This is a genomic window from Microbulbifer variabilis (assembly GCF_023716485.1).
Lineage (GTDB): Bacteria > Pseudomonadota > Gammaproteobacteria > Pseudomonadales > Cellvibrionaceae > Microbulbifer > Microbulbifer variabilis_B.
Genome location: NZ_CP092418.1, coordinates 4538260 through 4595930 on the forward strand (window position 1 = coordinate 4538260; position 57671 = coordinate 4595930).

Sequence of the window (57671 nt, forward strand, 5' to 3'; positions counted from 1 at the left end):
CCAATTATATTGAAGAATGGGCCCGAGCCAGCGGCGGTCTCAGTAATACAGTCACACTAACTGCCCCAATTGAACGCGATGTGGGCGCGAGCAAGAGCTTCCCTGTCTCCAGTAGTAACTTCGGCACTACCGTTTACCCAGTATTGCGTAACTACTGTGCCAGTTGCCACAGCGAAGATGCCGCGCTCACACAAAAACCCTACTTTGCTAGCTCTGATGTGGATCTCGCCTACGAGGCGGCGAAAAGCAAAATGAACCTGGATACCCCTGCGGATTCACGCTTCTCTGTACGCCTGGGTAGTGAATTTCACAATTGCTGGGATAACTGCTCCAGCAACGCAGCGGAAATGACGGCGGCTATCCAAGCCTTTGCCGACAGCATTGCCCCTACTGAAGTCAATCCGAATTGGATCCTTAGTAAGGCTCTGCTTCTCACCGATGGTATTGTCGCCAGCAGTGGTGGCCGTATAGAAAATAATGCAATCGCCCTATATGAATTTAAAACCGGTAGTGGCACTACGGCTTATGACACTTCCGGGGTAAATCCAGCCATTGATTTGGCGCTTTCAGGCGATGTGGAGTGGATTGAGTCCTGGGGTTTGCAGCTTAAAGGTGGTAAAGCCCAGGGCGCTACGGCAACCAGCCGTAAGTTATACGAAACTCTCACTGCCACCGGCGAATACTCTATTGAGGTTTGGGCTGCACCAGCCAATGTCACCCAGGAAGGTCCCGCACGTTTGGTTACCTATTCCGGCGGTGACGATATTCGCAACCTCACCCTAGGCCAGGCGCAGTACAGCTACATATTCCAGAACCGCAGTGACAGTACCGATGCGGATGGAATGCCAGCTCTGATGACTGATGATGCAGACCAGCTGGTACAGGCGAGTTTGCAGCACGTGGTCGCGACCTTTGACCCGATCAACGGCCGTAAACTCTTTGTAAACGGCGCGGATACTGGGGAAATGGACCCCAGCGAAGCGGGGCTCTTGAGCACTTGGGATGACACCTTTGCCCTAGCAGTTGGTAGTGAAGTAAGTAACGGAAATAGCTGGCAGGGTTCTATCCGCATGCTGGCGATTCACTCTCGCGCACTCTCTGCCGAGGATGTTGCCACCAACTATGAAGTAGGTGTGGGAGAAAAATACTTCCTGCTGTTTAAAGTTGAAGAACACACCGGCATTGCCGAAAGCTATGTAATGTTTACCGTTCAGCAGTTCGACAACTATGCCTACCTGTTCAGTGAACCTACCTTTATCAGCCTGGATGAAAGTGTCGATCCGAAAGGTATCTCTATCGAAGGCATGCGTATCGGTATTAATGGTCGCGAAGCGGAAGTGGGCCAGTCTTGGGCTAAATTATCCGCCGAAATCGATGATAGTTATGTGCCCCTGCAAGGCCAGAAGCTGTCGAGGCTTGGCACTATCATTACCCTCGATAAAGGCCCCCTGGAAGATGAATTTTTCCTTACTTTCGAGCGTATCGGCAACGCTAGCTTTACTCGTGTAGAGCCCACACCTGCCGCACCACCGGAGCCAGCAGACCTGGAGGCCCAACCGCGTATTGGCCTACGCCGCTTCGAGCAGATTAACGCCAGCCTCTCTCGCGCCACCGGCATTTCCAGCGCCCACCCGGATGTGATGGAAACCTGGGAAGCCGTGAAGCGCCAGCTACCTGTCTCCAGTGATATCAGCGGATTCCTGGCTGCACAACAAATGGGTATCACCCAACTTGCCGTGAAATACTGCAGCACCCTGGTGGATTCCAATGCGCGCGGAAGTTATTTCCCAGGTTTTGATTTTAATGCTCCTGCCAATACAGCTTTTGACAGCGCTAGTAAACGAGCACTGGTGATTGATCCATTAATGGAAAGCCTATTGGGCCACGAAATGAACTGGCATGACGGCAGCCACTCGCAGCTGTCTAGTGCACCAGACCTGGGCACCGTAGAAGCAGAATTAAACAGCCTGATCAACACCATGACTGCCTGTGGCAATGGTTGTGAAGCAGATCGCACCGAGACCACGGTCAAAGCCGTATGCGCCGCCGCCATGGGCAGCGCTATGATCCTGATTCACTGATTAAAAAAACGGGCTGCCGCCCAGGTACGGTTTTAAACACCGTACCTGGGAAGATTAATCACAGCCTAGACAAGATTGTCGAAAGAAAATTTTCAACAATCTGCTAAAAATTTAAAAAATAATTTACCGGCACATCGGATAAAAAATCCGCAAAAAACTATGAGCAAGAAAAAACATTTTGAGCTGGACCAGCCCCTACGCCACCCGGATCACCACCGCCCGGTAACCCGTCGTGATTTTCTCGCCCAGGGCTTCCGCGCGGGCATGGCGACAGTATTAGGTGGCTCTGTATTCAGTATGTTTGCCAACCCACATAATGCCCACGCAGCTCTGTCCGCCGACCTGGAAGACCTGCGCAAGAGTAATGGCGGCCCCTGTGATGTTAGCGCTTTTGGCGCCGGTAAAATTCCATTTATCTGTTTCGACCTCGCCGGTGGAGCCAATATCGCAGGCTCCAATGTATTGGTAGGCAAACAGGGTGGTCAGATGGATTTTCTCGGTACGGCCGGCTACAACAAACAGGGGCTGCCGGGCGATATGATCCCCTCAGCCGGAGAAGGATTTGTTAACACCGACCTGGGCCTTGCTTTCCATAGCGACAGCGGCATGTTGCGCGGTATCTTGGAAAAAGTGAGCTCCGGCACTGCTACCGCTACCAACGGTGCGGTGATCCCGGCACGCTCGGAAAACGATACCGGCAACAATCCTCACAACCCCATGTACGGAATCAACAAGGCCGGGGCCAATGGTTCCCTACTGGCCCTGATCGGCTCTCGCTCCAGTGATTCCGGTGGTAACTCCATGGCTCCGTCGGCAATGATCAACCCTGAAGTTCGCCCAACCAAAGTGGACAGGCCTTCTGATGTTACCGGCCTCGTAGATGTGGGCGACCTGGTGGGCCTGCTCAGCCAGGAAGACACGGTTGCAGTGATGGAATCCATGTACCGTATTTCTGATGCCAAGCTGGGTAAGGTAAACACTCGCGTGGGAGCCGATGCGATTATCAAGGATATGGTGCGCTGCGGTTATATGAAGAGCGCTGACCTGGCGGACCGCTTCGGTAATCCCGCCGATCTAAACCCCGAAGCCGACCCGGATATTGTCGGTCCCTCCGGTATTTTTACCAGTGCTGAACTGAGTGGGGATGGAGAATTCCGCAAAACCGCTTCAACGATGAAACTAGTGGTGAATGGCTATGCCGGTGCCGGCACTATCACCATGGGCGGCTACGACTACCATACTGGCGACCGCGCCACCGGCGAGATGCGCGACCTGCGTGCCGGTCGCTGTATTGGCGCCTGCCTGGAGTATGCTGCACGTCGTAACCAGCCACTGATGATTTATGTCTTCAGCGATGGTTCGGTTTTCTCCAACGGAATGATCGACGACTCTGTCGAAGGTCGTGGCAAGGGTGTGTGGACCGGAGACAATCAGCAAACCGCTGCTTCTTTCTTCCTGGTATACAACCCTGCCGGGCGTCCGCAATTACTCGGAGGCAGCGCCGACGAGCAGGCAAGGCATCAGCAGCTGGGTTATATGCGTTCCTCCGGGGACGTGGAAACGTCTTCAAGTCCCGCCGCCAACAACGTTAATCTACTGGTAGAAACGGTAGTCATGAATTACCTGGCTTTACATGGTGAACAAGATAACTTTGAAAAAATCTTTCCCAACCACGGTCTCGGTAGCGTTACCCTCAGGGACAGCATGACCGCTTTTGCCCCCATAAGATAATGTGATACCGAGATGTTGCGTTTTATTCGATCTCTCCTGTTAGGTGGTGCCGCCCTCTGTGCGGCACCAGTATTGGCCGAGTGGCACTATGCCGAGCGTGCAATCATGGGCACTGAAGTCCATCTTCAGCTCTGGCACGAGAATGCCAGTGAGGCTGAATACCTGATCGAAAAGGTAATGAAGGAATTCCATCGCTTAGATAACCAGTTGTCACCTTACAAACCAGAAAGCGAGCTATCCCTCGTTAATCGCAAAGCAGGCAAAACCGCAGTCAATATCTCCGATGAGCTGCTTTCTCTGGTGGATAAGTCCCTCTGGTTCAGCCACCTGACCGATGGAGCCTTTGATATCAGCTACGCTACTCTCGGCAAACACTATGATTTCCGCAACAGAAAACAGGCAGACTCCGCCCTTACTGACTCTCTAATTGAGGCGCTGAACTACCGTCACTTACATTTGAATAAAAAGTCCAAGACCCTGCGTTTTGGTCACAGCAAAACAAAAATTGACCTGGGTGGAATTGCCAAAGGGTATGCTGTGGATAAAGCCATTCAAATTCTCGAACAGGCTGAAGTCTGCTGTGCCAGTGTCAGCGCCGGTGGCGATGCACGTATGCTAGGCGATAAACGCGGTGAACCTTGGCTGGTAGGCATTCGTCACCCGCGAGAAAAAAGCAAAAGTGCCGCAGTAATCCCCCTGAGCGACATTGCCATTTCAACCTCCGGTGACTACGAGCGCTTTTTTATTGATGAACAGCAAGAGCGTATACATCATATTTTCAATCCAAATACCGGAAAGCCCGCAGACACAGCTGTTGGAGACAGCGATAAATTAATCAGTGTCAGTATTATCGGCCCAAGGGGTTTTGATACCGATCCACTTTCCACCAGTGTATTTGTGCTGGGTAAGAAAAAAGGACTGGCACTCATTGATCGCCTGCCCCAATTTGAAGCAGTGGTTATCGACAGTAACAAACGTCTGTTCTTCAGTCAGGGACTGGCAAATCCACAATAATCGTTACAACGTCGTAAAAAATTTGCCAACGGGATCACACCAGATAGCTGCGCCCCTGACATAATTTGCGCCCATTACACAATAAAGCCAAAAGCAAGCGAAAGGCCTTCCATGGGACGCGTTCTCCAGTTGTTTATTTTCTCACTCGCCCTCTTCACAGGCGCAGCGTCTCAGGCTCAGCAAGAGTCTTTTTCTGCTGAAAAGCTGGAAAATCTAAAGCGTGATGTTATTAAGTTAAACCGGGATTTATTAATCCTGGAGGAAGACCTGCTCTACCCGGCACAAAGCCAAATGGCTTTTTATGTTTCTGTGGATGTCGGTCACTATTTTCAGTTGGACGCTGTTAAATTACATATCGACAATAAACTCACAGCCAGCCATCTGTATACCGATCACCAACGCAGTGCCCTTGTACGCGGTGGTATCCAACCCCTGCACAAAGGTAACCTGAAATATGGTAACTACACCATTTCCGCTTTCTTTACCGGTCTTGGACCAGAGGGACGCGAGTATAAGCGGGGCGCTACTCTAGAGTTGGAAAAGACCGATGAGCCCGTTGTTATCGAATTGCGCATCTCAGATAAAACCGGCAAACAACAGCCGGACTTTGAACTCATTCAATGGCCCACGCCCTGATTACCCATGAGCTACCGGCCCCTCTCCCGCATAATATCCCTCAGTGTCGCTTTGCTAGGTGCCAGTTTGCCTACTTATGGCACCGAGACCGAAGTTACCTCGGAAGGAACAACGCCTCAGGAAAAGACGCAATCCGAAGACAAAAAGTATCGCCAAGCTCAGGATATGTCCTACGGGGCAACCCTGTATGAGTACTTTCAAGGCAATAATTTCGATGCCCTCAGCACCCTGCTTGTCGCCAAGCAACGTGATTCAATTAAAGTTCACCGCGACAGTGCCGCGTTGATCGAAGGGGGAATCAGCCTCAGTTTTGGTCTGCATCGGCGCGCTGCCGAACTTTTCGAACTACAGCTTCAAACCGGCAACCAAGATACAGATTCCAAACTGCACCAGGCAGCCTGGCTGAAACTGGCAGAGCTGAACTATTTGCAGGGTGACTTTTCCTTAGCGGCAAAAAATCTGGAAAAGTCTGGAGCCATAGATTCCTCTACCCTCCCCCTTAACCTGGCCTTGCGCAGTGAAGAAATCTCCACAGCCCAGGAATTCCTTAAAGGAGCCGATCTGCCGCTGTCAGAGCGCCTACTCGGGCATATCAATCTAGGCGCAGCCTTAGCCCGAAGAGGAGAGTTAGTTGCCGCCGCCAAGGAATATCGCTTCGCAGGCACACTGGCGACTGAGCAGGATGAACCCTCAGAGGATATCCTGATACTCGCGGACAAAGCGCATATCGGCGCTGGCTACGCTATGGCATTGTCAGAGCAGTTTTCCCAGGCCCAAGCTGAATTTTCCCAAGTGCGCCTGCACACCCCCTGGGCAACCAAAGCTCTGCTCGGGCTCGCCTGGTCTTCGATCAACAGCGAGCAATACCAGGAGGGGGTAGATGCCCTACGTTTTTTATTGGCAGAACACCAACACAGTCCCGCCGCACGGGAGGCCAGGGTCGCCCTGCCCTATGCCTATGAAAAGCAGGCTGAACGCAATAAAGCCCTAAGCGCCTATAGTGATGCAGCCACATATTTCGAGAGCACATTGCAGCAGCTGCAGCACTTACAGCGGAAGCTGTCTTCAGAACCGCTGGCGGACACCAGTCAATTTAGCCAGTCACAACGCTACGGCTGGCTACAACTGGCTCAAGCCGCACCCTTACTGCGGGACAACCAGCATTTTCTCTTACCCATTTTACAGAGCGATCAATTCCAGCTGCGCCTGTCGGAGCTGCGCGACCTGCAGCAGATGGATAGAGTACTCAATGACTGGTCACAAAAAATTCCACAATTGCATTCATTGATCGAAGAGCGTCACCAAAGGCGCTCCGGCATCATCGGGCAGTACCAGAGCGCAGAGTTTGACCAGCAACTGCAAATCGCCAAGCAACACTACCGCAATCTCAACGATGCCCTGGCCCAAATAGAAGGGGAGCGTGACGCACTGACTCTGCTCGAAGCTACCAGCAACGGGGAGGGTGGAAATAACAGTGAGATATTCGAGATGCTGGAGATACTGCAGGGCGCTGAGCAACGCTATCAACTACTGCGCAGTAACGGTAAGGGGTCTGACTATCAGGGCGAGACCCTGGCTAAAGCCCGTGGCATTTTATTATGGCAAGCCAGCGAACAGTATCATCACCGCTTGTGGCAACAGCGCAAAACTCTGCAACTACTCGAATCCAGCTTACGCGATGGTGAAAAGCAACTAGGTAAAACCTCTGTAGAAGTGGGCCGCGCACCGCAATTGACCCAGCTAACAGAGCGTCTGGCTAGCACTGCGGCGCAATTATCCGGCCAACGCGCAGCCATAGCCAAAACGGCTTCAAAGGTTGAGGCTGCCCTACGCCGGGATATTATTGCTGAGCTGGAGCGAGAGCAGTCGCGGATTCACAGTTACCAGGCCCACACCCGCCTCGCTATCGCGCGCTTACAGGATGCCTCCATGCTAGAGGCCGCCAGCCAGCCTCCGCCAAAAAACCCTGAGAAAAATACTCAGGTGGAAACGCAAGATGGCGAAAATACTCACGAAAAAGGCAATGCCACAGTAGAGAAAATAACTGAGGAAAAGACCGCAGAAGCTCTATTGCCCGATAATGAAGGGGGGCAGAGTGAATAGGTTTGGTTCCAGAAGTTTTTCCCTGCGTCTGCTCACTGCCGCTATCTGCTGTATCAGTACCGCCTGCAGCAATCAGTCCGCACTGACACTTGCAGATCTGCCCACGGCCACGGCTGCTTCCACTGAAGAACCTGTATCAGCTCCCCCTGAGTTGATATCGGTTGATCTCGCCACTCTCGTGCAGAGCTATCAACAAGCACTGGCCAGCCAGCCAGACCCGCAGATTCGCGCACAGATTCGTTTGCGCCTGGCCGATCTGGAAATGGAGCGACTGGAGCAACATCAGGCGGATAACCCGGAAGTTTCAGTCGGTTTTGCCAGTGCGGTGCAGCACTACCAGACACTCGCCAAAGAGAGCCCTCGAGACGACTATATTCTCTATCGTCTGGCGCGAGCTCGTGCTATGGATGGCGAAATGCCAGGCGCGCTGCAAGCACTGGAGCGCATCGCCCTGGGCGCGCCTGAGTCACCGTTTATGGAGGAGGTTTTATTCCGCCGAGGCGAAGCGGCTTTCAATCGCAAGGAGTATTCGGCAGCGGCACGGGACTTCCGCGCATTGCTGGAGAAGGGCGAAAGTCCATTTTCCGATAATGCCCGCTATATGCTCGCCTGGTCAGAGTTTAAATCCAGCGATTACCGCCGTTCCACGGAGATATTTCTCGAGTCTCTGGATATTCTGCAGCAACGTGCCAGCGAAGCAGAGTTACCTCTGGGCCAGAAGCGCCTGCGCGAGGATAGCCTTCGTGGCCTGGCCCTGAATTTTAGTTACCTGGGCGGTGCCGAAGCTATCGAGTCCTTTAATCCCGACGGTATACCACGAGGTTATCAGCACCTGCTGTACAGCGCCCTGGGCAATTGGTATCGAGAAAAAGAGTTATTCCGCAACAGCGCGGATACCTATCTGGCTTTTGTTAAGCACTACCCCAATAGCACTGAAGCGCCATCATTACATTTGCAAGCTATTGAAACACTGCAAAATGGCGGCTTACACGATGAGGTGCTTCCAACCAAGCGGGAATTTGTACAGCGCTATGGTATTCGCAGTGAGTATTGGCAGCAGGCAGAGACAAGTCAGCGCGAAGCCCTGGCACAATCACTGCGCCCCTGGCTTGAGGAGTTAGCCCAATTTGACCACGCGCGCGCGCAGGAACTTGCTCAGCTAGCAAGCAAGGCACCGGCTAATAAAAGTAAACAAAAACAGCAGCTCAAAGCTCAGTCTCGCAAAGCTTACCTAGCGGCAGCGGAACTCTACCGGCAGTTTTCACAGACTTTTCCACAGGACCCCCGCACTCCACCAATGGTCTTCCTGATGGCCGAATGTCTCGAGCAGGCTGGCGACTACGCTGGAGCCTGGCGCGCATACAGCCAGGTAGCCTGGGAATATCAAGACAAGAAGCATGGTGCGGAGGCTGGTTATGCAGCCATTCTTAGCTCGGCACAAGTGCATAAAGAAACACCGGGGCAGGATGCCGAGCAAAAAATCCTGTGGCTGGATCGCAACATTGAGGCCAGCCTTAAATTTGCCCAGAGCTGGCCGCAGGATAAAAGAGCCTTACCAGTACAACTATCTGCCGCAGATAAGCTGCTACAACAGTCACGTTTTGCCGAGGCTATTGCCGCCGCACAAGCTGCAGATCAGTGGCAGCCACCAGCGAATAAGGCTCAGCAATTAAATATCGCGATGATCCTGGCTCACAGTCACTTTTCATTGAAAGATTATATGGCTGCGGAAGAAGCCTATACCCGTGCGCTGAATATACAGCCTAAGGATAGCCATTTGCGCGAGGACACACGCAAGCAACTTCAACTTTCCATCTATAGGCAGGCAGAGTTGGCACTTGCGCAACCAGTACTCACCGAGGATGGCAGAGAAATTCCCAGTGAGGAGGCGTTGCGCCACCTGCTGCGAATCAGGGAGAGTGGACGCAGCGAAATTGCAGCCACCGCCCAGTATGACGCGATCAATTACCTTATGGAATTACAGCAGTGGCAGCGTGCCAGTGCTGAACTCGCAGACTTCCGGAGTTTCTATCCTGCACATCAGCTGGCACCTACCCTCGCCGCCAAGGCGGTCGTTATTTTTGAAGCCTTAAAAATGCCTGCCGCTGCAGCCGGCGAATTACTGCAACTTGCCCAAAATGATCCCGACCGAGAAGTACGTCGCCAATCCTTATTCCTCGCGGCGGAAAGCTTGCAAAAAGCAGGTGAGTATCAAGGTGCCATTGAGAGTTACCGTAACTACAACAAGCTCTGGCCAAAGCCTGCTGAACAACGTCTGGAAGCGCAATATCAGTTAGTGCAACTGTACGCGCAAACCAATCAACCTAATAAACAGAATTATTGGCTACAGCAATTAGCAAAAAATTCAGAAAAATCCCCTCGGGGCCGCTACCTGTCCGCCTATTCCCAAAGCGCATTGGCAGAGCAGAGCTATGAAAAATTCGCTTCATTAAAATTGCACTTGCCGCTAAAAACCAGTCTCGCCAATAAAAAGCGCGCGATGAAAACCACCGTGGCCGATTATCGCAAGGTTCTCGAGCTGGAAATTGCGGAGTTCACCACCCAGGCCAATTTCCGTTTAGCTGAAGTTTATCGGCAGCTCAGCCATGACCTGATGGAATCTCAACGCCCCAAAAACCTGAATGACCTTGAGTTGGAGCAGTACGAAATCCTACTGGAAGAGCAGGCCTTCCCCTTCGAGGAAAAGGCGATAGAGCTGCATCAGGCCAATATTCAGCGCACCAGTGATGGAATTTACGACGACTGGGTCAAACGTAGTTTTGCCTCACTCGGTGAACTGTTACCCGCACGCTACAAAAAACCGGAAGCAACCCTGGAGTGGAGCCATGCACTGCATTGATTTGCGCAATTGCCCCAGTGGTATTTTTCGCCTCACAGCAACACTACTGATTCTGGCGACACTCAGCGCCTGTGGCAGCCTTCCACTTGGTAAAAATGCTCAACAGAAGGACGCCTCAATTGAGCATGTAATTACCGAAAACCCCTATTTGGCGAATGCCAAGCGGGTTCCCAAAGAGGCCAGCGTCGCTATGGCTCAGGCACACGAGAGCTTTAACAACGGAGATAGCTCAACCGCAGTGCAGCAGCTACAGCAGGTCATTGAACGCTGGCCAGAGCTCTCTGGCCCCTGGCTAAACCTCGGGATAGTACAGCAGAAAAGTGAACAGGCCGAGCATGCGGAAAATAGCTTTCGCAAGGCGATTGAGGTCAATGACGGTAATGTATTTGCCTGGAATCAGTTGGCTGCACTACTACGTGACGCAGGCCGTTTCGAAGAGGCCGAACAGTGCTACCTGCAGGCGCTGAACCTTTGGCCCGACTTTAGCGATGCGCACCGCAATCTGGGTATTCTCTATGACCTCTATCTAAACAGGCCGGAAGAGGCATTACAGCAATACCGTTTGGCCCAGAGCAGTCGAGAGCAAGGAGACAAATTACTCGACGCTTGGATATTGGAACTGGAGCGTAGACTCTGATGCGAGATAAATTAATTATTCTAATGTCCATAATATGCGCCTGCTTCACCGCCCGTGCGGATGAAATTACCACACTGGAATCCACGGTAATCGGCAGTCAGGAACAGCCCAAGGTGCTGTATATCATCCCTTGGAAGCAAGCCGACAGCCTGCAGCGCCTTGATAGTTCTCTGGCTCAAAATTTTAATACCGTTTTCAAGCACCAGGAGTTCTCAGAATTGAAACGGGAAATTCAACTGCTCAGTGCCAAGCCGGTTATTGAAGCAAAAAATGAATAGAAAAAATAATAATACTCATCAAGCACCACAAACTAATGTAATCGTGCTTTTTTGCTGAAACTCAGCACCCCAGTGGAGCAGGGATAAGCCACCACAGGTATTTCACTTATCAGGAGATGATTGTCGAGCCCTCATCAGGCCCCACAATATTCATCAGTATCATGTCCGATGTCCATGGAATGGCCGTTTGGCAAAAAAATATCGCTAATTAAACACTTACTTCTGTGGAGACACTCATCATGGAATTTACTCAGGCGTTATTGCGCTTTTTCCAGACTGGCGGCCCTTTTATGTATCCTATTGCCCTGGTGCTGGTTATCGGCCTCGCTATGGTAGTGGAACGCTGGATTTTTCTTTCCCGCGCTAAGAGCGCCAATCGCCGCGCTTATCTGCAGGTATTACCGCTACTGCAAAAACGCAGTTATCAAAATGTATTACAATTGGCCCGGGACAACGATGCTGCGATGGGTCGCATTGCCGCCGCCGGTATTAATACCCTGCAATTCGCCAAGCGCGAGGAAAATATTGCATTGGCAATCGAAGAGGGCATCCTCGAAGCAGTACCGCGCCTGGAAAAGCGCACCAACTACCTGGCTACCCTGGCCAATATTGCTACCCTACTCGGTTTGTTAGGCACCATTATGGGCCTTATCGCAGCGTTCACCGCTGTAGCCGCTGCCGACCCTGCGGAAAAAGCCACTATGTTGTCTACCAGTATCTCCGTAGCAATGAATACCACCGCATTCGGGCTTATCTCAGCAATTCCCCTTCTGCTATTTAATTCCATGCTACAAAACAAGACCAATGAAATTGTAGATAGCCTGCAGATGGCCGGAGTAAAGTTCCTAAATCTGTTGACTATGGGCCGCCCACAAAAAACGGAACAGCAGCGCGCAGTGAATGCCTGAGGGCTCTCGCCATGTTGAAATTAAATATTCGTCGCCGTGGACACGAGGAAGCAGAGCTCGACATCACCTCTTTTATGAGCCTGATGACCATCCTGGTTCCTGTACTGCTGCTCAATATGGTGTTTTCCCATATTTCAGTTTTAAAACTCAATCTTCCTGGCATCAGTGATGGAAGCAGTAGTGCAACTGAACAGGAAAATCGACAGTTGGAACTGGTATTACGCACCGCACATGTTGATATCAATTACCCGGCAGGGCAACTAGTCAGGCGAGTGGAGAATACCGATGGTGAACCAGATATGGAAACGGTTTCCCTGATATTGCAGCAGATAAAGCGTAACTTAAGGGAAAAATCCATCGAGAAAGACGACTTGGTCATTCTCTCGGAAAAAGGTACATCCTACAAAACCCTGGTGGCAGCTATGGATACCGCACGCAGCTATCGAGCAGTAGTTGCCGCATCAGTCGTCGATGCCGAGTTGTTTCCACAGATTTCCCTGGGCGATGCCCCCCAGCAAACAACCGTAGTGGGGAAATAAAATGATGCTTAACGCAGCCGCCAAATTACAGGAGCGGCGTCAGCGACAGAAACGACAGCAATCGAAGCTCAATCTGGTTTCTCTAATGGACATTTTCACCATTCTGGTATTTTTCCTGTTGGTGAACTCCACTAGTGATGTACAGGTTTTGCAAACAGACAAAACTATCAAGCTACCCAAGTCCACTTCTCAGCAAAAGCCGGAAGTTACTACGGTCGTGAGGGTCAATAATCAGCAATTATTCGTTGGTGATCGCATGATCGTGGGCATTAACGATATTGACGCTGGTAAGGAAAATATCGAGCCCCTCTTGAAGGAACTGGAGTACCGCGCCGAACGCGCCGGTGAACTCAGCGACGAGCAAAAGCAAAGGGGACGCTCGGTCACCATTATGGGTGACGAGCAGGTTCCCTATAAGTTGCTCAAACAGATTATGCAGACCTGCGCCCAGGCAGATTACCGCGATATCTCTTTTGCTGTTGAGCAGACAGCACCAATAGATCCCGCGGGGGTGGAAAGCTGATATGAGCACTGCAACCAGCCGCTATGCCCCCTGGCAACTACAGGAAACCCTGTTGCCCTGGTCTGCTTCCAACCAGGAAGACCAGCGCTTTATAAAGTTCCTGCGTGCAGGGCTTATTGTCTTCGCCGTTTGCGGTTCCATCGTTACCTTTGCTCCAGTGCCGGAGCTGACCCGGGAACAGGCAGAGCGAGTGCCACCACAACTGGCCAAGGTTATCCTGGAGAAAAAGGAGCTCCCCAAGCCGAAGCCCAAACCCAAGGCCAAACCAAAGCCTGAGGAAAAAAAACCTGACGCAGAGAAACCCAAAGAAAAACCAGAACCTAAAAAAGTCGAGAAGGAAAAGCCGAAACCGGCTCCGAAACCCGAGCCCAGTAAAGTAGAGACACCCCCTGTTGCCACTATACAAAAAGCGCGGGAAAAAGCGGCGAGCAGCGGCATCAATGCCCTGGCCGACGATTTATTGGATATGCGTGAGAGTTTTGATACGGGTGAAGTTACCCGCGGTCAGCTCAGTGCCGGTAACGCCACTGCCGCACAAACACAGCGCAATATGATCAGCGACAAATCCAAAACTTCAAGCGGTGGAGTCCGGGCCGAAAGTATCAGCACTGACACCGGAGGCGTATCACTGGCGGGCCGACAAACCACCCGGGTTGAGCAGGCTCAGGCGAAAGGCTCCGCCAAGCAGGCGGCCAGGAGAGTCAGAGGTGAGAAGTTGGCGCGAACTGACAATGCCATTCGCGGCATAATGGAGGCCAACAAGGCGGCAATCAATGCGATCTATGACCGTGCCTTACGCCGTGATCCCACCCTGCAGGGTAAAATTACCGTGCAGCTGGTGATTGAAGCAAACGGCACTATTTCGTCCATCAAGTTGATTGAGAGTGAGCTGAACAACCCCGCCCTGGAGCGTAAGCTGCTGGCGAGGATCCGCATGATTAACTTTGGTTCTGCGGATGTTAAAGCCACAACCCGCAATTACTCCATCGACTTCCTGCCATCCTGATTGGGGTTTTGGATAAATGACATTGGCACAGCGGAGCAACCCTTTACAGCTTGCTCGCTGTGCCAATTTCTCTTCCGCACTGATTAATTCAAATCTGCAGCGTATTGTCGCAGTAGCTGTAGAGGTACAATCTCCAGAGCTTTCACATGGGTACGCTGTAAAAAAACTCTCGGTGCCCTATCCTGCTGCTGGGCCTCCAACCAGCGGGCGGCGCACAGGCACCAGCGGTCTCCCGGAGCCAACCCCGGAAACCCGTACTCCTCAATCGGCGTACTCAGGTCGTTGCCACGGCTGCGGGAAAATGCCAAGAACTCATCATTTACTTCCACACAAACCGTGTGGGAGCCTTGATCCTCTTTGCAGGTGTTGCAGCAGCCGTCGCGAAAAAAACCGGTCATTGGTGCCAGGCTGCAGGGAATAAGTGCATCGCCAAACACATTAACCGAACTATCCATCTCCATTATCAGCCTTCCCCCTCGGTGCCATTGAGTAATTCGATATCCACCAGCTGCCAATGCAGCCCATTGCGCTGCATAATCAACCGCAGTTCTGCCCGGTTGGCCTCCCCGTAATCCGCACTCAGGTGGTTAATATCGGTAAAACGCCATTTGAGACGTCTCCAACTGCTCTCAGGCTTTTCTTCAGAATCTTGCCGGGTCTGCGGATAGGAATCTGCCTGGGGTGCTGTGTCCTGGCCAAACAACTTTCGTTCGATCCCCTGTAAGTCCTCACCGCCACGCAACAGGGCTGCGACCCCCTCTGGGGTTACAAACTGTTGCATTAATGGCCCCATGACAAAATTCGCACCGGCGGTTAGTAGCTCATCAAATTCCTGTGGAATTGAATTGCCTATAGAAGAGCGCAGCTGTTCCTGTAAACGGACTCTTAAATTGTCACGTAATACCGGAAAGTCCACGTAGCGTTCCAGCGTATCGATACTCTCTCGCCTTTTTTCTGGCTCTTGCGCACCCGCCATTTGCGCCGCACGCTGCAACTGTTCCATTGCATAAAAGGGCAGTGCCACATATCCAGCTGTGATAACCATTATTATCACAGCCCCCGCCCATAGAAATTTCTTCATTATTACCTTTCCTCTTTACGTCTAAGGGGAATTTTATGCTGAGAAAGATTCATCACCTAATTTGCCGCTGTACTGGCGTGGCATTGTTCCCACAACGCGCCTGTGCGATATTCGTCTTCAAGGCTCTGCACATCCCAATCCGTTAACTTTTAATAAGGAAATCAAACAGGATGAGTGATATTTATAAAGCTCCCGAGTCCCAACTTGCCGAAAATAGTGAAGCTGGCGATTTTGGATCACTCGAGAAAGGCATTGCCGGTGATTATTCCTTTTCTATTGGCGAAGCCATCAATGAGGGCTGGCAGCTGTCGAAAGGCAAAAAGCGCACAGTTTGGTTTGCCATTATTCTTTATATCATCGCAATTGCTGCAACCAGTTTTGTTGCCGGCCTACTAACTGGCTACCCAGCATTTGATCTGACAGGGCCCGCTAGTGCATCCCTCTCATCAACAATCATTTATAACTTGATAACCGGAATCGTAGGGGTTCCCCTAGCTGTGGGGATGATGATGGTGGGCATCAAGATCGCCAGAAAAGAAGAAACCTCTGGTACTGAGGTTTTTGCGCACTTCGATAAAATAGTACCCTTATGTGTGACTTACATCATCATGAGCATATTAGTGGGTATTGGTTTCCTTCTACTGGTAATCCCAGGAATTTATCTGGTCATTGCCTATATGCTGGCTCTCCCCCTGGTAGCTGACCAAAATTTAGGCCCCTGGAAAGCTCTGGAAGCATCCCGCAAAGCCATTACCAACAACTGGTTTGCTTTTTTGGGCTTCTTTATTGTATTAATTCTTATCTATCTTGTAGGTGGCTTGGCACTGTTGATAGGCCTTATCTGGGCTCTTCCATTAGCTTCTATTGCATACGGCGTCGCCTACCGCAAAGTTTTTGGTGGCCCTCAAGGTTCCTAATTTGTAGCATCTAACAGGAGTGGTAGCTTGCTGGATACCACCTACAACGTCGAAACCCCTGAGGGTATCGATCTGCGTGCACGGGCTGCAGGGCCTGTGCCGCGCATCCTCGCCTTTGCCGTGGATGTGTTTTACCGCACCCTAATACTGACCGCTCTGGGTATAGGTTTGGCCTTTGCCGAAACCGCCGGTATAGGAATCTGGCTGGTCTGCTCCTTCCTGCTGGAGTGGTTCTACCCGGTGTTTTTTGAAGTGCTGCGCGGCGGCCAGACACCGGGTAAAAAGGCCTTCGGCCTGATGGTGGTCAACGACAATCTCACCCCCATCTCCTGGGGTGCTTCCATAGTGCGCAACCTTTTGCGCTTTGCCGACTTTCTCCCTTTCGCTTACGCCACCGGCGTTATTGCCATGACCCTCGGGCGACACTTCCAGCGTCTCGGTGACTTGGCCGCCGGTACCCTGGTGATCTACAGGGACGAGGACAAGGTGCCTGTAGCCCTGCCGGATACAACGCCTCTTCCACCACCGCGCAATTTCAAACAACAGGACCAGCTGGCCCTGATCAGTTTACTGGAACGCCACGAAGACCTGAGCGAAGCGCGCCAACAAGAGCTGGCCAATTTGCTCGAACCCGTTACCGAGAAGAGAGATAGCGCTGCACTGGAATACCTGCGCTCTGTAGGTAGTTGGTTATTGGGCGGCAGGGGCTGAGGGGTTATGAGACAGAGAGATTTTGAGAATCGCTACCGCGACAGCTGGGCACAGCTGGAAGCCTGGCTGAAAAGCGATAGCAAAAGTACGCAGGCGAGCGCCCTGGATCTTCCGGTCGTCTACCGGGAGCTGTGTCAGCAACTGGCGGTGGCCAAAGAGCGTCAATATACCAGCCGCCTGATCGACCACCTCAACAAGCTGGTTACAGCGGCCCACCACCGGGTTTACCGCCAGCAAACTCTACGCCGCAAAGGTTGGCTGCACTATCTGTTGGCCGGATTTCCCCAGGCGGTGCGCGCCAATGGCCGCGTAGTGTTGTTGGCAACGGCACTGTTTTTACTGCCCGCCCTAGTGATGGGCATCGGCACCTACAATAACGACGCACTGATTTATGCGGTGATGTCGCCAGGAGACGTTTTATCCTTGGAATCGATGTACGATCCCGGCAACCGCGTGCTGGGGCGCGAGCGCGGCTCCGATACCGATCTGGCCATGTTTGGCTTCTATATCAAGAACAATATCGGCATTGCTTTCCGAACTTTTGCCGGGGGCATATTGTTCGGACTCGGCTCCATCTTTTTCCTGGTCTTTAATGGGCTATTTATCGGTGCGGCTTTTGGGCATATCACGCGAGTGGGATTTGTCTCCACATTTTACCCATTTGTGATCAGTCACGGCGCCTTTGAACTGACCGCCATAGTACTGGCCGGCGCCGCCGGCCTGTTGTTAGGGCGCTCGCTGGTGGATCCGGGACAACACCGCCGTTCTGTGGCGCTGCGCCTGGCCAGTGTCGAGGCCATGAAAATCATGTACGGCACTTTCCTGATGCTGGTGATCGCCGCCTTCCTCGAAGCCTTCTGGTCCTCCAGCGCTACCACGCCCATAACAATTAAGTTAGGTTTCGGCGCCCTACTATGGCTGCTGGTATTCGCTTACTTCGCCCTGGCTGGGCGCGGGGATTCCAGCCATGCAAGTTAAAAATATGGCGGTAAGGGCACGCCTGCGCTCGCCCTGGGAATCCATCGATCTGGGTGTCGCCCTGGCACGCAAGCACTGGCTGCCGATGTTTCTGGTCTGGTTGTTGCCGGCAGCTTTGGTACTGGGTGCCTTAGCCTGGTTCTTCCCGGGTCATCCCGGCTGGTCACTGTTCGCTCTCTGGTGGTTAAAACCGGTGTTTGACCGACTGCCGCTGTTCATGATCAGCCGCACTCTGTTCGGCGCACCGGTATCTGCACTGGCAGCACTCAAAGAGTTTTTCCGCCACAACCGCACCGACTGGCTCGCCTGGATCACCCTCCGTCGCCTGAGCCCGACCCGCTCTTTTGATATGCCGGTCACTGTACTGGAGCAATCCAAAGGCACGGCTCGTAGCGCACGTATCGGTGTACTGCACCGCAAACACTCCGGTGCGGCCACCTGGCTGACCTTGACCGGTATTCACCTGGAATCCTTCTTCCTGATCGCAGCCTTTATCTTGATTTATCTGTTTATTCCCGAGCAGATTGTGGCAAATATCCAATGGATTCCACTGATTCGCGGCGAGACCCTGGCGCTGGAATGGGCATCCAATATTCTCTGTTTACTTATTATGGCGGCGGTGGCGCCATTTTATATCGTCAGCGGCTTTTGCCTGTATATCGGCCGGCGCATCGAGCTGGAAGGCTGGGATATCGAGATTCAATTCCGCGATTTGGTCGAGCGCTACCGACACACTCAGCGGGCTGGTAAAAAGACCGCCACTAGCACCTCCCCCCTAGCCGCTCTGTTGTTACTGTGCGTCCTGGCCGGCACCTCCTTTGCACCGGCGCCACGGGCCTATGCGGAAACGTTGCAAACCCCAGCTCAAGCGCAACAACACATTGACGAGATTCTCGCCGGAGAGGATTTTCACAGCATTGAGCAGGAGAGCGGCTGGCGCCTGAAAAAAATTGAAGAAGAGCGAGGAAAAATTCCCGAGTGGATCATTGAGCTATTCGAATGGCTATTCAAATGGCTTATGCAAAACTCTCAGGAGGCTGATGATTCCTCAGACATCAACTGGGGAGCACTGCTCGCCAAGCCCATTGAGTTACTACTGTGGATTGGCGTGATTGCCGGCTTGCTCTATCTGGGGTGGCGCCACCGCGAAGCCATCCTCAACAGCTTTCGCTGGCAACACAAACCCAAAACAAAACCGGTAGCGCCAGAAACCCTGTTCGGACTCGATGTACGTCAGTCCAGCCTGCCCGACGACGTATGTGCGGAAGTAATGCGCCTGTGGCGGACCGGCGATCAACGCGCCGGTCTCGGCCTCCTGTATCGTTCCACCCTGTCCCATTTAATTGAGGATTTCCAGTTCCAGTTTGGCGACCACCTTACCGAAAGCGAGTGTGCCCAGCTGGTAAGCCAGCGCCAGCGATCACCACAGGAAGCGCTGCGCCCAGTCAGCGCCCCACTGAGCCAGTTTGTGCAGCAACTCACCGGCAGTTGGCAACAGCTGGCCTATGCTCATCGCCCCCCCGCCGATGAGCAGCTGGGCGGCCTGTGCCAACAGTGGCAGGAGGTGTTCGGCAATGACCGTTAAACGTCTGGTAATTGGCTTCGCCCTGCTGCTCTGTGCGGCACTGGTATGGTTATTTCTCACCTTTTTTGAACGCTACACAGAAGAAAAGGATCGCGGTTGGGGGCCTGAGGCGCGGCGCAATCTGTTTCTGGCCGCCGAGCACTACTTGGCGCAAGTAGGGCTGGAACCGCGCCAGGCAGAAAATATCTCCGTCCTGAATGGGCTGTCCCCAAATGCGACTCTGTTTATCGCTAACTCCAGCCAAGCTTACAACTCCCAGCGGGTTGAGGAGTTACTGCAATGGGTGGAAAGCGGGGGGCACGCCATCGTAGTGGCACGTACTGCAGGGTTCGATTCCGAGAAAGGAGGCAGTGCCGAACGCGACTGGCTGCTGGAAAACCTGGGTGTCTCCATCGTAGAAGGCCACGAGGAATATCGCTTTGAGCATCCCCTGCAGCCACTGTTGGGCGAAGATGCCGAACTGAGCCCGGAGCAGAGCCCCGGTGAGGCCATGCGCGAATACAATCGCAAAATCGACGAAGCCGAAGAGCAGGCCGAGACCAAAGAGAAAAAACCCCGCAACCCAGATGTTGAAACGGAAGACTTGATCACTCTGCCTACCGCCGGTGGGGCTGAGATTCAATTACATTTCGACGCAGGCCAACTGCTCTATCACGAGGGGATCGATAACAGCAGCGCTGAGGGCGCCCCGGTATTTTTCGCCAAGGTATGGCGCGAAGACGAAGCCGTGCCTTTTATGCAATTTGAGCGGGGTCAAGGGGTTATCACCCTGCTGACCGATAACACTATCTGGCAATCCCACCGCATCGGCCATTTCGACCACGCCTATTTCCTGCAGCTTTTGGCCGGAAGTGGCGATTTCGTCTTTCTGACCCGCCCGCGTTTCGACTCCCTGGGTTTTCTAGCGAAAAAGTACGCTTCTGAGTTTTTTATCTCCGGCCTACTCGCCTTGCTCGGCTGGCTGGTTCTACGTGCGCGTCGCTTTGGCCCGTTACAACCTCCGCCTGAAATTGCCCGGCGCTCACTGTTGGAGCATATCTCCGCCTGTGGCCACTACTACTGGCGCGACGACCAGTGCGAACGGTTACTGCGCGGCCAGCGCGAAGAGCTGCTGCGCCGGCTCGGCGCTGCGGACGCCAACGCCAAGACCAAGCGCAAACTGTGCCAGCACCTCAGTGATGCCACCGGCCTCAGTGAAACCAAACTGGCCGCCTGCCTTTGGGGCACACCGGCGACCAGCGAAGAAACCTTTACCGAACAAATGCGCAATCTGCAGCGTATAGAGGCAGCCCTATGAGTGATACCACCCTGAACCCAGAACCAAAAACCCACACCGAGGCACCGGACTGGCAGGCTGCCTCCGCCCAACTCCAACTGCTACGCAACAATATCAACCGCCTGCTGATCGGTCAGGAGCAGGTCGTCGAACAGGTGTTGGTGGCCTTGCTGGCTTCCGGCCACGTATTGCTGGAAGGCGTACCCGGCCTTGGCAAAACCCTGTTGGTGCGTACCCTGGCCAGCTGCTTTGGCGGTCACTTCCGCCGCATCCAATTCACCCCGGACCTGATGCCAGCTGACGTGACCGGCCATGCCATGTACAACATGGGCGAGAGCCGCTTCGAAGTGCGCCGCGGCCCGGTATTTACCAACTTACTGCTGGCGGATGAAATCAACCGCGCCCCGGCCAAAACCCAGGCAGCCCTGCTAGAGGTGATGCAGGAGAAGCAGGTCACAATCGATGGCAAGGCATTTCCCGTACCTAGCCCCTTTATGGTGCTGGCCACCCAGAACCCTATTGAGCAAGAGGGCACCTATCCACTGCCGGAGGCGGAGCTGGACCGCTTCCTACTCAAAGTTCTGATCGACTACCCCAGCCTGGAGGCCGAGCTGAAACTGGCCGCCGCCGCCAGCAGCGGCCGCATCGAGCAGCACCTGCGAGAGAAGCCCGCCGGCGAGATAACCGTGGAGCAACTGCAACAACTGCAAGCCCTGGTACCCCAGGTAGCCCTGGACCAGCAGGTACTGGATTACGCCGTGCGCCTGGTGCGCGCCACCCGCGACGCCAACCAGTTGCGCAGCCCAGCGGGTCCCCGCGCCAGTATCGGCCTGTTGCAGGCCGCACGTGCCAGCGCCCTGTTGCAGGGGCGGGAATTTGTGCTGCCCGACGATATCAAGGCGATGGCGACCCCTGTCATGCGCCACCGCGTGAGCCTGTCCCCAGATATGGAAATCGATGGCGAGACCACCGACAGTGCTCTGGCCATGATTATCGATAGCGTCGAGGCGCCGCGACTGTGACACGGGATGTCGCTGTGACAGAGGTTCCATGCGCAAAACCTCAGCTCGGAAGGCCCGGGCCCAGCCACCGCCTGGTAAAGCTCCTCGGCTACTGGTGCCTGGCTGCGCTTACGGTGAGCGCCGCGCGCATCTGGGCACCCCAATCTGCGGAGCTGTTGCAGTCCCTCTGGTGGGCAGTTGGGGGGCTACTGATCGGCGCGGCGCTGTTGGATTTCCTCACCGGACGCAGGATTCTGGGCCTGGAGGGCCAGCGCAAACTGCCCGCTAATTTGGCCCTGGGCGTGCGCAACTGCGTTCATTTGAAGTTGCGCAATCATGGCCAGAGGGCCCTGAAGCTATCGGTATGTGACAACGTACCGCAACAGCTGGACAGCAACGGATTACCACGCCAGGCGCTGCTGGAGCCTGACCAGGAGGTTGCCATTGAGTACAGTCTGGTACCCCATCGCCGTGGCAGCGCCGAGTTTGGCCGAATCGAGGTACTCGCCGACTCACCCTGGGGCCTCTGGCAAACACGCCTGTGGCTCGGTCGCGAACAGTCGGTAAAGGTCTACCCCAATTTTCTCGGCATCTCCTCCCTGCAGGCGCTCTCCACCGAGCAAACCCTGCGCCACCTCGGCCTGCATCAGCAGCAGCGCCGCGGCGAAGGCATGGATTTTCGCCAGCTGCGTGAATATCGCCTGGGCGACAGCCAGCGCCAGGTAGACTGGCGCGCGAGTTCACGCCTGCACAAACTGATCAGCCGTGAATACCAGGACGAGCGCGATCAGGAAATTATTTATATGCTCGACTGCGGTCGGCGCATGCGCGCTAAAGATGGCGAGCTGAGTCACTTTGATCATGCCCTCAATGGCCTGCTGCTATCCGCCTATGTGGCGATAAAGCAGGGCGACGCCGTGGGTCTGCAGGCCTTCGCCGCCGCACAGGACAGCTCCGGCGGGCAACTGCCACCGGTAAAGGGTGAGAGCGCCATCAACCTGTTGCTGAACAATGTCTACGATCTGCACTCCGGCACTGGCAGCGCGGACTACAGCGGCGCCGCCCAGCAACTGCTGGGTGCCCACAAGCGCCGCGCACTGGTGATCCTAATTACCAACCTGCGCGATGAAGACAGCAGTGAACTGCTCACCGCAGTGCGGCTGCTCACTCGCAATCACTTAGTGATGGTGGCGAGCTTGCGGGAGACCGCCGTAGACCGAATGGCACAAAAGCCTATCGGGGATTTTTCCGAGGCCGTCGAAGGCGCAGCCGCAAGGGATTTTCTTCGTCGCCGTGCGCGCCTATTGCAACAGTTACAAGCCTGTAATGTACTAGTGGTGGATTCCCGTCCAGAGCTTTTGCACCAGGCGCTAGTGGAAGCCTACTGGCGTTTGAAGCGCAGCGGCAAAATCTAACCGGCGGCATCGCCGAGAATTCAAAGTATTTGATGTAAGCGGTAAAAGAACTGTGATGTTAACGATGTCCTAAAAAAATAATCCCACAGTATAGGGAGCTTAAATTGACCATGTCCCAAATCACTATCGAGCGACTCAGCAGTGCCGAAGTAAAGACTTCCCCTTTCCCCCATTTCTACCTAGAGCGCTCCCTGGCCTCCGATGAGGCCAGCGCCCTGATCGCAGACTTCCCTCCTCTAGACAAAGGCGGCAGCTTCAATATCAAGGATGTCAAAACTTCGGAACGCCTGCGCAGTTTTGTCGAACAATTTGGCAGCAAAGAGGTGCGAAGTATTCTCGGTGAAAAATTTGCGCTGGATCTATCTGATAAACCGATGATGGCCACCCTGCGCGGATACTCCCGAGCCAAAGATGGGCGTATCCATACGGACTCCAAAACCAAACTCATTACCGTACTGATCTATCTGAACAACGACTGGTCTGCGCCCACTGGACGCCTGCGTATCCTGCGCAGCGGCAAGAGCCTGGACGACTACAGTGATGAACTACTACCGGGACCGGGCTCTCTGGTGGCCTTTAAGGTAACGGATAATTGTTGGCATGGTTACCCCAGTTTTGTCGGCAAACGACAGGCAATCCAAATCAATTTTTTAAGCGGTGATAAAGCGAAGAAAAAACATCAGTTTTTTCATGGCATCAGCGCACGCTTAAAATCTCTTTTGCGTTAAAAAAATCGGATAATAGATTTATCTGAATGCGACTGTACAAATTAATAAACTTGCAAACAGAAAAATTTGTTACCGATAGTGGCACTTTTTACAGCCAGCGGGTAATCTGTTGCCACTTGCCTTCGGGAATTTATTAAGTCTATCCCGGTAACTTCAAGAACCTTATTTATGAGTCGCCCGCGCACCCGTAAAAACCGCCCTCACCTGCCACAGTGGCAGGCTCTGCTGCTTTTACTGGTGTTTCTCAGTGCTCGTGGTTTGGTTCCCGCAGGGTTTATGCCCGCCCCTTTTTCTGCGGGCACTCCTTACGATTTTTGTCACGGCGACAGCCGCAGCGCTCTGTTATTAAATGCCCAGGCCAGCCAGGCTCAGGACCATCATCACAGCCATGGTGATGGGCACAGTGGGCACAGTGGGCACAGTGGGCACAACCACGATGCACTGACCGCGCATTCTTTTGCCGACAATCACTGTAATTTTTCCGCCGCTGCCAGTCTTGTCCATGTACCTACATTAGACCTGCATTTCGCCAGTGAGGGGAATATTCTTCCCCCTTTCAGCAACGGCATTAACCCCGCTCTTTCTTTATACTACAGCCGCCCCCTTATCCGCGCCCCTCCAGTTTAAAACCTCGGTTTTCTTATTTTTCAAAAACTAAATAGTCGAGGCCTGTTTCTGCGCTTCGCTGCACTACCTTTGCCGGTAATTTTTCTGGTTGGGATATTGCAACAGCCGTAGACCCGCTTCACTAAAAAAACTGGAATTCCCGCTGCTTAGCCGGCGGGGATAAGCCCGTGCGCTCAATTTTTACCGCACTCCCCATGGCCGTGCCCGACCTTCGGCCCAGAAACGGATAAGTCACAATGCGAAAAATTAAACTCAAAAAGAAAAAGCCATTACACACACCACTGAGCCTGGCAATTATTGCTGGTTGCACCTTTCCATTTTCCCTAATGGCCAGTGAGGGAAATGAAAAAAAAGAGGGGGAAATGGAGCAGATGGTGGTCACCGGAGTAAAAACCGAACTGCCGCTCAACCTACTGACGGACCCGAAAATGCCTCGACAGCCCCTACCAGCTAACGACGGCGCCGATTACCTAAAAACCATTCCCGGCTTTTCCGTGGTGCGCAAAGGCGGCACCAGTGGCGATCCGCTGTTGCGCGGTATGGGGGGCTCGCGCCTGGGCATGTTATTGGATGGAGAATCTCTTATGGGTGGCTGCCCCGGCCGTATGGACCCACCTACCGCCTATATTTTCCCCGAAAGCCTCGACGAAATAGAGGTAATTAAAGGCCCCCAGAGCGTCACTCACGGACCGGGCAATTCCGCCGGGGTAGTGCTGTTCAACCAACAGCGGGAGCGCCCCAGCGAACCCGAATGGGATATGCATGCGAGTCTGCTTGGCGGCAGCGCCGATCGAAAAGACGGGCTCTTTGACCTGGCTTACAAAACCCCAGAATTTTCCCTGCGCGGTTCGGCAACCTCTGCCTCTGCAGATGATTATGAGGATGGCGACGGCAATCGGGTGCACTCCGGTTACGAGCGCTGGAGTGGCAAAGCCAATCTGGCCTGGACCCCCGACGATGACAGTCGCCTGGAATTCGAAACAGCTTTTAGCGATGCCGAAGCGGCCTATGCCGACCGTGGAGTAGATGGCAGTAAATTTGCACGCGAGAGCTACAAAGCCAAATACCGGCGCAGCAATATCGGCGCTCTGCTGAATACCATCGAAGTGCAGATCTATTACAACTATGTCGATCACATCATGGATAATTACAGCCTGCGCAATCCCTCGGGCATGGCTACCAATCCAGTCGTCATGAATTTAGACAGCGAAACCATTGGTGCCAAGCTGAGTCTGCAGCTGAATCCTGCGGATAACTTTGAGCTGACAGCAGGCCTGGATACCTGGGAAAACCGTCACCGCGGACGCATGAGCATGAACCAGACGATGGTTGATTACCGCCAGCGCAACTGGAATACGGATGCGGAATTTTCCCAACTGGGCATTTTCTCTGAAGCCAGCTGGCAATTCGCTCCGGATCAACGCTGGATCGCCGGCGCCAGACTGGATGACTGGGAAGTACGCGACCTGCGCGAGACAATTTCGTTATCGATGATGTCCTCGGTCGATAACCCCACCGCTGGCGAGAGCCGCTCAGAACAACTGCCCAGCGGTTTTATACGCTATGAATTGGCGCTGCCAAGTACCTCCACCAGCTCAGCCACCCTCTACGCCGGACTCGGCTACAGTGAGCGCTTCCCGGATTACTGGGAAATATTTTCCCGCGAAGCAGCAGATTCCTATAGCGCACTCAATATGGAGTCAGAAAAAACCAGTCAACTGGATATCGGCACTATCTATCGCACTGAAAAATTGTCTGCCAGTATTTCCGCTTTCGCCAGTGATGTTCGCGACTACCTGTTAGTACAGAATGATTACCAGAAGGCTGCGGTGATGTCAGGCATGGGCACCATGTCCTCGATGGGCAACGCAATGGATATGGGGGAGCCTGGGGATAAGCGTACCGCTGCGGTAATTCGCAATATTCAGGCGCGCACCTGGGGACTAGAACTAGATGCCAGCTATCAATTAAACGAAAACTGGCGCACCGAGTTTACTGTCACTTCAGTGCGTGGTGCCAACGACACAGACAATACCACCCTGGCCCAACTGCCCCCACTGGAAACACGCCTGGGGCTGCACTATGAGCAAGCTCAGTGGTCGGCGGGTATTCTGTGGCGGGCTATTGCCAGCCAGGATCGCGTCGATATCGGTAAGGGTAACATTATCGGGCAGGACTTTGGGCCCACGGATTCCGCCGACGTACTGTCAATTAACGCAGGTTGGCGCCCAAGCCAACGGCTGCTATTCACTGCAGGGGTCGATAACTTACTAGATGAAACCTATGCAGAACATGTCAGCCGCGCAGGTGCGGAAATTCCCAACTTCCCACAGTTGGATAGGGTTAATGAGCCCGGCAGGACCTTATGGATAAAAACCATTTACCGTATTTAAAACACGATGACTAATTAACTGGTCTGAAAAACCGGACATAGTATGTTAAGCGGGAAATACCTCAAATTTTCCGCTTAACATAAACTTATATTTATATTTAAAAGCGATAGGAAAAATTAAGACTTAAAGTACGTAAGTGCCCAAGGTTCACTCGGTAGATAGAATTAATATCGTTGTAGTTATATTCTATGGAAGTATCAAAATCCTGGTTCCACATAAACCGATAGCCGACCCCAAGATTCCAGAAAGAATCGCTGCCACTGGCATCGATCACATGGTAATAATGGCCGTCGTAATACCAGTCTTTTTCCTTGTCATAAATATCATACAGGTGCCACTTGTCTTTATTGTGATACCAATAACCATATTTACGCACATCATTCAGATCAACATCGGCATAATTCCACCCCGCCATCCAGTAGAGACACTGAACGTAACAATTCAGGGTAAAATCCACTTTAAAATTGAGCCCCACCTGATTAATTCGCACGTGATTATCATCAAAGCGGGAAAATTGTAAATTCACCTGCCAAACACCCACGGCGGGTGTCACGCCAACGCTGACATAACCAAAAAAATCCCGCTGATTATTGAGCTGTAATTCCCCTGAACCCAGTCCCAGCGTGGTAATAATTCGATATTCACCCGACTCAATACCATCGAAAGGATTATTCCATTCGACTGCAGTGACCAATGGTGATAACAGTAAAGCCAAGACACATAACACCGTCTTCATTACATCCATCCTTGCAGCACGACGCTTTTTAATTCATCCCCCTTACCAAAGCTTAGCTGTCATGGTTATCCACCTCAGAAACTTATCCGAATCGAATGCCAAATTTATATGGATAATGATCCTTAAAGGCTTTCCACATCAATAATGGCCCAGATACCACCGGCAAATGCTGGGTTATCCCGCAAATTGTCGACGTCTTGAGGCTGTGGCATCGGCTCTCCAGCTTGCCGTAATTCTTCCAGGCGTTGAAAAATAGTCTCCGCCATTTTTTGTAGAGCGGCATCCAGAGTTTCGGCATAGCAGTGACAATGCGGCAGGTCGGGTGCTATGGCACCAAAGCCGGCGTATTCAATGTTGTGAAGCACAACCGGATAGCGCATTAGAAAATTCTCTTATACATTGGCTTTCCAAAGCGTAGACGGGTTTCAAAACTGCGAACGAAATATGGCAAGGAAAATCAACAAATTCCCCAATAAAATAAACCCTGCGCAACCGCACCTATTACTTCAGAATAAACCGAAAGCTGAATAATTAATTTTTGAATTTATTGTCTAGGTCGGAGTTGAACCTCATTGCGAGGGATTGCATTATTTAACCGGAATGGTTATTGGAGGGGCGACGCCAAACAACCTAACCACTGAGACATTTAAACCTTATCAAGGTGCGAACGACGAAAAATTTAGCGCGGCATTCTTCCGAGAAGTGCCCTACGGGAAAAAATCATGCCGTTAAAAGTGCGCCATAGGAATTTTTGATTTTCTGCCTCCGGCTCCACCAGGGCATCCTGCTGCCGCTGTAACCAGGCAATCTCTTGTTCCAGCTGCCTGCGTAAACAGCGGGTTTCATTCAGATCTGAAGCTTTGCGGCTCACCTGAAGAGGCATAGCGCCGGCCTTTTGTACTGGTTTTAAAGGTCGATAAAAATAAATAGAACCCCCACCGAAGTGGGGGCATGGCAAGCTTAGTTCACTGGAGACTCTGCATTTAGCAAATCCTGCCAATCGTAAGATGCATCACCGATCACATAGAAAAACGGATTCAGCAAAGAATCTTTGCTGTTATAACGCAGCAGCTTGAAGGAATCGTCCACCACTGTGCCACCGGCAGCTTCAACCACCGCCTGGGCCGCGGCTGTATCCCACTCACAAGTGGGTGCGAGCCGCGGGTAGAGATCAGCGGCCCCTTCAGCCACCAGACACAGTTTGAGAGAGCTACCCATGTTTTTACAGACCACCGCACCCAATTTGGATTCGATACGCTCTACCAGTTGATCCACGGCACCGGCACCATGGCTGCGGCTAGCAACCAATTCCACTGCATCGCCAGCTTCCAGGCGCGGCTTCAGAGGGCGCACATGAATTTCTGTATCGCCGGATAGAGTGCGCTTAAAGGCACCATCACCCTTGCCGCCAGCATAGGTGATATCCAGTACCGGCACATGCACCACGCCCAGCACAGGTTCGCCATTTTCAATAAGGGCCACATTAACGGTGAACTCACCAGTGCGACGAATAAATTCCTTGGTACCATCCAGCGGGTCCACAATCCAGTACCGCTGCCACTGACTGCGCTCGGCAAATGATGGCATTTCCTGCTCTTCCGATAATACCGGTACACCGTCAATCAGCTGCTCCAAAGCAGGGGCTAAAATTTTGTGTGCCGCTAAATCAGCAGCTGTAACCGGCGAGTCATCCGCCTTGGTGTCCACCTCCAGCTCAGCACTGCTGTGATAAACCTCCAAGATAGCTTCACCGGCGTTTTTGCAGATTGCAATCACCTGCTCCAATAATGCCTTATTCATTAAAACCCCCTTATTTTTCAGGTGGTGAGTATAAAGTCTCAGGAGGGGAAAAGGTCCTTCACCGACAAGTAGCGCTCACCGCTGTCATAACTAAAAATCAATACGCGGCTACCAGGCGCAAATTCGCCCTCGCGCTTTTTCAGCGCAGCTAGGCTCGCTCCAGAGGAAATACCCACAAAAATCCCCTCCTTCAAAGCGCACTTACGCGCCATTTCAAAACTGTCTTCTCCATTTACCAAAATGGTGCCATCCAGCATTTTGGTATTGAGTATCTCGGGAATAAAACCGGCACCAATCCCCTGCAAGCGGTGCAGCCCTTTATCACCACCGCTGATCACTGGAGAATTTTCCGGTTCGACGGCAAAAACCTGCAACTTGGGAAAGGATTCCTTCAGTACCTCTCCACAACCGGTGATGTGGCCACCGGTGCCAACCCCAGTAATCAGGTAATCGAGCCCCTCGGGGAAATCTGCGAGGATTTCTTTGGCAGTGGTGTCACGATGCACCTGGGCATTGGCACGGTTACAGAACTGCTGCGGCATCCAGCTGTTTTCATGCTGCGCCAATAGTTCCTCGGCTTTGGCGATAGCCCCGCCCATACCCTGCTCCTTGGGAGTAAGCACCAACTCAGCCCCCATAGCTTTCATCACCTGGCGCCGCTCCAAAGACATAGATTCCGGCATGGTGAGAATCAATCGATACCCCTTAACCACGGCCACCATGGCCAAACCAATACCTGTGTTGCCGGAGGTGGGCTCGATAATCACACCACCGGGCTGCAAAGCACCGCGGCGCTCTGCATCCTCAATCATCGCCAGGGCAATACGGTCCTTGATGCTGCTGCCGGGGTTAAAACGCTCCACCTTCATCCACACTTCGATATCTGGGCGAAACAGATGATTGATACGCACATGCGGGGTATTGCCGATGGTTTCCAGAATATTGGCTGCCTTCATTGATGAAGCTCTCCGTTAATGGCTCTCACGGCAGACAGGCAGTCCACCGATTTATAATTTCCTGTGCGCAGATAGTAACCCAGATGTACGCCGCCCCAAGAGACCCACAAGGAAATCCCTCTGCAAGTAATCGCCGCCAACATAAGGAACTGGTTTCACACGGAGCTGTGAATTCATGGCGATCCGGTTGGTGGTAACACGTCTTTGTGCCACATTTAGTGACTGGCTTCTTTCCGATAAACATAAAACCAAAAATAAAGGCGCTGCCATGAATCCGAATATGACCTCCGATGCCCATGATGCAACTCATGCAAGCCTATTTATGCCTGTAGCATTTATATTCTTTGCCGCTCTTTTTATGCTCCTCGACAGCATGGCAATTCAAGGGCTGTGGATGGCTTCGCTGAAAGCTCTGCCAATCGCCATTCTCGCCCTGATGGCGATGCGGCACCTGGATGGGCTCACTCGCACTCTGACACTTGCGGCCCTGGCTTTTTCCGCACTCGGCGATGTACTCCTGGAAATGAGGTTTGCCCACCAGTTTATCTTTGGCCTGGGTGCTTTCCTGGTGGCACAACTTCTCTACGCGGCCAATTTCCTGCGTTTTGCCAACTTCCGCAAACGCCGCAGTCTGTTACGTATCTTGCCTGTTCTGCTGGCCGCAGTGGGACTGGCCCGCTGGATACTTCCCGCAGCGGGGGAGCTGGCGCCAGCAGTGCTTCTTTACTTGCTTGCCATTGTCGCCATGGCCCTAGGCGCCGGGGCTCATCGGGGCAATTCCGGGCTGCTATTCGCCGGTGCACTCACTTTTATGCTGTCCGACGCATTGATCGCTGTGAATAAGTTCATAGCACCGCTACCTCTAGCCGACACAGCAATTATGCTCAGCTATTACGGTGCTCAGTTTGCCATCCTGTACGGCATACGCCGTGCCCAGGCATAATGCCCACCTTCATACTGGGGATATTTTGGGAAGGCTACAATTTGGCTTCCCACCCCCACCACAGAGAGGTAGACAGGCCCCATGCTCGACTGGCGAAGTATCGACACCGTACTGCTGGATATGGACGGCACCCTGCTGGACTTGCACTACGACAACCATTTCTGGCTCGATCATCTACCCAAACGCTACGCCGAAGTACACGGTCTCGATCCCGAGCGGGCCCAAATAGAGCTGCAGCGGGAAATTGATGCACGCCGCGGCACTCTGGAGTGGTACTGCCTGGACTTTTGGGCGGAAACTCTAAAGCTGGATATCCTCGCCATACTGCGCGAGATCGAAGAGCGCATCGCCCTGCGCCCCCATACCGAGGCCTTCCTCCAGGGACTGCGACAACTGCGTAAACCCACCTATCTGGTCACTAATGCACACCGCCATGGACTCGACCACAAACTGCAAATTACCGGCCTCGAGCCATGGTTTGACGACATCATTTCCTCCCACGATTATGGACATGCCAAAGAGAGTGGAAACTTCTGGCACGCCCTGCGCGAGGAGGTGGCCTTCGACCCGGAGCGCACGCTGTTTGTTGACGACAACCAGAGTGTGTTGGCCGCCGCACAGGACTATGGCATCGCCCACCTGTTGTGTATCCGTCAGCCGGACAGCCGCGGGCCCAAACGGCAGATCAGCGACTTCCCGGCGATTCATCACTTCGATGAAATTATGTCACTGCAACGCAGTAACAAAGCGCAGTAACAATAAGCCCGCATAACCCGGGCCCAAGTTTATATTGATCAACAGGATTCGATGGAAAAAGTACGTATCGACAAGTGGCTCTGGGCCGCACGCTTCTTTAAGACCCGCAGTATCGCCAAACAGGCTATCGAAGGTGGTAAAGTGCACGCCGATGGACATCGGGTCAAAGCCAGCAAAGATCTCACCGTTGGCGCGCTTTTGAGTATCCGCCAAGGCTGGGACTTGATTGAGGTGGAGGTTATTGCCCTCTCCGACCAGCGTCGCGGTGCCGATATCGCCCGCACCCTGTACCGCGAGGCCGAGGACAGCATTGCCCGGCGCGAAAAGGAGCGCACTGAACGCCAGGCAGCCAATGCGGGGATTCAGCGCGAGCGACCCAATAAAAAGCAGCGCCGCCAGATCCACCGCTTCCTGCGCGAGCAGGAGTAGGCTCAAATGACAAAAGTGGTGAAAATTCCGCCATTTTTGTCTATAGCTGCTAAACTGCCCCCACTTAACCCGATAGAAAACAGCCACGATGAAACGACTGATCGCCATCTCCCTGCTGCTTCTGCTCGGAATGCAGACGGCCCTCGCCGATAGCCGCGAACACGAGCAGCTCAAGCGTTCGATAATCAAAATTTACACCACTGCTGCCGCCCCGGACTACTTCAATCCCTGGGCGTTGCTTAACCCCAAGCAGTTATCTGGCTCCGGCGCGGTTATCCGCAACAAGCAGATCCTCACCAACGCCCACGTGGTGGCCAACGGTAGCTTTATTCAGGTGCAACGCCACGGCGACGCCAAGAAATTCCGCGCCCGAGTGAAGTTTGTCTCCCACGACGCCGACCTGGCTCTGCTCACCGTGGATGATGACAGTTTCTTCAAAGACACCCGCCCACTGACACTGGGCACACTGCCGGACCTGCAAGAAGAGGTCACCGTGTACGGCTACCCCATTGGCGGCAAGTCCCTGTCGATCACCCGCGGCGTACTGTCCAGGGTGGAACACCAGTACTATGCCCACGCCGAGAGCTATCTGATGGCCGGCCAGATCGACGCGGCCATTAACCCCGGCAATAGCGGCGGCCCGGTCATTTCCGGTGGTCGCATCGTCGGTGTGGCCATGCAGACCAACCAGAGCGCCGAAAACCTGGGTTATTTTGTGCCTCCCAGCGTAATCGCCCATGTACTCGAAGACGCCAAAGACGGCGAACACCAGGGCTTCCCCGAGTTGGGCCTGGTGACCCAGAGCCTGGAGAGCCCTTCCATGAAGAAGGCTGCCGGTCTCAGCGAGGACCAGGACGGCGCAATGATCGTCAAGGTATTTAGCGACTCCCCCGCTGCCGAAATTTTCCAACCCGGCGACGTGTTGCTGGAAGTTGATGGCTTCGAGGTTGCCGCCGATCGCACCGTCGAATGGCGTGAAAACCAGCGCACTAACTACCACTACGCGGTGGACCGCCATCATGTCGGCGACAAATTACCGGTGCGCTTTTCCCGCAATGGTGAAGAAAAAAGTGCGCAAGTGGCCCTGGCAGCACCGCCACCCTCCCGCGCCCTGGTGGTGGGTGAGCAATTTGACCAGCAGCCGCGCTATTACATTTATGGCGGCGTGGTCTTCGTGCCTCTGAACATGAACCTGATCAAGCGGTGGGGCAAGAGTTGGCATTCCAAGGCGCCAATCGATTATCTCTATGCACGCAACCAGTGGAGTGACGAGAGCCGCCGCGAGCTGGTGGTTGCGCTCAAGGTCCTGCCCGCCAACGTCAACCTGGGTTACCACGATTGGAAAAACTGGATTATCGATTCGGTGAATGGCCACAATGTCGCGGACTTCGACGAGTTTGCCCAATTGATGGAAACCAACAAAGAGAATTTTGTAGAGCTGCGCGATCGCTCCGGCTATCGCATGGTGCTAGATCACGCCGAAGCTCAAGAACAAGAGGCAATGATTCTGCAGACCTACCATATCCCCCAGCGCCACTCGCAGGGGCTGTTCAGCAGACTGGCCAATAAAGAGGAGTAAGGCCCGCTGTGTGGGCTATGGAGAAGCCGTGAAACGACTGAGAGGAATCCTAGTTGGCAGCCTGTTGCTGGCTGCCAACACCAGCGCCGGTGAGCTCTATCGCTGGGTCGATGCCGATGGCCGTGTGCACTTCAGTGATCGCCCCCCGGCCGAGGGCAAGGCCCAGGATATTTCCGGACAATTGGGCCCAATCAATGCCGCTAAGGCTACTAAGAAGAGGCCGAGTCTGATCACGTCCTCGGCCACTGCCCCCGAGCGGGAGTACCAGCAGCGCCAGCAACAAGAGCAACAAGCACGCCAACAGGAGCAACAGCGTATTTGCACGAAAGCGCGCCAGCGCCTGCGTTCACTTAATGGACGGGTGGCCTTTATCGACAAGAGTGGCAAAGAGGTGCGTTATTCAGAGCGGGAGCGCCAGAGAATGGCCGAACAGCTCAAGCGGGAAATCGCCAATCGCTGCGGGTAACCCTTCCCCAGCCAACCTTAGTACCGGTGCCGGCGCCACAATTACCCGCGCCGGCTACCATTTAGACATATCCACCTCTAAAATCCCGCGGTTTTAATACCGAGGCACTCGATCTATGTCCGATCAGCTGGAACGCTTTATCTTTTCCCAACACGATATTCGCGGGCAGATGGTGACCCTCACCGACGCCTACCGCGAAGTGCTCAAGCACAATCCACTGCCTGCACCGGTAGCGCATTTGCTGGGAGAGTTTCTCGCAGCCGCCTGCCTACTCTCCACCACCCTGAAATTCGAGGGCATATTGAGCCTGCAGGCCCGCGGTGAGGGCGATGTGCCGCTGATTATGGCCGAGTGTACCCACCACAGTGATCTGCGCGGCATTGCCCGTGTCGCCGGTGGCGCCCAAATAAGTGAAGAGGCCAGCCTGAGCGATATGATCGGCCCTCGCGGTGTCATCGCTATCACTCTGGAGCCCAAGCGTGGCGAGCGCTACCAGGGGGTGGTCCCGCTGGAAAAAGAGAGCCTGGCCGGGTGTCTGGAGGATTACTTTGCCCAGTCGGAACAACTGGAGACACGCTTCTGGCTGGAGTGCGATGGCAGCAACGTGGGTGGTATTATGCTGCAGGTGCTACCCGGTAATAATGCCGCCAGCGCCGAGGAAAACAGCGACGCCTGGGAAACCGCCCTGCACCTGGCAAATACCGTGACCCCTCAAGAGCTGTTCGACGTGCCCCACGACGAGCTGATTCACCGCCTGTTCCACCAGCTGAAACCGGCTACCCTGGGCACCGACACTATTCGCTTCAAGTGCAGTTGCTCGCGAGAGCGCAGCGCACGCGCCCTGGTCTCTCTCGGTGCTGAAGACGTGTACAAGTTACTGGAAGAACAAAATGGCGAAATCGTCAGTGACTGCCAGTTTTGCAATGCCCAATACCGCTTTGATCGCGAGCAGGTAGAGTCACTGCTCAATGCCCCACCCCACACCCTGCACTAGGGAAATTATTGCCAGTACTGAGCAGCCTCAGCTACTGGCAATTCGCGACTTAGAACATAAAAATTCACAAAATCTATAAGGTAAAAATACTACATAGATCTTATGAATCCAGAACGCCTTAATTTGGGGTGACAGCGCTGTCAAAGCGCGAAAAGTGACCGTGTTTGCTACCCGCTTATTTTGAATTTTGCCATAATGCGCCCCCCAAATTTTGCCTGGCTGTCTAATACTTGGACGGCTCCTATTTTTTACTATCCAACATAACATTCACGGGTAATCGACGAATGGCACAGATCGACGACACCGCGCTGGTTTATAAAAACCTTTCACCAGCAAAATTGGTAGAGCTGGCTCTTAAGCGCGGCGAGGGTAAACTTTCCGACACCGGCGCGCTGGTGGCTGAAACTGGTGCCCGCACCGGCCGCTCCCCGGCGGACCGCTTTGTTGTAGAAGAGCCCTCCACCGCCGATAGCATCGCCTGGGGCAATGTGAACCGCCCCTTCCCACAGGACAAGTTCGACGCACTCTGGGACCGCGTAGAGGCATTTGTAGCCGGTGACGACACCTTCGTGCAGCACCTGCACGTCGGCCAGGACGAAGACCACTACCTACCGGTTGTTGTAACTACCCAGACCGCCTGGCACAACCTGTTCGGCCGCAACATGTTTATCCGCGCCGAAAAGTACAACCCCAAGGCGAAGGAAGAGTGGCGCATCCTGCACGCTCCCAACTTCGTTTGTGAGCCAGAGCGCGACGGCACCAATTCCGAAGGCTGCGTCATCATCAACTTCGGCCAGCGTCGCGTGCTGCTGGCAGGTATGCGTTACGCCGGTGAGATGAAGAAGGCGATGTTCTCCGTGCAGAACTTCCTGCTGCCGGAAAAAGACGTGATGCCAATGCACTGTGCCGCCAACGTTGGCAAAGACGGCGATACCTGCCTGTTCTTTGGCCTGTCCGGCACCGGCAAGACCACCCTGTCCGCAGACCCTGAGCGCTACCTGATCGGTGACGACGAACACGGCTGGAGCAAAGGTGCAGTTTTCAATATGGAAGGTGGCTGCTACGCCAAAACCATCGACCTGAGCCAAAAGAATGAGCCGGTAATCTGGGACGCTATTCGTTTCGGCGCTATCGTCGAGAACGTAGTCACCAACGAGAACGGTACCGCCGACTACTGTGACACCAGCCTCACCGAGAACGGTCGCTGCTCCTACCCGCTGGAGCACGTAGAGATGCGCCAGCTGGAAAACCGCGCCGGCGAGCCGAAGAACGTCGTCTTCCTCACCTGCGATGTATCCGGTGTGCTGCCCCCGGTATCCATCCTCTCCAAAGAGGCTGCCGCATACCACTTCCTGTCTGGCTACACCGCGCGCGTAGGCTCTACCGAGCTGGGTGCAGAGGCCGGTATTCACCCGACTTTCTCCACCTGCTTCGGCGCTCCGTTTATGCCGCGCGCCCCGCGTGAATATGCGGACTTGCTGATGAAGCGCATCGAAGACTTCGGCTCCAAGGTATACCTGGTAAACACTGGCTGGACCGGCGGCTCTGGTGACAACGGCAAGCGTTTCCCGATCCCTGTAACCCGCGCAGTAGTTGCGGCTATCCAGAGCGGCGCACTGGAAGGTACTGCCACCGAGCACCTGGAAACCCTGAACCTGGATATTCCTCTGGAAGTACCGGGCGTCGACAAGTCCTACCTAAACCCGCGCGAAGCCTGGGAAGACAAGGCTGCCTACGACGACCAGGCCGGTAAACTGGCCAAGCTGTTCGCCGAAAACATTGAAAAATTCAATGTCAGCGATGATGTGAAAAACGCCGGTCCCAAGGTCTGATCGGCTTGATCTAGCCTTCTTTTAGAAGCGCAAAAGCCCCGCCACCGCAAGGTGCCGGGGCTTTTTTTGTTTTTCAATCCCCCAGTAAGAGGTCGATTTTTGCGGCTATAGTGTTTAAAGAAGCGCCGACGAAATAGGCGTCGGCACGAAGACTTTCATGTCTCAGGCATATTTCGGAGCTGTAGCCGCACCCCATGACTGAAGGCAATTCTTTTACCCGCTTCAGGACACTCTACCCCCACCGGCCGCCCGGCCGGCGAATCAATTTTTTGGTGGTCGCCAGCCTGACGCTGCTACTCGCCGCAGTGTTGGCTGCATTATGGCTGTGGCTATGGCTGAAGTCGCAAGAAAAACCCTATGTCGAAACCCGCGGTTATCGCATCGCCAGTGAAGAGAGCTTCAATCATTTCTTACGCAATGGTGAAAACCGCACGCGGGTACAGGCACTCACTGACTACCTAGAGAGCCAAGGGGTAGGCGAAGTGACTGCAGTGAGCAACCTCCTACGCCAGGGTCGCGAATGGCTGGAGCTCGAGAAGCCACCATTCGCCCTTCCGCCGCAGGGTGAGTGGGCCAACATGGTCTCCACTTTGAAACTACTACGCGATGAGATAGTGCCTTTAATCGGTCCAGTGGCGGTCATTTCCGGCTTCCGTAGCGACAGCTACAACCGCGAGCTGGAACACGCCGACAAATCTCGCCACCGGGCATTCTGCGCCCTCGACCTGATTCCAACCTCTCACATTAGCCAAGGTGAACTCGCGGAAGAACTGCAAGCTCTGCATGCACGCCTGGGCCCGGAGAGCAATTTCGGCCTGGGTCTCGGTAAAGAGCTGCTCTTCCATATCGACACCTGTGGCTACCGCACATGGCAACTGGTGGATTGAAGCATGGCTATACAAGACAACAGTGATCGTCCGACAGGCAATACACGAAACCAACGGCGCAGGTTAATAATTCTGGGAGGGCTACTGCTCATCGCCATTATTATTGTGCTGTTATTCACCTCGGAGAAAACACGGGATCTGCGAGAACGGCTCATCAGTCCTATCGAACTCCTGCCGCTGCCGGGAATCCCCGAGGTTTACGATATCCAGGGCTACCCAGCTGCCTCCGAGCGAGTGTTCAGCCGCTTCCTAAAACAAAATGCAAACCAGGCTCTATTCGACAAACTGAAGAATTTTCTACAGATCAACCGAGTGGACCAGGTAGTAAGCCCGTTTGAGCTCCTGCGCCAGGGCAGCGACTGGCGGGATCTGGATGAGCCCCCTTTCGCTATTCCTCCGGTGGAAAACTGGGGCTCAATGATTTACACCCTCAGGGTGCTGCAGCGGGAGATAGTACCGCGTATCGGCCCTGTTACAGTGGTCTCCGGCTGGCGTACCACCAGTTACAACAGTAAGGCCGGTGGCTCCAAAGGCAGTAAACATTTGCGCTTTTGTGGCCTGGACGTAGTGCCGCAAAATAAATTTACCCGCGAGCAGTTGGTTCCTGTCTTGAGAGATATCCACAAGCACAAAGGCAAGGAATGGAATATGGGGCTGGGAATCTATAAAGGTATCCGCTTTCACGTTGACACCTGCGGTTACAGGCGCTGGTAAATCCCCCCTGCTTCTGCTTAGATAGATCGCAAATTAGGCGCCCGATACCACAGGGCTTTGCAGAAGTAGAGGGAACCCCAGTGCAGGAAAAATTAGAAAGGCGCTCATTTATTCTTTCGCTGATATTGGTATCAGTAGCTTTTTTAGTACTAATTAAGCCCTTCTTTACGCCAATTTTTTGGGCTTGTGCCATCGCTCTGATCTTTTATCCCGTATACCGGCTGTTGATGCAGCGCTTTCCCAATTCCCCCAATTCTATGGCTCTGCTGACGCTTTTTATGTGCGTCATATTGTTGGTAATACCGGTGCTGGTGGTGGCCACTTCTTTTATCAATGAAGCAGTGACCCTCTATCAAAAGGTACAGGAAGGGCAAATTGATGTCTCTAAATCCCTGGAGCAAGTGCGCAATGCCTTCCCACGAGTGAACGATATGCTCGAGGGTATCGGTGTAGACATCGATGAGGCAAAACAGCGCCTTCTCGGTGGCGTGATGAATGCCGGCAGCTTTATTGCAAAAAATGCCATAGAAGTTGGGCAGAACACCGTTAACTTTTTTGTCATGCTCGGCCTGATGCTCTACCTCACCTTCTTTTTGATTCGCGATGGCGACAGGCTGGTCAATTTAATCATTCATGCACTGCCCCTTGGGGATGAGCGCGAGCATCTACTGCTGGCCAAGTTTGCCGAAGTCACTCGCGCCACAATTAAAGGCAATCTGGTTGTCGCGATTACCCAGGGCAGCTTAGGCGGTATTATTTTCTGGGTCCTCGACCTGCCCGCGCCACTGCTTTGGGGCGTACTGATGACCCTGTTGTCGCTGTTACCCGCCGTTGGCGCAGCACTCATCTGGTTTCCCGCAGCGATCTATCTGTACGGTATCGGCGAGCCGGTTAAGGCGACCATTCTGTTAGCTTATGGGTTTACCGTTATCAGCCTGGTCGACAACCTGTTGCGCCCTATTCTAGTGGGGCGGGACACCAAGCTGCCAGATTACCTGGTGCTATTTTCCACCGTGGGCGGCCTGATATTGTTTGGTATCAGTGGCTTCGCCATGGGCCCCCTGTTAGCAGCCCTGTTCCTGGCTTTCTGGGAAATTTTTATGCGGGAATTTGTCCATCCGGAAGATATGCTGATGCCCCCTAAACCGGAAAGCAAAGATATGCTGATGCAGCATAAAAAAGATAATGCGTAATTAAGACCCTCTTATTATTGGTGCGCTGCGAGAATTCTGGACCGGTCTTCTCGCAGCGCACTGAGACACTGGTTGAGCTTACTCATCGGTCCCTAATCCACCATCTGCACTTTCTCATTGACCCTGTCTAGATCCGCAATCAACAAAATCATCTTGGCGAAAGTCAGCGCCATAGCCAGCACCACCCGATCCTAACCAGCACGGCAAGTCCCCAACTAAAAACCAATAACAAGCATTGCTAGTAAAGTCATAAAGTACAGTGCCAACCACAGCAGTGCGGGAATTCTCACTACGGCAGCCCTACCACCAATCTGACGCGGTGTAGCTCGAAAATAGTCGGCCTTATAGAGTCTGATAATATGATTCTGTACTAACTGCCAAAACTCTCTGAGAACCTCTTCACTGCGCGCAATATCTACCGTACTTACCGGAATAAAGGGATAAAGGGATAAAGGGATAAAGGGATAAAAATCACGAAGGTCTAGATACTCTGCAATCAACTCACGCGCGCGATCACCTTCATCCTGTTTCCAAAAAATCCCATTCAGATAGACACGCTTGAGGAGATTGACCTCCCGTACTAGCAACGTCATGTGCTCATTAAAACGATCCGAAGTCATATTGAAGGAAAAGGCTAAAATAAACGCCACAAACGTTGGGTAGCTGCAACAACACCGCTGTTAGGGGATTCGATGTCGTCGAGAATATTGGATCCCCAATAGACACCCAAAGCCAGGGTGAAGAACACTAGCCACACGGTAAACAGGTAAAGCAGCGACAAGGAAAGTCCATAAGCCTTATCGCACAAATGCATAAGACCTCGCCCTCCATATCAGAAAAGTCTGGCTCACACAGTGGGCACTATTCAGTCACTCTTGGCAAAGATGACAGTTACAGAGGGTCCTCACCCTGCAAGCGTCATATAATTGTTGGAAGCACACAGCGGCAATAGCATAGACGCCACCTTTGCCGGAGCGGATGACCCTATGAAATATTGGCTTACCCTGATTGTCGCCATAATACTCAGCGTACCGCTGATGGCGTTAGAGGTCGGGCAAAAAGCTCCCGACTTCTCCTTAAAGGGCACAGATGGAAAAACCCACTCGCTACAGGACTACGTTGGAAAAAGTGCGGTGGTAATTGCCTGGTATCCCAGAGTCTTTACCAAGAACTGCACAATTGAATGTAGATCCTTAGTTAAAAACGGTGAGCAAATTCGCTCATTTAACGTTGCCTATTTTATGGCTAGCACCGATGAACTCGATGAGAAAGTCCGGTTTGCCAAGTACAATTCCGCCGACTTCCCCCTACTAAGCGACCCCACGGGAGAAGTCGCCAAAGCCTACGATGTCTTAATCCCCTTTATAAAACTCGCCCGGCGAGTGAATGTATACATAGGTAAAGATGGCACCATTCTGAAAATAGACAGAGATATCAACCCCGCCACTACGGCTGAAGATATCGTCAAAAACCTAGAGAAACTCGGCGTGGAAAAAGCAGAAAGAGCAGAGCAATAATCAATTTGTTTGCCAGGTAAGTTCCGGATTGCTTATAAGTTCCAGATTTTTATAACTGCCTTTGAATAATTCACTCAATAATTAAGAGACTCCAGAGCAACTCTGCTGCCCCTCAATATCATCGAGTCAACTTTAAATACCTCAAAAGACCCCAAACTTTTTTATAAAAAAACCAACTAGATAAAGCTCAATACATTCAAGCAGCCTTCAGCTTAACACAATCATCACATATCTAAGACTGCTACCTATTTGGCTCCATCATCATTCCCCAATTTATAACCCTCAGATTTAACACTCTATAAAGACACTTTTTTTCCATAACTCCCCCACACCCATAGTTCAGAGAAATATTTTAAAAAAATCTCAGAAGCCATAGTAAAGACTCACAAACGGCCACTACGCTGAAACACCTACTAACGCCACATCCAACTACACAAGTAGAAGCACCGCCGTACCAACCGCAAAGATGAATATTTAAATAAAAAATGTATTATGCGCAAAATTTTCACGATCAACTGGAAGTCTATGTATGAAAAGGATAACCAACCTCTATAGAACACTACTTATTTCTACAGTATTAATTAGTGCATGCAGTGGAGGTGGAAGCAAAAGTGGCGATTCATCTGAGCCAACCCCAAGTCAATCTACACCATCCACACCTTCAACCGGGGGCGACACCTCAGGACAGCCCTCCTCCCCATCAGCAATCACTCTACATGGTATTTTCACCGAGGACTTTAAGGACTTTCCTGTCGTAACCGTCAGAATTGGTGAGAAAGAATATATTGCCGACCAAAAAAATAATAATGAATTTAGTGTTGAAGTCGACTCTAGTCACGAAAATGAACTGGTAACTTTTTCGGCCAAGGGTTCTATGCCCAACGACTGGGATTTCGAATTCCGCTCATATGCCGGATCATTTTCAGACATAAAAGATAAAGCCATTAATAATGAAGTAAGTTATTTAAATAATAACCCTGCATTTGCAGTAGGAACTTTCACCGGTGTCATGGCAGACTTTATTGACTTGGCAAACAATGGAGAACTCATTACTTCAGTCGAGGATTTAAAAAAATATACTTTCGAAGTCCCACTGGATGAAGCCATACAGCTAGCCGCCTATATGAAGGCCACTATTTCTAGCGCCACAACAGACAAAAACAACTACTATTTTCCTGCTGATAAATACTCTAACACCAAAGATTTCATCAAAGACTTTCAATTTTCCATACAGAAATCTGAAGATATAATTAATCAAAGCAAAAATACTCATGACATCTATTTAAAATCGATTAATTATTTACTAGAAAATAAATATTTGCGAGATCAAAGCTACAAACTCAATGCATCTGAAGAAATAATTTTCTCTACAAGAAGAACTGATTCAGATGCTACTCTAGATACCGGCCTCATTGAGCTAAGCACACAACACCAAACTAGTGGATCAGCAGACTTATCAGAAGTAGGAAAGTTTACTCTAAGCACGGATGAATTTGGCAATATAAGCGGCTCTCTCATCGGAGACTCTACATGGGAATACTATATAGAAGAGAGCTGCGTAAATATGCGGGATAGAGAGTTTGAAGCAAAACATGCTTTCACAACACCTTATAGCCAGATAGTAAAAATCGATTTTAAAGGTATGTGTGAAGGCCCTGATGGGGACTACGAGAGTACTGAGAGCAGATACTTTCATGTAACTGACACTAAGCTAACTTTCCCTTGGGACTCCCTACCAGAGGAATTTTATGCAGCCTCTTATCACCCAGAAACATATCAAAACTGTGACTGCGACATATTTCCTGCAAAGTTCACCAATAAAACTGAGAGCACCGGGGAAATAGTTTATGGTGTATCCTCAGAAAACAGTGAAAAATATTCATACACCTTTGATAAAGATCTAAGAGTGAAGTATGAGGGGGGCACTGAAGTCCGCTACATTCCGCTTGGGTTTTTCAACAAAACACTGAGGTTTATTGGTATAGGCAATAACCCTAATACCGATAAAAAGAAAATATTCTCTGGATTTATGATGGAGAAAGTATCTAAAAATATACCCACTCCTATTAGGCTTGAATATAATGCACCCTTTCTCACTGACTATAACTATGCACTAACCTATAAAGATAACGGAATTTTTCATATCGAAACGTTGTATCAGGAACAACCATTGACAGAATCCAAGTGGGGCATCAGCCCGAGAATAGGCTCCTGGGAAAAGGTTGAGAATGATACCCTAATAACTAAGCACTATTATGATCCATCACTGGACACTGAAGAAAATGGAACTCTTCCTTATCTAGCCTCTTGTGAAGGACAATCTGAAGAATGTGTTTTATGGAGAGAGAGAGACACAGAGCTGCTAGACATCGATGAGAATTTTTATTATATCCGAGTGACTCAAAACGCTCTATTTTCCATCCCAGATTCCAGCAGGATAGACTACCGGGGCGGCTATATCGGCCGATTTAAAAAAACCGATATCGAAAATTAGTTTCATCAAATACTTTAAACTCGTTGAATCCCAGGACTTGTAACTATTGAGTTCTGGGATTTAGCCACAATCACTTTCAAATTAAAATCGGCAAGAATCTTGTACATTACCGACCTTATGATGATAAACAAGAATAGGAACCTTGAACTAAAACAACACGGATATTACGGGGCCACTACCAATTTGACCACCCCACTCTCACAAACCTCAAATCACTCGATAACAAAAGAGATCCCAAAACAACACTGCTGTCCCTCAAAATCATCGAGCCACTTACAAACGCTAAGGGTTTCCTCACCCTTGCTGGATTTCACCACATGCTCAAGTAAATAATCTGGCTTACCGGAATTAAAAACACGAATATCTGCCGCCTTCAGTGCTGAGGCATTTTCAGCCCAAACCAGCTGGTCATCGGTCTTTCCCACTACATCCTCACCAGCCAATTCACAAATTTTTCGATTTCCCCATAAATACTGCTCATCTCTACTTTTTACCCAGAACAGAAACGGCATACTATCGAGAACACTTAACTCATCAGCAGTCATAAACTTTCTCCAGGCTTCTACCAATACATTTAAGTGGAATAAATAAATATTGGTAGAGAAGCAAGAAAAAGTATGTACTTATTCAGCGATTAAGATTTAAAAGAAATATCCGCTTAATTATTTATAAAGCTATTCCTTAAGTTAAGCGCTGAGCAATTCTTAACTTCCATTAATTTCCAACTCCTTTAACTTCCTCGTCAGAGTATTGCGCCCCCAACCCAGTAGGTCCGCAGCATCCCGCTTGCGTCCAGCGGTGTGCTTTAGGGCGATTTCTATCAGGGCCTTCTCGAAGGCCGGTACGGCCTCACTGAGAATTTCCTTGCGCCCGGCGCTCAGTGCCTGATCGGCCCAGATACGCAGGGCTTTTTGCCAGTCCAATGGCGTTTCGGTTTCATTACCCTGCTGATGCAATTCCTGCGGAAGGTCTTCAATATGCACTTCACGGCCGGAGGCCATCACGGTAATCCAGCGACAGGTATTTTCCAGCTGGCGCACATTACCTGGCCAGTCGAGACCGGAGAGGTATTCCTCCGCATCTTTGCTGAGAATTTTCGGCTCTACGCCGAGATCGGCGGCGGCGGCATTAAAGAAGTGACGTACCAACCGTGGAATATCCTCGCGCCTGTCCGCTAGGCGCGGGATATGAATCCGAATCACATTCAGGCGATGGAACAAATCCTCGCGGAATTTATGCTCGCGCACCAACTCCTCCAGGTTTTGGTGAGTGGCGGCGATAATACGCACATCCACTTTTACCGGTGTATGGCCGCCTACTCGATAAAATTCACCATCTGCCAGCACACGCAACAAACGTGTCTGTGTATCCGCTGGCATATCGCCAATTTCATCCAAAAACAGGGTGCCGCTGTTGGCTTGCTCGAAACGACCCGCCCGCTGAGCGCTGGCGCCGGTAAAGGCGCCCTTCTCGTGTCCGAATAGTTCCGACTCCATCAGGTCTTTGGGAATCGCGGCCATATTGAGGGCAATAAACGGCTTGTTACGGCGCGGGCTGTGATTGTGCAGGGCCTGGGCCACCAGCTCCTTACCGGTTCCAGATTCACCGTTGATTAACACGGTAATATTGGAATGCGAAAGGCGCCCAATAGCACGAAATACTTCCTGCATGGCCGGCGCTTCGCCGATAATTTCTTTGTTGCTTGCGCCATTATCCGGCTCCGCACGCTCTTCCTGGGCTTGCTCCTTGGCGTGCGCCAGCGCGCGACGGGTAACCGCTACCGCTTCATCGATATCGAACGGTTTGGGTAAATATTCAAAGGCCCCACCCTGATAGGCAGCCACGGCGCTGTCGAGATCCGAATGCGCGGTCATGATAATAATCGGCAGGCCCGGCCGTTCCGCCTGGAATCTCTCCAGTAATTTGAAGCCATCGGAGCCCGGCATGCGGATATCACTGATCACCACATCCGGGGAGTCACTGTAAAAATCATCCAGTGCGCGATCACCACTCTCGTAGCACTGGGTCTCAATCCCCTCCCGTGACAGCGCTCGCTCCAGTACCCAGCGGATTGATCGGTCGTCGTCAATAATCCAAACGCGATTGCTCATTCTCTAGGTTCCTGTATTGGCTGATTCGGTAACAAGTGGCAGATAAATCTGGAATACACTGCGGCCTGGTCGGCTGTCGCATTTAATTAAGCCACGGTGTTGGTTGATAATGTTTTGCGAGATAGACAACCCCAGTCCCGAGCCTTCGGCGCGCCCGGAAATCATCGGGAAAAAAATACGCTCGCGGATCTCCTCGGCAATACCGGGGCCGTTGTCTTCTATTTCGATACGGCAAACCAGCGGGCAGTGGCGCCGACCAATCGTGAACTGGCGCTGTACCCGCGTACGCAGCACCATTTCGCCATTAGTGAGACCAATACTTTCATCGATGGCCTGCATGGCATTGCGGGCGATATTCAACAAGGCCTGGATCAACTGTTCGGGGTCTGCCGGCACATCGGGGATAGAGGGGTCGTAATCCCGGCGAATCAGTAGTTCACCCCCACATTCGGCCTCGACCAGTTGTGCCACCCGCTCTAGGATCTCGTGCACATTGCTGGGCACCAGTTGTACTGGCTGGCGGGGCCCCAGTAGTCGATCGACCAGATTACGCAGGCGATCCACCTCTTCGATAATGATCTGGGTGTACTCTTCCAGGGAGGCGTCAGGCAGTTCGCGCTGCAGTAACTGTGCGGCACCGCGAATCCCTCCGAGGGGGTTCTTTACCTCATGAGCCATACCCCGCACCAAATTGCGTGCGGTCTCCTGGGTACTGAGCAACGCATCCTCGCGAGCAATGCGTAGCAAACGATCCATCGGCTGCACTTCCACCAGCAATACCCCCAGCTCCGGTACGGGGCTGACAGAGTAATCTACGGTGCGCGTTTTTAGGTTGTGCAAGCGCCAGCGGGCGCGCCGCACCGTGAATTTTTCCCCTGTGAGGAGCGCGTTGTGCAGTGCTTTTAGTGCGGCGTTAGATTCCCTCACCACCTCCTGCAGAGGCATACCCTCAACCCTTGCATTGGAGGCAGCCAACAGATCCTCGGCGGCATTATTCAGGTAGCAAAGCGATAACTGGTCATCCAGTACCAGTACCGCTGAAGTTAGGCTGTCTAGTAGCTGACGCAACTGGCGATCATTGAGCATTCAATCGTTTCCGCTTTTCATCGAGGGGCCGGGACAATCTCCTATGCCCGGCGCGATAACCCCTTGTATCTAGCCAGTGCAAAAAGCAAACCAAAATGGCGCACGGAATTATTGGGAGGCACTGCCCAACCCACTCAGTCTTAGGGGTTTTAAACGATTCAGCTGACACATGCACCGAAGCACTTGAGATGGCTTACCCCTGTTCGCACCATTTTAGTGCGCAGAACAAAATTCAACCAGCAAGGATAAAAACGGCGACCCCCACCAAAAAAAAAGTTATCGGTGAGGGCGTTGAGGGCGGGGCAAATTTAGGGGCTGGGCTGGGCTTGGGGGATACCCGGCCCAACCGGAGCCCTGGGGGCTTGCGGTGCACGCGGTGCCGAGTTGTCAGGCAATCTACCACCCGGACGTTTCACATAGAGAGTAACCACCTGAGATTGTGCCAATACCTGGCCCTTGGAGTCGGTGAGTACCGCCTGCACAGTATGAGTGCCGCGCTCGAGCAGGGAGATATCCAGGCCCGCTCCAGAAGAGCTGCCCTGCCAGGGTTTGCCATCTACCACCGCAAAGAAACTCGCCCCCTCTGGATACACCGGCTGCACGTCTACCTGTAGTGGAATAAAGCGCTGTCCCGGCGGGATGGTGGCGCCATCCAGGGGACTCACTATCTGGATAGAAACCGGGCCTGTATAGCCCTCCTTGCCGGTGTCAGTCTCATCTTTTGGAGACAATTTACGAGTTGGCAGGGTTCGCGGCAGGGCAATGGGTTGAACATTAATGGGAGCCAATTGCACCTCCTGCGCCTGCCCATTGGGTGGTGGCGTATCGCTGAAAGTCACCTGACCATCGGGGCCGACGACCTTGTAAATAGTACTGGAGGTATTCCCACCATCGGTGCCGGCAAAGGCCACCAGGGGAACAGCAAGGAAAAGGGCCTGAAGCAGTTTCATATTTTCCATCACTCACTCAGCCGCGAAGCGGTAGTCCTTATCTCAGCCCAATACGCGGGCCGCAGTCTCAAAGGGGAGGGCTTTTGGGTCCAAGAGATACAAAATCGACCATAGACGGCAAAAGCAACCAACCCAATCAGTTTACCTCCAATAAAAAAGCCCGCACCAGTAGGGTGCGGGCTTTTCGAGAACGACTCGACGGCATCGGCGTGATGCCGCTCGCCATTACACGGAGTAGTACATATCAAACTCGACCGGGTGCGTGGTCATGTTCAAGCGCTCTACTTCTTCGCGCTTCAGGTCGATGTAGGCATCGATGGCGTCGTCGGTGAATACACCGCCTTCGGTGAGGAAGGCACGATCCTGATCCAGAGCATCCAGGGCGCCTTCCAGGCTCGCCGCAACGGTCGGGTACTCGGCCAACTCTTCCGGAGGCAGATCGTAGAGATCCTTGTCGGCGGCATCGCCGGGGTGGATCTTGTTCTTGATACCGTCCAGGCCCGCCATCAACAGCGCAGCAAACGCCAGATAAGGGTTGGCGGTCGGATCCGGGAAGCGGGTCTCGATACGCTTGCCCTTAGGAGAGGTCACGTAAGGGATACGGATAGACGCAGAGCGATTGCGCGCGGAGTACGCCAGGATAACCGGGGCTTCGAAGCCAGGCACCAGACGCTTGTAAGAGTTGGTGGATGCGTTACAGATCGCATTCAGGGCGCGTGCGTGCTTCACAATACCGCCGATGTAGTACAGGGCAGTCTCGGACAGGCCCGCGTAGGCATCGCCGGCAAACTGGTTAACACCATCCTTAGTGAAGGACTGGTGCACGTGCATACCGGAGCCGTTATCGCCTACCAGCGGCTTGGGCATAAAGGTCGCGGTCTTGCCGTAGGCGTGGGCCACATTGTGTACGGCGTATTTGAGAATCTGCACCTCATCCGCTTTCTTGGTCAGGGTGTTGGCGGCAACGCCGATCTCACACTGGCCGGCGGTGCCCACTTCGTGGTGGTGTACTTCAACACGCAAACCCATCTGCTCCATAGCGGAACACATAGCGGCGCGCACATCGTGCAAAGAGTCAACCGGGGGCACCGGGAAGTAACCGCCTTTCACACCGGGGCGGTGACCAATATTGCCCTCACTGAAGTTATGGCCGGAAGACCAAGCCGCCTCTTCGGAGTTGATCTTGTAGAAGGCGCCACCCATTTCGGCACCCCAGGTAATATCGTCGAAGACGAAAAACTCGGGCTCTGGGCCGAACAGTGCGGTGTCACCCAGACCGGTGGACTTCAGGTATTCCTCGGCGCGCAGCGCGATAGAACGCGGGTCGCGCTCGTAGCCCTGACCAGTGATCGGGTCGACGATATTACAGCGAATAATCACGGTGCTTTCGTCGGTGAAGGGATCGAGGAAAGCGGTATCGTCATCCGGCATCAGGATCATGTCGGACTCGTTAATGCCCTTCCAGCCAGCGATAGAGGAGCCATCGAACATCTTGCCCTCTTCGAAGAACTCGTCGTCAATCTCCGACACGGGCACAGATACGTGCTGCTCTTTACCCTTGGTGTCGGTGAAGCGCAGGTCTATCCACTTAGCTTCACTCTCATTAATCAAACCGAGCGTTTTCGCTGACATTGCTGTCCTCCAGGTCTTGAAAAGTATTTGGTCGCTATGCCTATACTGCTGGCATTCGCTCTTTACCTGGCGTGAAATAAAGCAAAGAGTGTGCCAAATTAGGGCAGTGGCGTCGCAGCGGCGGCTGGTGCCGGTGCGGGCCCCAGTACTGGGCCGACTGGGGCAGGATAGATGTATTGTGGCTGTGCAGCCATAACTAAATGCACCACAATGGCACATTTATACTCCAGCTTGCTCACAAACAGTGCACAACCAACTTGCGTCCGGCTAGTTTATAATGCCGCACCTTCTATCAACATGCGGTACCCCACGGATTCCCATGCACTTTGTCGTCAAATTTTTTCCCGAGATCACCATCAAGAGCAATCCGGTGCGCAAACGTATGTCGCGCCAGCTCAAGGACAACCTACAGCGCCTGCTGCGCCAGCTGGACGACCGTATCCAGGTGCGCAAAGACTGGGAAAAGATCGATGTGATCGCCCCGGACGCCGTGGCCCACCTTGGCAGCCGCATTGAAGAGGTGCTCTCTCACACCCCCGGCATTGCCAACTTCTCTCGCGTGCGCCAGTTCCCCCTGGGCGACCTGCACGATATGTACGAGAAGACCCTGTCTGTTTGGGGCCCCGCCCTCAAGGACAAGACCTTTTGTGTGCGGGTAAAGCGCACCGGCGACCACGACTTTAAATCCCTTGATGTGGAACAGTACGTAGGCGGCGGCCTCAACAAGAATACCGGGGCGGCCGGGGTGAAACTGAAAAACCCGGATATCACAGTCAAGCTGGAGATCCGCCACGACAAACTCAACGTGATCGAGGAACAGCACCCCGGCCTCGGCGGCTTCCCCCTGGGCACCCAGGACCCGGTGCTATCGCTGGTCTCCGGCGGTTTCGATTCCACCGTGGCCAGCTACCTGACCATGAAACGCGGTATCCGCACTCACTTCCTGTTCTTCAACCTGGGCGGGCGCCAACACGAACTGGGCGTTAAGGAAGTGGCCTACTACCTGTGGAACAAATACGGCGCCTCCCATCGGGTGCGTTTTGTCACCGTGCCCTTCGACGAAGTGGTGGCAGAAATTCTCGAGCGCGTAGACGACTCCCACATGGGCGTAATTCTTAAGCGTATGATGCTGCGCGCCGCAGACGTTATCGCGAAAGAGCTGGAAGTGGATGCGGTGGTGACCGGTGAGGCCATCGCCCAGGTTTCGAGCCAGACCCTGAAAAACCTGTCAGTAATCGATAGTGTCACCAACACCCTGGTACTGCGACCGCTGATTACTACCGATAAGACCGATATTATCCGTACCTCACGGGCCATCGGCACTGAAGAGTTCGCCGCAAATATGCCGGAGTACTGCGGTGTAATTTCGGTGAAACCCACCACCCGAGCCAAGATCGAGAAAGTGGAATCCGAGGAAAACCGCTTTGACTTCACTATTCTTGACCGCGCCATCGGCAACCGATCGATTCAGAATATCGACGAGGTCATCGAAGAAGTGGACGGCGAGGCACCAGAAGTGGAAATCCGTGAGGAGGCCGGCAACGCAGTAATCATCGATATCCGCCACCCGGATGAAGAAGAAATGGACCCGCTGGAGCTAGAGGGCGTCGAAGTAGAGACGATCCCCTTCTACCGCCTCAATAACAGCTTCGCCAAGCTGGATCAGGAGCGCGAGTACCTGCTTTACTGTGCGCGCGGTGTGATGAGCCGCCTACATGCCTCTCACTTACTAGATGAAGGCTTCCGCAATGTGGGCGTATTGCGCCCACAGATTCCGCACCGTCCAGACGGCATCAAGAAGTAATTGCCCCCGGCGCGGGCGGCAGATTCGCCCGCGCTCTACCTGCTCTCTTCTTCTGGTCGCCATTCTGAACGCGACCGGTGATTTTTTACTCAAAATCACTCCCAATTGTCATGCGGCCCCCCTATAATCGCCGCCTTTGGCCGGAATGCTGCTGTAGAAACCCCGCAGGCCCCCGCCCCGATTTACCAAGATTTAACGCCCAGAGGCCCCCAGTGATAGAGAATCTGCGCAATATTGCGATTATTGCCCACGTAGACCACGGCAAAACCACCCTGGTGGACAAGCTGCTGTCCCAGTCCGGCACACTCGACCGTCGCGACGAAGGCGCCGAGCGGGTCATGGACTCCAATGACCAGGAGAGAGAGCGCGGCATTACCATCCTCGCCAAGAACACCGCCATTCGCTGGAACGACTACCGCATCAACATCGTCGACACCCCAGGGCACGCCGACTTTGGCGGTGAGGTAGAGCGCGTACTGTCCATGGTCGACTCCGTATTGCTGTTGGTAGATGCGGTGGACGGCCCCATGCCGCAAACCCGCTTCGTTACCCAAAAGGCGTTTGAGCAGGGCCTCAACCCCATCGTGGTGATCAACAAGATCGACCGCCCCGGCGCACGCCCAGACTGGGTGATGGATCAGGTCTTCGACCTGTTCGACAGCCTCGGCGCCACCGATGAGCAACTGGACTTCCCGGTTGTTTACGCCTCCGCTCTGAACGGCATCGCCGGCCTAGACGATACCGATATGGCCGACGATATGACGCCGCTGTTCCAGATGATCGTGGACAAGGTTGAGCCGCCCAAGGTAGACCCAAAAGGCGCCTTCCAGATGCAGATTTCCGCCCTGGATTACTCTAGCTATGTCGGTGTTATCGGTGTTGGCCGTATCACCCGTGGCACCCTGGCCCCCAACCAGCAGGTGGTGGTACTGGACCGCGAAGGCAACTCCCGCAAGGCGAAGGTTCTGCAGGTGATGGGCTACCTGGGCCTTGAGCGCACCGAAGTGGAACTGGCCAGCGCCGGCGACATTGTGTGTATTACCGGTGTGGGCGAACTGAATATCTCCGATACCCTGTGCGACCCAGACACTCCGGAGGCCCTTCCGGCCCTGAGCGTGGATGAGCCCACCGTGAGTATGACCTTCCAGGTGAACGACTCGCCTTTTGCCGGCCAGGATGGCAAGTTCGTTACCTCGCGCAATATCAAGGAGCGCCTGGATCAAGAGCTGATCCACAACGTAGCCCTGCGCGTTGAGCAAGGTGATTCCCCGGACAAATTCCGCGTATCCGGTCGCGGCGAATTGCACCTGTCGGTACTGATCGAAACCATGCGTCGCGAAGGCTTCGAGCTGGGCGTCTCCCGTCCGGAAGTGGTGCAGAAAGAAGTGGACGGCGAGATCCAAGAGCCCTACGAAGAGGTGGTGATCGACGTTGAAGACCAGCACCAGGGCCCGATTATGGAAGAGCTGGGTCTGCGCAAAGCCGAACTGACCAATATGGAGCCGGACGGCAAAGGCCGTGTGCGCCTGACCTTTATCGTGCCCTCGCGCGGCATGATCGGTTTCCGCAACCAGTTCCTGACCCTGACCAGCGGCTCCGGCATCATGACCAGCATCTTCGACCACTACGGCCCGGTAAAACAGGGTGAAGTGGCCAAGCGCATCAACGGCGTACTGGTATCCATGGTGAACGGCAAGACTCTGGCCTACGCTCTGTTCGCCCTGCAGGACCGTGGACGCCTGTTCCTCGGCCACGGCGAAGATATCTACGAAGGCCAGGTTATCGGTATCCACTCCCGCGGCAACGACCTAGTGGTAAACCCCACCAAGGGTAAGCAGCTCACCAATATTCGCGCCGCCGGCACCGACGAAGCCCTGACCCTCACTCCGCCCATCCGCCATACTCTGGAGCAGGCGCTGGAGTTTATCGAAGAGGACGAGCTGGTTGAGGTGACTCCCAACCATATCCGCATACGCAAAAAAATCCTGCAGGAAAATATGCGTAAGCGCACGAAGAAATAATTAAAATTTTCTTCAGCTTAAAAAGGGCCCTGTAGGGCCCTTTTTATTTTTCACACTTGGTGACAACCTACACCGAAAACTTAAGCAAACTAGAAAAAAATACTTTATCCGGGCAGCCAGCGTTTATTGCTATTTATTTTTGGAAAGCGCTGACATCGTCACCTAGGCAACTGCCCTTGGGTATTATCCAAACCAATACTATTTTTATTTTTTTTGCTCACATCATAAAAATTAATTCTTAAATAACTCTAATAATTCGACCATCACCACCAGATATTTATCACATTAACCCCTATGCCATAGAAACTGATTTTATCCTGTAAAAAGCGGTTTACATCTTGATTCTTTCACTTTTCTTGCACAATTTATCGGGAAAAATGAGTTAGTCACGCTGGCACTCTCAGTTTCAGATGGAACTTTTATCCCCCGGTTTTTTTCCAATTTCCTCAACTATAAAGTTTAGTTCTATAACGCTAAGTTTCATCGTAATTAAGGCCCATGGGAGGTCACTGTAATGTTTTCTTTCCTGCAATCTCAGGATCGAACAGGGATGTTGGAGGGGGGCCGCAATGAGCGCGGACTCGGATTTAAAAAAGTAGCAACACTTGCTGCGGCGCTCGTGTTGAGTGCCAATGTCAGCGCTCAGGAGACCAAACGTGTTTCCGCTTACTGGGCCGACTGGGAGTATTGGGCCGACTCCTCCTTCACCCACGACAATGTGGATTTTTCCAAACTGACCCATGTGCAATACGCCTTTGCCTGGAATGACGAAGAGGGCACCATCTACTTTACTGATCCCTATGTCTTTTACGGAATGGGGGCTCAATCTTTCTCCGGCGGCGCCGGCAATGGTCCGGTCAAGTGCTCACCGCCGTTCTGGCATCCGTACAGCCAGTACGATGCAAGCAAGCAGGACGCAGTCTGCCAGAGCTGGAACGATCACGAATCCGGTTTCGTAAAGTCGGTACACGACGATGGTGCCAAGGCGATTCTCTCCGTAGGTGGCTGGACGCTCTCCCATAAAGTCTCTGAGATGATGGAAAGCGCCAGCACGCGTGCGGCCTTTATCGAAAATGCGGTAACTCTGCTAACCGATTGGGACTTCGATGGTCTCGACCTCGACTTCGAATATCCGGGCTATGCAGCCAACGGTGGCCGTTCGATCGACAAAGAGAACTTCACCACACTGCTGAAGGAGCTGCGTGCGCGCTTCGATGAAGTCGAAGCCGAGACCGGCAAACGCTTGGAGCTAACCGCCGCCGTCGCTTGCGGCCCATCGATTGCGCAAGAGGGCTACGATTTCGCCGAGGTCGGCGCAACACTCGACTACGTTAACCTGATGACCTACGACTTCGGTGGCGACTGGGACTCGGTAGCTCAGCATACTTCTCCGCTGTACCCCTATGCCGGCCAGGTCAATGAGGGCTTCGACGCGGACAGCTGCCGCAATATGTGGATGACTGAAGGCAATATCCCGTCAGAAAAAATCATCCTGGGCATGTCCCACTACGGCCGCAGTGTCGCCGGCGCCACCTCGATCGGCGAAGCCGCATCGGGGCAGGATGTCGCTCACTGGGGTTCCGACACCGAGACGCGTTACTACCAGATCGTTGAGAAAATGCAGAGCGACGCATCATTCCAGACTGCATACGACCCAGAAGCAGTCACTCACTATGGCTGGTTCCCGGATGGCGGCTTCATCTCCTTCGAGGACACCACCTCAATCGCCGAGCGCTCCCGTTACGTGGTCGAGCAAGATTTGGGCGGTGTAATGATCTGGCAGCTCCGGGGTGGCATGCTGCGCGAGAATAACCAATACCAGTATCCACTTCTGGATGCGGCGCTAGAGGTCTTCGGGCAAGGTGGATCGAGCTCTGGGGATAATGGCAACGGAGACACTGGAAGTACTGGCGACACGGGTGACACTGGAAATACCGGCGACACGGGTGATACCGGGGGCACCGGAGATACGGGTGACACCGGCAATAGCGGCAACACAGGAAATACTGGAGACACTGGCGATAGCGACAGCACCGGAAGCTCTGCCTGCGAAGCGTTTGAGCAGCCCTATGCTGGCGATCCAGGCTATGCGGTCGGTGATGTTGTTGTCTTCGAAGGTGTCGCCTACGAATCCACTCATGCGCCAAACTGGTGGTCTCCGAGTGCGGCACCATCGCTGTGGAGTGAAACCACCTGTCAAACAAGCGGCGGCGACTCTGGCAACGATTCCGGTACAGGGTCAGATGATAACAGCGGCACCGATAATGGATCTGGCGACAATACAGATAACGGTTCCGGTGACAACACAGACGGAAATTCTGATGGCAACAATGGCGATGAGGGCTCGGCAGATTCCTGCCCAGCTTTCCAACAACCTTACGCGGGTGATGCGGGCTACGAAGTTGGCGATAAGGTAACTTTCGAAGGCCAGGTATACGTCTCTACCTTCGGACCCAACTGGTGGTCTCCGACTGCAGCGCCGCAGTACTGGGAAGCGAGTTCATGCCAGTAAAATCTTAAAATATTTATTTTTCCAGAAAAAAGGGCCTTCGGGTCCTTTTATCTTTTACAAAAAATGCTCAGACCATTTTCATTACCCCCTATTTTCAGCCCTCTCCTGCCAGTCCTTTTGTCTCAGTGCTCAATTGACTAGGCGCCATTAGCCCAGCTTTTCAGCCAATCGCTGTAGTGCCCGTAAGCTTCAAGATTAAAATTTTCGGAGGAATGATTCATAAAACCGTGTAAAAACCGCGTTTTATGTAAAGTCACCATCGGTATATTGGAGAGTTCGCGGGAGAACTCCAAAACATTAAAGGAGGACTCTTTATTTGCCAGAAAAAAGTCTACACTTCGGGTTGGCCTCTCATTGAGAAGATAGCGAACCCTGGAGCCATAGAAGCAGGCTGTTTTTTTAATAAATTCAGCTTGATCACTACAGGCTAACATCCAAGCGACTGTTGCTCCCACACTAAATCCCAGCAGATTATAACTATAACGCTGCTCTTTAATGTAACTACTTGCATAGGAATAGTACCTTTCCAGGCCGCATTCGTTGATAAAATATTTATATGCATCCCCCTCGATCTCAAAGTTCATCTCACTACCGGAGTATGGATCCAGGATTGTATAATCCTCAAAAGTTCGCAAACAAAGGGCGTCCAAGGCTTCTGTCCGCCCCCAAATATCAGAAACAACAATTACCTTCATCAATATTAATACCTTGTAGTTTTTACAATTTCCGAGGCAACTGCCTTCCTGACAACAATAAATTAAAACTAAACCCCATGAAGATACTTAAATTTAATGAAAGCACTAAAGAATCAAAGGTACTCGCTATTCACCATGCTAAAAAACTCGAAAATGACCTCGTTCTAGAGCTTGTATCATCCAGAAAAGAAATAAAGTCCTCTGGGGAAGCCACCCTAGTAGCCATAGGATTTTGGGATATGACCGACTTGTCAATTGAAGACCATGCCAGTAATAAATCCATTGAAAGTGTTGATAATGTCGAGTTTTGGATGCACAAACTTTTTAACAAAGTGTATGATTAAAATGGTTACAAAACCCAGTGGCAAGAAATATCTAACAAGAGATCATCGATCATCAGATTCATTTAAACTGACTTAACCGCCAGCCACCCAAATTTGCTACAGGGTATAATTTCAGCCTCAGGAATCAACTTAGAAAGTTGTACCCTGCTATAATGAGAGGACTCCACACCTTTGTCTGTCAGAATGGAACTC

General features: G+C 52.7%; 54 protein-coding genes (2 of these 54 only partly in view). 38 read left to right on the forward strand and 16 right to left on the reverse strand.

Going from position 1 to position 57671, the window contains the following annotated elements:
- From MJO52_RS19810 to MJO52_RS19865, 12 genes are all read left to right on the forward strand, one after another.
- On the forward strand, window positions 1-2081 hold the 3' portion of the coding sequence (locus MJO52_RS19810; protein ID WP_252083678.1) for a LamG domain-containing protein. 403 nt of this gene lie to the left of the window's left edge; the window shows 2081 of its 2484 coding nt (coding positions 404-2484); its start codon lies beyond the left edge, outside the window; its stop codon occupies window positions 2079-2081.
- Between the two features lie 159 nt (window positions 2082-2240).
- On the forward strand, window positions 2241-3812 hold the full coding sequence (locus MJO52_RS19815; protein WP_252083679.1) for a general secretion pathway protein GspF: 1572 nt from the start codon (window positions 2241-2243) through the stop codon (window positions 3810-3812).
- A gap of 12 nt (window positions 3813-3824) precedes the next feature.
- Window positions 3825-4826 (forward strand): FAD:protein FMN transferase, encoded by a 1002-nt coding sequence (locus tag MJO52_RS19820; RefSeq protein WP_252083680.1) that lies wholly within the window; start codon window positions 3825-3827, stop codon window positions 4824-4826.
- 111 nt (window positions 4827-4937) lie between these two features.
- Window positions 4938-5462 (forward strand): AraC family transcriptional regulator, encoded by a 525-nt coding sequence (locus MJO52_RS19825; protein ID WP_252083681.1) that lies wholly within the window; start codon window positions 4938-4940, stop codon window positions 5460-5462.
- 6 nt (window positions 5463-5468) lie between these two features.
- The gene (locus MJO52_RS19830; RefSeq protein ID WP_252083682.1) at window positions 5469-7565 is read left to right on the forward strand and encodes a hypothetical protein; all 2097 of its coding nucleotides are present in this window, start codon (window positions 5469-5471) and stop codon (window positions 7563-7565) included.
- A complete protein-coding gene (locus MJO52_RS19835) occupies window positions 7558-10425 on the forward strand; it encodes a tetratricopeptide repeat protein (RefSeq protein ID WP_252083683.1) in 2868 nt (955 codons plus the stop codon). Before MJO52_RS19830 ends, MJO52_RS19835 begins: the two co-directional genes overlap by 8 nt.
- Window positions 10412-11062, forward strand: a complete 651-nt coding sequence (locus MJO52_RS19840) for a tetratricopeptide repeat protein (protein WP_252083684.1) — start codon at window positions 10412-10414, stop codon at window positions 11060-11062. Before MJO52_RS19835 ends, MJO52_RS19840 begins: the two co-directional genes overlap by 14 nt.
- Window positions 11062-11340 (forward strand): hypothetical protein, encoded by a 279-nt coding sequence (locus MJO52_RS19845; protein ID WP_252083685.1) that lies wholly within the window; start codon window positions 11062-11064, stop codon window positions 11338-11340. Before MJO52_RS19840 ends, MJO52_RS19845 begins: the two co-directional genes overlap by 1 nt.
- Window positions 11341-11579: 239 nt before the next feature.
- A complete protein-coding gene (locus tag MJO52_RS19850) occupies window positions 11580-12248 on the forward strand; it encodes a MotA/TolQ/ExbB proton channel family protein (RefSeq protein ID WP_252083686.1) in 669 nt (222 codons plus the stop codon).
- 11 nt (window positions 12249-12259) lie between these two features.
- Window positions 12260-12787 carry an ExbD/TolR family protein gene (locus tag MJO52_RS19855; RefSeq protein WP_252083687.1) on the forward strand — a complete coding sequence of 176 codons (528 nt, stop codon included), beginning with the start codon at window positions 12260-12262 and terminating at the stop codon, window positions 12785-12787.
- 1 nt (window position 12788) lies between these two features.
- Window positions 12789-13310 (forward strand): ExbD/TolR family protein, encoded by a 522-nt coding sequence (locus MJO52_RS19860; RefSeq protein WP_435583627.1) that lies wholly within the window; start codon window positions 12789-12791, stop codon window positions 13308-13310.
- A 1-nt stretch (window position 13311) separates the two neighbouring features.
- Window positions 13312-14316 carry an AgmX/PglI C-terminal domain-containing protein gene (locus MJO52_RS19865; protein ID WP_252083688.1) on the forward strand — a complete coding sequence of 335 codons (1005 nt, stop codon included), beginning with the start codon at window positions 13312-13314 and terminating at the stop codon, window positions 14314-14316.
- An 83-nt stretch (window positions 14317-14399) separates the two neighbouring features.
- Here the strand turns inward: MJO52_RS19865 and MJO52_RS19870 are convergent, their stop codons facing one another.
- Together MJO52_RS19870 and MJO52_RS19875 are read right to left on the reverse strand one after the other, a co-directional pair.
- A complete protein-coding gene (locus tag MJO52_RS19870) occupies window positions 14400-14777 on the reverse strand; it encodes a DUF2237 family protein (protein ID WP_252083689.1) in 378 nt (125 codons plus the stop codon).
- A 2-nt stretch (window positions 14778-14779) separates the two neighbouring features.
- Window positions 14780-15397 carry a DUF2939 domain-containing protein gene (locus MJO52_RS19875; protein WP_252083690.1) on the reverse strand — a complete coding sequence of 206 codons (618 nt, stop codon included), beginning with the start codon at window positions 15395-15397 and terminating at the stop codon, window positions 14780-14782.
- Between the two features lie 170 nt (window positions 15398-15567).
- Here MJO52_RS19875 and MJO52_RS19880 point away from each other — a divergent pair, with 170 nt between their 5' ends.
- From MJO52_RS19880 to MJO52_RS19925, 10 genes are all read left to right on the forward strand, one after another.
- The gene (locus MJO52_RS19880) at window positions 15568-16314 is read left to right on the forward strand and encodes a hypothetical protein (RefSeq protein ID WP_252083691.1); all 747 of its coding nucleotides are present in this window, start codon (window positions 15568-15570) and stop codon (window positions 16312-16314) included.
- A 27-nt stretch (window positions 16315-16341) separates the two neighbouring features.
- Window positions 16342-17025 (forward strand): RDD family protein, encoded by a 684-nt coding sequence (locus tag MJO52_RS19885; RefSeq protein WP_252083692.1) that lies wholly within the window; start codon window positions 16342-16344, stop codon window positions 17023-17025.
- Between the two features lie 6 nt (window positions 17026-17031).
- The gene (locus tag MJO52_RS19890) at window positions 17032-18003 is read left to right on the forward strand and encodes a stage II sporulation protein M (RefSeq protein ID WP_252083693.1); all 972 of its coding nucleotides are present in this window, start codon (window positions 17032-17034) and stop codon (window positions 18001-18003) included.
- Entirely contained in the window at window positions 17993-19588 is a 1596-nt protein-coding gene (locus MJO52_RS19895; protein ID WP_252083694.1) for a DUF4129 domain-containing protein, read from the forward strand. The genes MJO52_RS19890 and MJO52_RS19895 overlap by 11 nt, the downstream gene beginning before the upstream one ends.
- Window positions 19578-20885 (forward strand): DUF4350 domain-containing protein, encoded by a 1308-nt coding sequence (locus MJO52_RS19900; RefSeq protein WP_252083695.1) that lies wholly within the window; start codon window positions 19578-19580, stop codon window positions 20883-20885. The genes MJO52_RS19895 and MJO52_RS19900 overlap by 11 nt, the downstream gene beginning before the upstream one ends.
- Window positions 20882-21886 (forward strand): AAA family ATPase, encoded by a 1005-nt coding sequence (locus tag MJO52_RS19905; RefSeq protein ID WP_252083696.1) that lies wholly within the window; start codon window positions 20882-20884, stop codon window positions 21884-21886. Before MJO52_RS19900 ends, MJO52_RS19905 begins: the two co-directional genes overlap by 4 nt.
- A 14-nt stretch (window positions 21887-21900) precedes the next feature.
- Window positions 21901-23280, forward strand: coding sequence for a DUF58 domain-containing protein (locus tag MJO52_RS19910; RefSeq protein ID WP_252083697.1), 1380 nt, complete (start codon window positions 21901-21903; stop codon window positions 23278-23280).
- A gap of 110 nt (window positions 23281-23390) precedes the next feature.
- On the forward strand, window positions 23391-24008 hold the full coding sequence (locus MJO52_RS19915; RefSeq protein ID WP_252083698.1) for a 2OG-Fe(II) oxygenase: 618 nt from the start codon (window positions 23391-23393) through the stop codon (window positions 24006-24008).
- A gap of 168 nt (window positions 24009-24176) precedes the next feature.
- Window positions 24177-24635, forward strand: a complete 459-nt coding sequence (locus tag MJO52_RS19920) for a hypothetical protein (RefSeq protein ID WP_252083699.1) — start codon at window positions 24177-24179, stop codon at window positions 24633-24635.
- Between the two features lie 236 nt (window positions 24636-24871).
- On the forward strand, window positions 24872-27028 hold the full coding sequence (locus tag MJO52_RS19925; RefSeq protein ID WP_252083700.1) for a TonB-dependent copper receptor: 2157 nt from the start codon (window positions 24872-24874) through the stop codon (window positions 27026-27028).
- Window positions 27029-27125: 97 nt separating this feature from the next.
- Here the strand turns inward: MJO52_RS19925 and MJO52_RS19930 are convergent, their stop codons facing one another.
- From MJO52_RS19930 to cysK, 5 genes are all read right to left on the reverse strand, one after another.
- Window positions 27126-27764 (reverse strand): outer membrane beta-barrel protein, encoded by a 639-nt coding sequence (locus tag MJO52_RS19930; RefSeq protein WP_252083701.1) that lies wholly within the window; start codon window positions 27762-27764, stop codon window positions 27126-27128.
- A gap of 122 nt (window positions 27765-27886) precedes the next feature.
- Window positions 27887-28144 (reverse strand): type II toxin-antitoxin system HicB family antitoxin, encoded by a 258-nt coding sequence (locus MJO52_RS19935; protein WP_252083702.1) that lies wholly within the window; start codon window positions 28142-28144, stop codon window positions 27887-27889.
- Window positions 28145-28443: 299 nt separating this feature from the next.
- Window positions 28444-28647 carry a hypothetical protein gene (locus tag MJO52_RS19940; protein ID WP_252083703.1) on the reverse strand — a complete coding sequence of 68 codons (204 nt, stop codon included), beginning with the start codon at window positions 28645-28647 and terminating at the stop codon, window positions 28444-28446.
- 77 nt (window positions 28648-28724) lie between these two features.
- Window positions 28725-29564, reverse strand: a complete 840-nt coding sequence (gene cysQ, locus MJO52_RS19945) for a 3'(2'),5'-bisphosphate nucleotidase CysQ (RefSeq protein ID WP_252083704.1) — start codon at window positions 29562-29564, stop codon at window positions 28725-28727.
- 38 nt (window positions 29565-29602) lie between these two features.
- Window positions 29603-30520, reverse strand: coding sequence for a cysteine synthase A (gene cysK, locus MJO52_RS19950; protein ID WP_252083705.1), 918 nt, complete (start codon window positions 30518-30520; stop codon window positions 29603-29605).
- A 175-nt stretch (window positions 30521-30695) separates the two neighbouring features.
- Between cysK and MJO52_RS19955 the strand changes: the two genes are divergently transcribed.
- The 10 genes from MJO52_RS19955 to MJO52_RS20000 all read left to right on the forward strand — a co-directional run bounded on the left by MJO52_RS19955 (window position 30696) and on the right by MJO52_RS20000 (window position 40313).
- The gene (locus MJO52_RS19955; RefSeq protein ID WP_252083706.1) at window positions 30696-31463 is read left to right on the forward strand and encodes a lysoplasmalogenase; all 768 of its coding nucleotides are present in this window, start codon (window positions 30696-30698) and stop codon (window positions 31461-31463) included.
- Window positions 31464-31544: 81 nt separating this feature from the next.
- Window positions 31545-32219, forward strand: coding sequence for a GMP/IMP nucleotidase (yrfG, locus tag MJO52_RS19960; RefSeq protein WP_252083707.1), 675 nt, complete (start codon window positions 31545-31547; stop codon window positions 32217-32219).
- Window positions 32220-32270: 51 nt separating this feature from the next.
- Window positions 32271-32648, forward strand: coding sequence for an RNA-binding S4 domain-containing protein (locus MJO52_RS19965; RefSeq protein WP_252083708.1), 378 nt, complete (start codon window positions 32271-32273; stop codon window positions 32646-32648).
- A 130-nt stretch (window positions 32649-32778) separates the two neighbouring features.
- Window positions 32779-34227 carry a S1C family serine protease gene (locus tag MJO52_RS19970; protein ID WP_252083709.1) on the forward strand — a complete coding sequence of 483 codons (1449 nt, stop codon included), beginning with the start codon at window positions 32779-32781 and terminating at the stop codon, window positions 34225-34227.
- Between the two features lie 28 nt (window positions 34228-34255).
- Window positions 34256-34693, forward strand: a complete 438-nt coding sequence (locus MJO52_RS19975) for a DUF4124 domain-containing protein (RefSeq protein ID WP_252083710.1) — start codon at window positions 34256-34258, stop codon at window positions 34691-34693.
- A 115-nt stretch (window positions 34694-34808) separates the two neighbouring features.
- Window positions 34809-35687: an Hsp33 family molecular chaperone HslO gene (hslO, locus tag MJO52_RS19980; protein ID WP_252083711.1), complete on the forward strand. Its 879-nt coding sequence runs from the start codon at window positions 34809-34811 to the stop codon at window positions 35685-35687.
- Between the two features lie 284 nt (window positions 35688-35971).
- Window positions 35972-37519, forward strand: a complete 1548-nt coding sequence (locus tag MJO52_RS19985; RefSeq protein WP_252083712.1) for a phosphoenolpyruvate carboxykinase — start codon at window positions 35972-35974, stop codon at window positions 37517-37519.
- 194 nt (window positions 37520-37713) lie between these two features.
- Entirely contained in the window at window positions 37714-38406 is a 693-nt protein-coding gene (locus MJO52_RS19990; RefSeq protein WP_252083713.1) for a D-Ala-D-Ala carboxypeptidase family metallohydrolase, read from the forward strand.
- Window positions 38407-38409: 3 nt separating this feature from the next.
- A complete protein-coding gene (locus tag MJO52_RS19995) occupies window positions 38410-39120 on the forward strand; it encodes a D-Ala-D-Ala carboxypeptidase family metallohydrolase (RefSeq protein WP_252083714.1) in 711 nt (236 codons plus the stop codon).
- Window positions 39121-39200: 80 nt separating this feature from the next.
- The gene (locus MJO52_RS20000; protein ID WP_252083715.1) at window positions 39201-40313 is read left to right on the forward strand and encodes an AI-2E family transporter; all 1113 of its coding nucleotides are present in this window, start codon (window positions 39201-39203) and stop codon (window positions 40311-40313) included.
- Window positions 40314-40528: 215 nt separating this feature from the next.
- Here MJO52_RS20000 and MJO52_RS20005 read toward each other — a convergent pair whose 3' ends face one another.
- Together MJO52_RS20005 and MJO52_RS20010 are read right to left on the reverse strand one after the other, a co-directional pair.
- Complete coding sequence (locus MJO52_RS20005; protein WP_252083716.1) at window positions 40529-40963, reverse strand: hypothetical protein; 435 nt, start codon at window positions 40961-40963, stop codon at window positions 40529-40531.
- Window positions 40948-41127 (reverse strand): hypothetical protein, encoded by a 180-nt coding sequence (locus MJO52_RS20010; protein WP_252083717.1) that lies wholly within the window; start codon window positions 41125-41127, stop codon window positions 40948-40950. Before MJO52_RS20010 ends, MJO52_RS20005 begins: the two co-directional genes overlap by 16 nt.
- Window positions 41128-41299: 172 nt before the next feature.
- Here MJO52_RS20010 and MJO52_RS20015 point away from each other — a divergent pair, with 172 nt between their 5' ends.
- Entirely contained in the window at window positions 41300-41830 is a 531-nt protein-coding gene (locus tag MJO52_RS20015; protein ID WP_252083718.1) for a peroxiredoxin family protein, read from the forward strand.
- A gap of 529 nt (window positions 41831-42359) precedes the next feature.
- The gene (locus MJO52_RS20020; protein WP_252083719.1) at window positions 42360-44324 is read left to right on the forward strand and encodes a hypothetical protein; all 1965 of its coding nucleotides are present in this window, start codon (window positions 42360-42362) and stop codon (window positions 44322-44324) included.
- A gap of 212 nt (window positions 44325-44536) precedes the next feature.
- Here the strand turns inward: MJO52_RS20020 and MJO52_RS20025 are convergent, their stop codons facing one another.
- From MJO52_RS20025 to glnA, 5 genes are all read right to left on the reverse strand, one after another.
- Complete coding sequence (locus MJO52_RS20025) at window positions 44537-44869, reverse strand: PAS domain-containing protein (protein ID WP_252083720.1); 333 nt, start codon at window positions 44867-44869, stop codon at window positions 44537-44539.
- 159 nt (window positions 44870-45028) lie between these two features.
- Complete coding sequence (gene ntrC / locus MJO52_RS20030; RefSeq protein WP_252083721.1) at window positions 45029-46435, reverse strand: nitrogen regulation protein NR(I); 1407 nt, start codon at window positions 46433-46435, stop codon at window positions 45029-45031.
- A gap of 3 nt (window positions 46436-46438) precedes the next feature.
- Window positions 46439-47521, reverse strand: coding sequence for a nitrogen regulation protein NR(II) (glnL, locus tag MJO52_RS20035; protein ID WP_252083722.1), 1083 nt, complete (start codon window positions 47519-47521; stop codon window positions 46439-46441).
- 308 nt (window positions 47522-47829) lie between these two features.
- Entirely contained in the window at window positions 47830-48471 is a 642-nt protein-coding gene (locus MJO52_RS20040; RefSeq protein WP_252083723.1) for a DUF4124 domain-containing protein, read from the reverse strand.
- Between the two features lie 225 nt (window positions 48472-48696).
- The gene (gene glnA / locus MJO52_RS20045) at window positions 48697-50103 is read right to left on the reverse strand and encodes a glutamate--ammonia ligase (RefSeq protein ID WP_252086040.1); all 1407 of its coding nucleotides are present in this window, start codon (window positions 50101-50103) and stop codon (window positions 48697-48699) included.
- 319 nt (window positions 50104-50422) lie between these two features.
- Between glnA and thiI the strand changes: the two genes are divergently transcribed.
- From thiI to MJO52_RS20060, 3 genes are all read left to right on the forward strand, one after another.
- Window positions 50423-51907 (forward strand): tRNA uracil 4-sulfurtransferase ThiI, encoded by a 1485-nt coding sequence (thiI, locus tag MJO52_RS20050; RefSeq protein ID WP_252083724.1) that lies wholly within the window; start codon window positions 50423-50425, stop codon window positions 51905-51907.
- Window positions 51908-52119: 212 nt separating this feature from the next.
- Window positions 52120-53928 carry a translational GTPase TypA gene (typA, locus tag MJO52_RS20055; protein WP_252083725.1) on the forward strand — a complete coding sequence of 603 codons (1809 nt, stop codon included), beginning with the start codon at window positions 52120-52122 and terminating at the stop codon, window positions 53926-53928.
- Between the two features lie 514 nt (window positions 53929-54442).
- On the forward strand, window positions 54443-56440 hold the full coding sequence (locus MJO52_RS20060) for a glycosyl hydrolase family 18 protein (RefSeq protein WP_252083726.1): 1998 nt from the start codon (window positions 54443-54445) through the stop codon (window positions 56438-56440).
- 137 nt (window positions 56441-56577) lie between these two features.
- On the opposite strand, the gene MJO52_RS20065 is transcribed toward MJO52_RS20060, so the two are convergent.
- Entirely contained in the window at window positions 56578-57135 is a 558-nt protein-coding gene (locus MJO52_RS20065; protein ID WP_252083727.1) for a hypothetical protein, read from the reverse strand.
- Between the two features lie 77 nt (window positions 57136-57212).
- Here MJO52_RS20065 and MJO52_RS20070 point away from each other — a divergent pair, with 77 nt between their 5' ends.
- Entirely contained in the window at window positions 57213-57479 is a 267-nt protein-coding gene (locus tag MJO52_RS20070; protein ID WP_252083728.1) for a hypothetical protein, read from the forward strand.
- 62 nt (window positions 57480-57541) lie between these two features.
- Here MJO52_RS20070 and MJO52_RS20075 read toward each other — a convergent pair whose 3' ends face one another.
- Window positions 57542-57671, reverse strand: the final stretch of a protein-coding gene (locus tag MJO52_RS20075) for a class I SAM-dependent methyltransferase (protein WP_252083729.1). It continues 497 nt past the right edge of the window; only the last 130 of its 627 coding nucleotides appear in the window; the start codon falls outside the window, past its right edge; its stop codon occupies window positions 57542-57544.

Coding starts and splice junctions, on each gene's coding strand:
- MJO52_RS19815 (WP_252083679.1), top strand. CDS start 2,241: ATGAGCAAGAAAAAACATTTTGAGCTGGACCAGCCCCTACGCCACCCG.
- MJO52_RS19820 (WP_252083680.1), top strand. CDS start 3,825: ATGTTGCGTTTTATTCGATCTCTCCTGTTAGGTGGTGCCGCCCTCTGT.
- MJO52_RS19825 (WP_252083681.1), top strand. CDS start 4,938: ATGGGACGCGTTCTCCAGTTGTTTATTTTCTCACTCGCCCTCTTCACA.
- MJO52_RS19830 (WP_252083682.1), top strand. CDS start 5,469: ATGAGCTACCGGCCCCTCTCCCGCATAATATCCCTCAGTGTCGCTTTG.
- MJO52_RS19840 (WP_252083684.1), top strand. CDS start 10,412: ATGCACTGCATTGATTTGCGCAATTGCCCCAGTGGTATTTTTCGCCTC.
- MJO52_RS19845 (WP_252083685.1), top strand. CDS start 11,062: ATGCGAGATAAATTAATTATTCTAATGTCCATAATATGCGCCTGCTTC.
- MJO52_RS19850 (WP_252083686.1), top strand. CDS start 11,580: ATGGAATTTACTCAGGCGTTATTGCGCTTTTTCCAGACTGGCGGCCCT.
- MJO52_RS19855 (WP_252083687.1), top strand. CDS start 12,260: ATGTTGAAATTAAATATTCGTCGCCGTGGACACGAGGAAGCAGAGCTC.
- MJO52_RS19860 (WP_435583627.1), top strand. CDS start 12,789: ATGATGCTTAACGCAGCCGCCAAATTACAGGAGCGGCGTCAGCGACAG.
- MJO52_RS19865 (WP_252083688.1), top strand. CDS start 13,312: ATGAGCACTGCAACCAGCCGCTATGCCCCCTGGCAACTACAGGAAACC.
- MJO52_RS19870 (WP_252083689.1), bottom strand. CDS start 14,777: ATGGAGATGGATAGTTCGGTTAATGTGTTTGGCGATGCACTTATTCCC.
- MJO52_RS19875 (WP_252083690.1), bottom strand. CDS start 15,397: ATGAAGAAATTTCTATGGGCGGGGGCTGTGATAATAATGGTTATCACA.
- MJO52_RS19880 (WP_252083691.1), top strand. CDS start 15,568: ATGAGTGATATTTATAAAGCTCCCGAGTCCCAACTTGCCGAAAATAGT.
- MJO52_RS19890 (WP_252083693.1), top strand. CDS start 17,032: ATGAGACAGAGAGATTTTGAGAATCGCTACCGCGACAGCTGGGCACAG.
- MJO52_RS19895 (WP_252083694.1), top strand. CDS start 17,993: ATGCAAGTTAAAAATATGGCGGTAAGGGCACGCCTGCGCTCGCCCTGG.
- MJO52_RS19900 (WP_252083695.1), top strand. CDS start 19,578: ATGACCGTTAAACGTCTGGTAATTGGCTTCGCCCTGCTGCTCTGTGCG.
- MJO52_RS19905 (WP_252083696.1), top strand. CDS start 20,882: ATGAGTGATACCACCCTGAACCCAGAACCAAAAACCCACACCGAGGCA.
- MJO52_RS19915 (WP_252083698.1), top strand. CDS start 23,391: ATGTCCCAAATCACTATCGAGCGACTCAGCAGTGCCGAAGTAAAGACT.
- MJO52_RS19920 (WP_252083699.1), top strand. CDS start 24,177: ATGAGTCGCCCGCGCACCCGTAAAAACCGCCCTCACCTGCCACAGTGG.
- MJO52_RS19925 (WP_252083700.1), top strand. CDS start 24,872: ATGCGAAAAATTAAACTCAAAAAGAAAAAGCCATTACACACACCACTG.
- MJO52_RS19930 (WP_252083701.1), bottom strand. CDS start 27,764: ATGAAGACGGTGTTATGTGTCTTGGCTTTACTGTTATCACCATTGGTC.
- MJO52_RS19935 (WP_252083702.1), bottom strand. CDS start 28,144: ATGCGCTATCCGGTTGTGCTTCACAACATTGAATACGCCGGCTTTGGT.
- MJO52_RS19940 (WP_252083703.1), bottom strand. CDS start 28,647: ATGCCTCTTCAGGTGAGCCGCAAAGCTTCAGATCTGAATGAAACCCGC.
- cysQ (WP_252083704.1), bottom strand. CDS start 29,564: ATGAATAAGGCATTATTGGAGCAGGTGATTGCAATCTGCAAAAACGCC.
- cysK (WP_252083705.1), bottom strand. CDS start 30,520: ATGAAGGCAGCCAATATTCTGGAAACCATCGGCAATACCCCGCATGTG.
- MJO52_RS19955 (WP_252083706.1), top strand. CDS start 30,696: ATGGCGATCCGGTTGGTGGTAACACGTCTTTGTGCCACATTTAGTGAC.
- yrfG (WP_252083707.1), top strand. CDS start 31,545: ATGCTCGACTGGCGAAGTATCGACACCGTACTGCTGGATATGGACGGC.
- MJO52_RS19965 (WP_252083708.1), top strand. CDS start 32,271: ATGGAAAAAGTACGTATCGACAAGTGGCTCTGGGCCGCACGCTTCTTT.
- MJO52_RS19970 (WP_252083709.1), top strand. CDS start 32,779: ATGCAGACGGCCCTCGCCGATAGCCGCGAACACGAGCAGCTCAAGCGT.
- hslO (WP_252083711.1), top strand. CDS start 34,809: ATGTCCGATCAGCTGGAACGCTTTATCTTTTCCCAACACGATATTCGC.
- MJO52_RS19985 (WP_252083712.1), top strand. CDS start 35,972: ATGGCACAGATCGACGACACCGCGCTGGTTTATAAAAACCTTTCACCA.
- MJO52_RS19990 (WP_252083713.1), top strand. CDS start 37,714: ATGACTGAAGGCAATTCTTTTACCCGCTTCAGGACACTCTACCCCCAC.
- MJO52_RS19995 (WP_252083714.1), top strand. CDS start 38,410: ATGGCTATACAAGACAACAGTGATCGTCCGACAGGCAATACACGAAAC.
- MJO52_RS20010 (WP_252083717.1), bottom strand. CDS start 41,127: ATGCATTTGTGCGATAAGGCTTATGGACTTTCCTTGTCGCTGCTTTAC.
- MJO52_RS20015 (WP_252083718.1), top strand. CDS start 41,300: ATGAAATATTGGCTTACCCTGATTGTCGCCATAATACTCAGCGTACCG.
- MJO52_RS20020 (WP_252083719.1), top strand. CDS start 42,360: ATGAAAAGGATAACCAACCTCTATAGAACACTACTTATTTCTACAGTA.
- MJO52_RS20025 (WP_252083720.1), bottom strand. CDS start 44,869: ATGACTGCTGATGAGTTAAGTGTTCTCGATAGTATGCCGTTTCTGTTC.
- ntrC (WP_252083721.1), bottom strand. CDS start 46,435: ATGAGCAATCGCGTTTGGATTATTGACGACGACCGATCAATCCGCTGG.
- glnL (WP_252083722.1), bottom strand. CDS start 47,521: ATGCTCAATGATCGCCAGTTGCGTCAGCTACTAGACAGCCTAACTTCA.
- MJO52_RS20040 (WP_252083723.1), bottom strand. CDS start 48,471: ATGAAACTGCTTCAGGCCCTTTTCCTTGCTGTTCCCCTGGTGGCCTTT.
- glnA (WP_252086040.1), bottom strand. CDS start 50,103: ATGTCAGCGAAAACGCTCGGTTTGATTAATGAGAGTGAAGCTAAGTGG.
- thiI (WP_252083724.1), top strand. CDS start 50,423: ATGCACTTTGTCGTCAAATTTTTTCCCGAGATCACCATCAAGAGCAAT.
- MJO52_RS20060 (WP_252083726.1), top strand. CDS start 54,443: ATGTTTTCTTTCCTGCAATCTCAGGATCGAACAGGGATGTTGGAGGGG.
- MJO52_RS20065 (WP_252083727.1), bottom strand. CDS start 57,135: ATGAAGGTAATTGTTGTTTCTGATATTTGGGGGCGGACAGAAGCCTTG.
- MJO52_RS20070 (WP_252083728.1), top strand. CDS start 57,213: ATGAAGATACTTAAATTTAATGAAAGCACTAAAGAATCAAAGGTACTC.